Raw genomic sequence first — 56,704 nt, forward strand, 5'->3', positions numbered from 1 at the left:
CTCCCCTGATGCTCGTCGACGATTCCCGACGTGGCCGGCAGGCTCCGCCGCACGCTGTCCACGAGTTCGGGCGTCTCCAGCTCGTACGCCGGGTCGGCGGCGATCGCGTCGACGCCGCGTTCGGCGGCCTCGGCGGTGAAGCTGGCGCCGCCGGCGCAGCAGTCGAGGATGGAGTCCGGGAGTTCCTTCAGGTCGAACATCGCTTCGTATTCGGCGTACGAGCGCGAGGTCACCAGCACTGGTCTACCTTTCGACGGTTGTCTTCCGACGCAACCGGCGATCGAGAGTGGTCGCCCCGGCCGCCAGAGCCAGGAAGAGTACCGCCACCACCAGACAGTTCAGCAACACCCGTCCGTAGCCGTGCTCGTCGACGTTCACGAACGGGTACGGGTAGAACCCGACGAACGCACCGCGCACCAGCGTGAACACCAGCCACAGCAACGGGAACACGATCGACCAGCCGACGATCCGCCAGTCGACCAGACCGCGCGGACCGAACAGCAGCCAGCCGAGCACTCCCATGATCGGCGCGGCGGTGTGCTGCAGGAAGTCCGCCACGGCAGCCCAACCGTGCAGGTCGACCAGGCCCACCAGCACCGTGTGAGCGACGATTCCGGTCACCGCGATACAGAGCACGCCGTTCAGCCGGAGCGTCTTGAACAGCTCACCGCCCGTCCGGCCGGGCTGCAAGACGAGCATCAGCGCCGTCCCGCCGAGGATCAGGTTCGACTGGATGGTGAAGTACGCGAAGATGTTGAAGACCCGGTCCGGATTGTCCGGGAAGAAGCCGTCGTGCCCGCTCGCCGTCACGAAGAGCTGGATGACGATCCCGCACACAACCACCGCCGCGGTCACCGCAGCCCAGATCCGTCCAACCGTCGTCATGCAGGAAATGTACGACGAGTAACCGCGCGGGCCGGGGAGGTCAGACCGACTGCTTCTCGCGGTCCCGCTCGAACGAGTAGCTGAACGACACGATCGCGTCGATCACGAGCACGAGCGTCCACGTCCCGGCCGGCGCGAGCACCGCGTCGTACCCACGACCGGACAGCAGACCGAGGCCGATCATGATGCCAACGCCGACGACATACGAGACCAGATGCCGGAACCAACCGGCCCGTTCGCGACGCGCACGCTCGGAACCCCGCTTCGGCGGCTTCACCGGACGCAGCGCACCGCCGAGGTAGTGCGCAGCCCACGCGTCGGCCCACCGAAGCGTCTGGTGCCCGAAGCCGACGCTGACGCCGATGAAGATCGCGGCCAGTGAGTGCTTGAACGCCGGCTCGGCACCGTGATGGATGTCGATCACGCTCGCGACCAGCATCACGACATCGACGAGCGGCACGGCGGCGAGCAGAACCATCCCGGCCTTCGGCAGCTTGAGCAGGTACCGCGTAACCAGGCCTGCGGCGAGCAGCACCCAGAACCCGATCTCACATGCAGCGATCACAGCGACCAGCACGTCGTTCACCCTCCCGAGTTTTTCAGCACGACTGTGTTATAAAACGACACTAACACGACTGTGCTAAAAAGGACCACATGCCGAAGATCGTCGACCACGACACCCGTCGCGAGGAGATCGCCGAGGCGCTGTGGCGAGTGGTCCGCCGGGACGGGATCCGGGCAGCGTCCGTTCGGACGATCGCCGCCGAGGCGGGCTGGTCCGCCGGCGCGGTGCGCTACTACTTTCCGGACCAGGACGGTTTGCTCAGCTTCGCGATGGACCTGGTGTCGCGCCGGGTGACCGACCGGGTCAGCGCGATCGAGCCCAAAGGCAGTGTCGAGACCATCGTGTTGCGCTATCTCGACGAGGTGCTGCCGCTGGACGCCGAGCGCCGCGCCGAGTTCGACGTCTGGCTCGCCTTCATGGCGCAGGCTCGGGCCGAATCCGGCGCCGGCGCGCTGCAGGAGCACCTCGGCAAAGTGCACAACGAACTGCGCCAACTGTGTGAGTCGCTACTGCATTCGCTCGCCGACGCCGGCGTACTCAGGGACGGTCTCGATCTGCGTCGCGAGGTCGAGCTGCTGCATGCTCTGCTCGACGGCCTGGCCTTGCATGCGGCAATCCAGCCGGACCGTACGACGCCGACGCGGCTGCGGCAGCTGATGCGCCGGCATCTGGAATCGCTGATGGCCGAAAACCCCTGACAAAATGGGGGTTTTCGGAGAAGAATCGCCGCGACCGGTTCAAAACCTTGCGCCACGTGGCACGATCACCGCATGGAGTCCGAGGGGGTGATCGTCGTCAGTGGAATCATGGCGGCGGGGAAGTCGTCGGTGTCCCAGATGCTGGCCGAAAGATTCCAGTACGGCGTGCATCTTCGGGGGGATGTTTTCCGGCGGATGATCGTCAGCGGACAGGCCTCGATGGCCGACGACGTACTCGAAGCGCAGCGTCAGCTCCAGCTCCGCTACCGGCTCGCCTGCCTGGCCGCCGACGAGTACGCGAAGGCGGGTTTCACCGTCGTACTGCAGGACGTCGTCATCGGTGAATTGCTGCGCGAGTTCCTCGACGGCATCCGGACCCGCCCGCGGTACCTCGTCGTACTGACGCCTCGGCCCGAGGTCATCTCCGGCCGGCTCGGCGGAGCGCGTCATCTGGTCGACGAGCTCGATTACGAGCTGCACGCGTTCAGTCCGCGGCGCGGATTGTGGCTGGACAACTCCGACCTGTCGGTCGGCGAGACGGTCGACGCGATTCTCGGGCGACTCGACGAGGCCGTCTTCGACTGATGGCGACTCTCCTTACCCGAGGGTAGTTTGAGTGGATGACCGTACTGCGGACCTCGTGCAACCTGTGTGAAGCGATCTGCGGCGTGCTCGTGACCGTCGAGAACGGCCGCGTCACCGACATCCGCGGCGACGAGTCGGACCCGCTGTCCCACGGTCATATCTGCCCGAAGGCGGTCGCGCTTCGTGATCTCCAGGAGGACCCCGACCGGTTGACCACGCCGGTACGACGCACGCCCGACGGCTGGCAGGAGATCGGGTGGGACGCGGCGTACGAGCTCATCGTCGACAAGCTCACCGGGATCCAGAACGAGCACGGCCGGAATTCGGTCGGGGTGTACCTCGGCAACCCGAACGTGCACAGTCTCGGCGCGCTCACGCACATGCCGACGATGGTCAGGCAGCTGCGGACCCGGAACAAGTTCAGCGCGACGTCGATCGATCAGCTGCCGCACATGCTGTCGTCGTACCTGCTGTACGGACATCAGCTGATGGTCGCGGTGCCGGACATCGACCGGACGTCGTACCTGCTGATGGTCGGCGCGAATCCGCTCGCGTCGAACGGCAGCATGATGACGGCGCCCGGGTTCGGGCGGCGGCTGAAGGACGTGCGCAAGCGCGGCGGGAAGGTCGTCGTCATCGATCCGCGGCGGACCGAGACGGCGGCCGTCGCCGACGAGCATCACTTCGTCCGGCCGGGCACGGATGCGGCGTTCCTGCTCGCGTTGATCCATGAGGTGATCTCGCTGGGTGCTGCCCGTCCGGCGGAGTACGTCGACGGGCTGGCGACGGTCGAGGAGGTGGTTGAGCCGTGGACGCCGGAGCGGGCGGCGGGGATCACCGGCATCCCGGCTGACGTGATCCGGCGGGTTGCTCGCGAGTTCGCCGAGGCTGACCGGGCCGCTTGTTACGGGCGGGTCGGGGTGTCGACGCAGCAGTTCGGCGCGATCTGCCAGTGGGCGATCCAGGTGCTGAACATCATCACCGGGAACCTCGATCGGCCGGGCGGGACGATGTTCCCGCGGCCGGCTGTGAACCCGTTGCTCGGGCTGGGGCGCGGGCATATCGGCGTGTGGAAGAGCCGCGTGCGGGGGCTGCCCGAGTTCGGCGGCGAGCTGCCGGTTTCGACGATGGCCGAGGAGATCCTGACGCCGGGCGACGGCCAGATCCGGGCGATGGTGACAGTGGCCGGCAACCCTGTGCTGTCGACGCCGAACGGCCGCAAGCTGGACGAGGCGCTCGGTTCGCTGGAGTTCATGGTCGCGGTCGACCCGTACATCAACGAGACCACCCGGCACGCGGACGTGATCCTGCCGCCGGCGCCACCGCTCGAGCGCGACCACTACGACGTGATCTTCCACCAACTCGCCGTACGCAACACCGCGCGCTGGAACGACGCAGTACTGCCCAAGCCCGCGGAGGCTCGGCACGACTGGGAGATCTTCCGGGATCTCGGGTTGGCGTTCGTGCGGCGTACTCCGTGGGGCCGTCGTCGGGTCGAGGTGACCGCTCGGCTGCGGGTCCCGCCGCGCCGGATCGTGGACGCCGGCTTGCGGATCGGGCCGTACCGGTTGTCGGTGGCCAAGCTCCGGAAGTCACCGGGCGGGATCGATCTCGGACCGCTGCAGCCCGCGTTGCCCGCAGCGCTGCATCACAAGTCGAAGCGGATCGATCTGGCGCAGCGGATGATCCTCGACGACCTGCCGCGGCTGGATTCACTCAACGAACTGGACGGCCAGCTCCTCCTGATCGGTCGACGCCACCTCCGCAACAACAACTCCTGGATGCACAACTCGGCGCGGTTGGTGAAAGGCAAGCCCCGGCACCAGCTGCTGATGAATCCCGACGACCTGGCCGAGCGCGCACTCACCGACGGCCAGTTCGTCACAGTCACCTCGGCGGCCGGCTCGATCTCCGTAGAAGTTGCCTCCAGCAACGACATCATGCCCGGGGTCGTCAGCCTGCCGCACGGCTTCGGCCACAACCGGCCAGGCGCGCGCCTGACGATCGCGAACCAGGTGCCCGGCCAGAGCGTCAACGACGTGACCGACGCCGGATACACCGACGCCGTGGCCGGTACCGCCGCGGTCAACGGCGTACCGGTCACGGTGACGGCCTGCTGATCCCCGCCCCCGGGACGCCCCCGGGACGTCTCAGGGGTCAACCCCGCACCTGGTCGGTTGCGGACCCGAAATCCCGCGGTGCAACCGACCACCTCGGGGGTTAACCCCTGAGACGGACAGATCTCGGGGGTTAACCCCCGAGAGGGACAGCGGGTGGGGAGCCGGAGCTGTCGCGGATGATGAGGAGGGGCGTGGAGTAGAGGTGGGACTGGGGGGTTGCGCCGGCGAGGAGGTCGAGGAGGCGGTGGGTCACCTCGGCGCCGTAGCCGACGACGTTGTGGCTGAGGGCGGTGAGGGTCGGGTGAGTGATTCGGCAGAGGGCCGAGTCGTCCCAGGCGACCAGGGTGATGTCGTCGGGCGTGCGGAGGCCAAGCCCGTGGATGACGGCCAGGCCGGCCACCGCCATCAGGTCGTTGTCGTAGATGATCGCGGTCGGGCGCGGCGAGGCGGTGACCACGTCGCGCGTGGCGGCAGCGCCCTGGGCGGCGGAGTAGTCGGTGTGATGGATGCGGGTCTCGATCGACAACCGGCGGGTGGCCAGCTCGAAGGCCTGGTCGCGGATCCAGACATCGCCGTACTCCGGCGGCCCCGCGACGCGCGCGATCACCCGGTGGCCGAGCGACGCGACGTGATCGAGCGCCGCGTTCATCGCCGCCGCACCGTCCGTCCAGACGCACGGCATCCCGTCCGCGAGCGCCGGATCCCCGACCAGAACGGCCGGCAGGCCGAGCTTCCGCAGTACCGGGAGGCGCGGATCGGCGACGCGGAGGTCGACGACGATCACGCCGTCGACGCGGCGCTCGGCGGCCCACTTCCGGTACGTCGCCAGCTCGTCGTCGAGATCGGCCACGACCTGCAAGGCCAACGCGTACGACTTCTCCGCGAGGACCGACTCGACGCCGCCGACGAAGCCCATGAAGTACGGCTCCTCGATCAAGGTCTGCGCCGACCTCGCGAGCACCAGCCCGAACGTCTCGCTGCGCGCCGCGGACAACTGGCGGGCAGCCCGGTTGGGCACCCACTCCAGCTCCGCAGCGACCTGCAGCACACGCGCGCGGGTGGCCGCCGACACCCCGGGCTGGTTGTTGAGGGCGTACGAAACGGCGCCTTGGGAGACACCACAGCGGCGGGCGATCTCCTTGATGGTCACTCGGGACACAACGGTTCACTCCTCACGGGCGGCCGGACCGCTGACGGTCGGTCCGGAATCCTCCAGTGTGCGCCTGACTTGAACACCCTGTCATCACTTGAGCACACAAAGTGACCGTTTGATCAAACTCGGGAACCCGAGAGACCTGCTAGGTGACCGCCCAGTCGTTGGGCGGAGGGTGGTGCCGCCGGGGCTCGGTGGGATACCGTTGCCGTCGTTACTTAACCGGTTCGGCTTATCAGTCGGCGTAAACCCCAGGGCAGCGGGTGACGCGCCGCCGACAAGGAGAAACCAATGGTCGCAGTGGACCACCTGTCCCTCCAGTTGTACACGGTCCGGGGCAAGCTCGAAGAGGACTTCGACGGCACCCTGGCACGCATCGCGGAGATCGGCTACACCAAGGTCGAGCCCTTCGGTGTGACCGCCTACGCGGACCGTCTGGCCGACGCGCTGCCCAAGCACGGACTCTCGGCCCCCACCACGCACGCCGGCCTGCTGCGCGACGAGGCCGGCCCGATCTACGCCGCCGCCAAGCGCCTGGGCATCACCACGGTGATCGACCCGCACACCGACCCGGCTCGCTGGCAGAACGCCGACGACATCAAGGTCATCGCGGACGGGCTGAACAAGGCCGCGATCGAGGCCGCCGACCACGGCATCACGGTCGGCTACCACAACCACCAGTTCGAGCTCGAGTCGAAGATCGGCGGCGCGCACGGGCTGGAGATCCTGGTCGACAACCTGTCCGACGACGTGATCCTCGAGGTCGACACGTACTGGGCGGCCGTCGGCGGCGCCGACGTACCGGCCCTGCTCGGCAAGTTCGGCGACCGAGTCAAGGCGATCCACGTCAAGGACGGCGACGGCACGCTGAACAACAAGGCCCAGGTCGCGGTCGGCGACGGCGTCATCGCGGTCCGGGACATCCTGGCCGCCGCGCCGAACGCGCTCCGCGTGGTCGAGCTGGACGACTTCACCGGCGAGATCATGGACGCGGTCGAAGGCAGCTACACGTTCCTCACCGGAGAGGGTGCGCCTGCATGACAGCAGTTGGCGTAGGTGTGATCGGCGCCGGAGTCATCTCCGACGCCTACATCAAGAGCATGCAGAGCTTCCCGGACCTGAAGGTCGTCGCGATCGGCGACCTGCGGCCGGAAGCCGCCGAGGAGAAGGCCAAGCAGTACGGGATCGAGGCCCACGGCGGGCCCGAGGCCGTGCTGAACAACGCGGACGTCGAGATCGTGGTCAACCTGACCATCCCGATCGCGCACGTCGAGGTGGCCCTCGCAGCGGTTGCCGCAGGCAAGCATGTCTGGAGCGAGAAGCCGTTCTCGCTGGACCAGGACAGCGGGCTCAAACTGCTGGCCACGGCACAGGACGCGGGCGTGCGGCTGGGCTGCGCACCCGACACCATCCTCGGCCCGGGTCTGCAGGAGTCCCGTCGCATCATCGAGCGCGGTGACATCGGTACGCCGCTGACCGCGCTGACGCTGATGCAGTCCCCCGGCCCGGAGTCCTGGCACCCGAACCCGGCGTTCCTGTTCCAGGAGGGCGCGGGCCCGCTGTGGGACATCGGCCCGTACTACCTGACCACGCTGGTGCAGCTGTTCGGTCCGGTCGCCGCGGTCGCGGGGATCGGGTCGAAGTCGAAAGAAAAGCGCACGATCGGCTCCGGTCCGCTGGCGGGGACCGACTTCGACGTGACCGTGCCGACGCATGTCAGCGCGATCGCGAAGTTCGAGTCGGGTCAGTCGTCGCAGAGCATCTTCAGCTTCGACTCGCCGCTGTCGCGGGCCGGGTTCGTCGAGATCACCGGCTCGGACGCGACCCTCGCCGTACCGGACCCGAACGGGTTCGACGGTGAGATCAAGATCCGTCGCCGCGGCGCCGACGACTGGGAGACCGTCGCCGACACCAAGGCGGTGGCTCAGCGTGGCACCGGTGTGCTGGAGATGGCGCGGGCGATCCGGGCCGGCCGGCCGCACCGGGCGACCGGGGCGCTGGCGTTCCACATCGTCGACGTGATGGCCTCCATCACCGACTCGATCGACACCAGCGCGTTCGTCGACGTGAGCAGCACGGTCGAGGTCGCGCCGATCCTGCCGGACGACTGGGACGTGACCGCAGCAACGCTATGACCAGCATCTTCCTCGATCCCCGGCGGACCGTCGTGTTCGCCGGGGACTCGGTCACCGACTGCGGCCGCCGCACCGACCCTTCCCGGCTCGGGAACGGCTATGTCCGCGATCTCTACGACGACCTCGGCGAACACCGGCCGAACATCGTCAATGCCGGCATCAGTGGCAACCGGGCGGCCGATCTGGCCGACCGGTGGTCGACCGATGTGCTGGCCCACGACCCGTCGCTGGTGTCGATCCTGATCGGGATCAACGACACCTGGCGGCGGTACGACGAGAACGACCCGACGACGGCCGAGTCCTTCGAGGCGTCGTACCGCGCGCTGCTCGACCCGCTGAACTGTCCGGTGGTCCTGATGGAGCCGTTCCTGCTGCCGGTGAAGGACGGGCAGGACGTGTGGCGTGAGGACCTGGACCCGAAGCTCGAGGTGGTCCGCAAGCTGGCCGTCGAGTACGGCGCGATCCTGGTGCCGACCGACGTCGAGCTGACGAAGCAGGCCGCGTCCGTCGGCCCCGAAACGCTCGCCGGAGACGGCGTGCACCCGAGCCCGGCCGGACACCGTGCCCTCGCCGAACTGTGGCGACGGTACGTGCTGGACAACTGACGTCCGCCGCTCCTCACTCCGTGGTGAGGAGCGGTTCTACTAAACCGGTTCACCTCCCTGGAGCCCGACTGTGACATCGCTGAAGACCCTCGACCTCACCACCGACGGCGGCGCCGCCTGGACCGTCCGCGCCGTCGACGGTCCGGCGCCCGACGGCCTGCTCGACCGGCTGGTGGCCGCGACCGTGCCCGGCGAGGTGCACACCGACCTGCTCGCGGCCGGCGAGATCCCGGACCCGTTCGACGGCGACAACGAGTCGAAGCTGCACTGGATCGGACGGACCCGGTGGAGCTACCGGACGACGTTCAGCTGGACTGCTGACGGCAACGACCGGCAGGAGTTGGTCGCCGAAGGGCTCGACACAGTCGCGACCGTGACGCTGAACGGTCAGGAGATCGGCCGGACCGCGAACCAGCACCGCTCGTACCGATTCGACCTCACCGGCGTACTGGTTGCTGGGGACAACGAGCTGGTGATCGAGTTCGAGGGTCCGGTGGCGGCGGCCGAGGCGGAGCGGGCAAAGGTCGGCAGCTGGCCGCACACCAACCTGCACCCGTACAACGAGCTGCGGAAGATGGCCTCGAACTTCGGCTGGGACTGGGGACCGGACGTCGCGACCGCGGGTATCTGGCAGCCGATCCGGATCGAGTCCTGGTCCGGCGTACGGATCGACTCGGTCCGGCCGCTCGCTGGGGCGGACGGCGTACTCAACACCTTCGTCTCACTGGCGTGGACCGACACTGCCGCCGAGTATGCGACTGTCACGGTAGAGGTTGGCGGGACGACGCAGACCGCGAGCGTGAAGCCCGGATGGGACACCGTCGTACTCACCAACAAGGTCCCCGAGGTGAACCTCTGGTGGCCCCGCGGGCACGGCGAGCAGCCGCTGTACGACGTGGTGGTGACGCTGACCGACGAGACCTGGAACGGGCGGGTCGGCTTCCGCGACATCACCGTGAACGTTGCCCCGGACAACGACGGTTCGCCGTTCGTGCTGTCGGTGAACGGCAAGCCGATCTATGTGCGCGGCGCGAACTGGATCCCGGACGACGCGTTCATCACCCGCTTGAATGCCGAGACGTACCGGACCAGCATCCAGGACGCCGTCGACGCCGGCATGAACCTGCTGCGCGTGTGGGGCGGCGGGATCTACGAGAGCGAAGACTTCTACGACATCTGCGACGAGCTGGGAATCCTTGTCTGGCAGGACTTCCTGTTCGCGTGCGCGGCGTACTCGGAGGAGGAGCCGCTGCGGAGCGAGGTCGAGGCCGAGGCGCGCCAGGCGGTCACGCGGCTGAGCAAGCACGCCAGCCTCGCGGTGTGGAACGGCAACAACGAGAACATCTGGGGGTACGTCGAGTGGAGCTGGCGGGTCCCGCTGGCCGGGCGGCCGTGGGGCGCCGGGTACTACCTCGACCTGCTGCCGAAGATCGTCGCCGAGCTCGACCCGCGGACGCCGTACTCGGCCGGTAGCCCGTACTCGTTCGACCAGTTCATCCACCCGAACGACGAGCGGCACGGGACCATGCACATCTGGGATGTGTGGAACCAGGTGGACTACACGACGTACCGCAACTACAAGCCGCGGTTCGTGTCGGAGTTCGGCTTCCAGGGGCCGCCGGCCTGGTCGACGTTGACGTCGGTGGTGCACGACGCGCCGTTGGATCCTTACGGTGCGCAGATGCTGGTGCATCAGAAGGCATTCGAGGGCAACCTCAAGCTCGAGCGAGGGCTCGGCGAACACCTGCCGGCCTGGAAAGACATCGACGACTGGCACTGGACCACGCAGCTGAACCAGGCGCGGGCTGTTGCCTACGGCATCGAGCACTTCCGGTCGTTGTTCCCGTTGAACACCGGCGCGGTGGTCTGGCAGCTGAACGACAACTGGCCGGTGGTCTCCTGGGCAGCCGTCGACGGTCATGGGATCCGCAAGCCGTTGTGGTTCGCGCTGAAGCGGGTGTACGCCGATCGGCTGCTGACCGTTCAGCCGCGCGAGGACGGGCTGGTCGTTGCCGCGCACAACGACACGGACGACGCCTGGACGACCGAGGTGACGGTGACCCGGCGGTCGACCGCTCGGGATGGTGAGGTGCTGGCCCGCGAGACGTTCACCCTCGAGGTGCCGGCTCGGTCGGCGGTGCTCAACGGCCTGCCCGATTCGGTTGCTGTCGCGTCCGACCCGGCGGCGGAGTACGTCGAGGTCCGCGGCGACTCGACGGCGGCGCACTGGTACTTCGTCGAGGACACCGCCCTGGCATTGGCGGCCGACGCCTACTCGACCACGGTCACGAAGACCGACGGCGGGTACGACGTGACCGTGACGGCCAGCGCACTTGCGAAGGATCTGGCCCTCTTCCCGGACCGGCTGGACCCAGCGGCACGGGTGGACTCGTGCCTGATCACGCTCTCGGCCGGCGAGACTCATACGTTCCATGTCACCGGTGCGACCGCCCCGTCCGAGGTCGGCGTACCCGTGCTGCGGTCGGCGAACGATCTGGTGAACTGATTTACGTCGAGACCTTGACTAAAGGTGTGGCGGGACCGCTACTTGGGGGTAAAGCTCCCTGGTCCCGCCCCGCCTTGGAGGTCTTGTTGTCATGCGCTCTCTCGCTGTTGTCCTGCTGAGTTTCGCTTCTCTGGTGGTGGCTCCGGCCACCGCGTCGGCCGCTTTGCCGGCCTGCCAGCACTTCTACACCGGTCCGATCCCCGACCGGCCGATCTCCGGCGGTCACGGCAACGGGACCACCGCACCGCCGTACGACGTCAGCGGCCGGCTGCCCGCGCCGGGTGGGATCAGCGGTGGGCTGGGTGCGGACGGAAAGGTGACGTTCACGTTCAACCGGGTGGCCGGCGCGAAGGCGTACCGGGCGTTCCGGAACGGTCAGGCGCTGCAGTGGATCAGCGACTGGGGTCAGCCGACGCTGCAGGTCGCGGACGCGAGCCCGTGCGCCGGTGCGCACTACCAGGTGTACGCGATGTCGGCCGAGGACACTGCTGCGTCGTCGATCGGCCAGATCAGTACGTCGTACCGGCTCGACTCGTCGAACCACTTGGCGTCGTACCGGATGCCGGTCGGGACCACGCTGAACTACCGGGTGTCGGCGTACAACGACGTGGCGCAGACTGCGCTCGGCTACAACGCCGGCACCGGGATCTGCGCGGTGGACGCGCGCATCATCCCGTGGGGCACCCGCCTCTACGTCCCCGGCTACGGCCACTGCTACGCGGCCGACATCGGCAGCTGGATCAAGGACGACATCGTCGACGTATGGTTCCCGCCGGGCTCGGCCGCGGACAACTGGGGGATCCAGCGGCTGACGCTGACCGTGGAGGGTGTCTGAGGATCCTGCGCCGTGCCGAGTGCCGCGCAATAGGCGCAGGGTTCTCAGACACCCTCCTATAGTGAGCGGATGCGCTTTGCTGTCCAGCTGACCGAGTCGGCCGAGTTGCGGCCGCTCGAGCCGTGGCAGGCGGCTGAGTTCCTGGCTCATGTCGACAAGGCTCGGGACGCGCTCGCGCCGTACGCGCCGTGGGTCGAGGTGGTGACGGACTTGGAGAAGGCCCGGAACTACCTGAGCCGGTACGCGCACCGACAGGCGGCCGACGAGGGCCGGATGTACGGCATCTGGCTCGACGGCGAGCTCGTCGGCGGTATGCAGTTCCGCGGCTTCGACACGGACCTGGGGATCACCGAGCTCGGCGCGTGGGTGGCTCCGGAGGCTGAGGGCCGCGGACTGGTCACGCGGGCCGCCCAGCGGATGATCGACTGGGCGTTCGGCGTACGCGGTCTCAACCGGGTCGAATGGCGCTGTACTGCGGACAACGCCCGGAGCGCTGCGACCGCCAAGCGGCTGGGAATGGTGCACGAGGGCACGCTGCGGCAGGCGTTCGTGCACCACGGCGTGCACGACGTGCAGGTGTGGGCGATGACCCGGACCGACTGGGAGCAGCGACCCTGGCGGTAGGCATACTGGGGGATCGTGACCTGGGGGAAGCACGTACTGGCCGGTGCCCTGCTGTTGACGCTTGTTGCTTGCAGCAACACCAGACCGATCGAAACGCCGCAGACCCGCGCACCTTCCGTGCCTGTGCGTACTGCGAAGCCGATCCGTCCGACGATCGCACCGGTGCAGGCCAAGCCTGGCGCATCCAGCAACGCGAAGCTCATGCCTGTGCTCGATCACGGGCCGCGCGACAAGAAGCAGATCGCATTGACCTTCGACGCGGACCTGACTGCGCTGATGCGCAAGCGGTTGGCGTCCGGCAAGGTCAAGTCGTACTACAACAAGGCGCTGATCGACGAGCTGCACGCGCTGCACGTACCGGCGACCATGTTCCTGACCGGGATGTGGATGGAGCAGTACCCGGATGTCACTCGTCAGCTCGCTCGGGACCCGCTCTTCGAGCTCGGGACGCACACGTACGATCACCGCGGTTTCACCGAGCATTGCTACACGTTGGGTACGGTGCCGCGCGACCAGATGCTTGCCGACGTACGGCGGGCAATCGTCGAGCTGGACCGCGTAGATCCCCACGCCACCAGGTGGTTCCGCTTCCCCGGCGGCTGCTACGACACCACCGCCCTACGCGAGCTGGCTCCAGCCGGCGTCACCGCAGTAGGCCTGGACGTGCCCGGCGCAGACGGCTTCGCCAAGTCGCCCCACCCCATCATCAAACAGGTCCTGGACCACGCCCAAAACGGCTCGATAGTCGTCCTCCACATGCACGGCGGCGACAACGCCCCGTACACCGCCCAGGCCGTAGGCCCGATCGTCCGCGAACTCCGGGCCCGCGGCTACCAACTGGTCACGGTCACCCAGCTGATCAAGTAAGCACGGAGAGACCGCGGTTCATCTGCAGCTCGACAGGACGTATACCTCCGCTACCGGCCACAGCCCGCCCGTGCACGCCTGAAACCAAGCCCGACCACCTGACACCTCCTGTCGAGATTGCACACCCGCCACTATCTCTTCAGTCGATGTTGACTGCGACGTACTTGAGTTCCAGGTACTCGTCTATGCCTACTGTGCCGCCTTCGCGGCCGAGGCCGGATTGTTTTACGCCGCCGAAGGGGGCTGCTGGGTTGGAGACGATGCCTTGGTTGAGGCCGATCATGCCGGCCTCCAGGCGTTCGGAGACCCGGAGGGCGCGGCTCAGGTCCTTGGTGAACAGGTAGGAGACCAGGCCGAACTCCGTGTCGTTCGCCATCTGCACGGCCTCGTCCTCGGTTTCGAAGGCGGTCAGTGGTGCGACCGGGCCGAAGATCTCCTCCTTCTGCAGCCGGGCGGTCGCCGGCACGTCGGCCAGCACGGTCGGCTGGAAGAAGTATCCGTTGCCCTCAGCAACCGAACCGCCGGTCAGTGTGCGCGCTCCCTGGGCGATCGCGTCGGCGACCAGGTCGGCGACCTTGTCCCGTTGCTTGCCGTCGATCAGCGGGCCGACGTTGACGCCCTCTTCCGTGCCGCGGCCGACCTTGAGTGCCGCCATCCGCTCGGTCAGCCGGGACGAGAACTCCTCCATCACCGAGGAGTGCACGTAGATCCGGTTGGCCGACGTACAGGCCTCGCCGCCGTTGCGCATCTTGGCCAGCATCGCGCCGTCGACCGCCTTGTCCAGGTCGGCGTCCTCGAACACGAGCAGCGGCGCGTTCCCGCCGAGCTCCATGCTCGTCCGCAGTACCTGGTCGGCGGCCTGCTCGATCAGCTTGCGGCCGATGGGGGTCGACCCGGTGAAGGACAGCTTCCGGGCGCGACCGTCGCGGATCAGCGGCTCCATCACGGCGCCCGCATCGTTGGTGGTGACCACGTTCAGCACACCGGCGGGGAGACCGGCCTCGGTCATCAGCTCGGCCAGCTTGAGCATCGACAGCGGTGTCTGCTGTGCCGGCTTGATCACCATCGTGCAGCCGGCGGCGACGGCCGGTCCGATCTTGCGCGCACCCATCGCCGCCGGGAAGTTCCACGGGGTGATCAGCAGGCACGGTCCGATCGGCTGGCGCATCAGCAGGAAGCGCCCCGAGCCGTTCGGTGCGATCTGGTACCCGCCCTCGATCCGCACCGCTTCCTCCGCGAACCAGCGGAAGAACTCAGCTGCGTAAGCGATCTCGCCCTTGGACTCGGCGACCGGCTTGCCCATCTCGAGCGTCATCAGCAAAGCGAGGTCGTCGGCACGCTCAGTCATCAACTCATAGGTACGGCGCAGGATCTCGCCGCGCTCACGTGGTGGCGTGGCCGCCCACTCTGCCTGCGCAGCAACCGCTGCATCCAGCGCGGCCTTGCCGTCGGCCGGACTGGCATCCGCCACGTCGCAGAGCGTCGCACCAGTGGCCGGGTCCTCGACGGCGAGGGTCTTACCGCCCTCGGCCGCTACCCACTTGCCTCCGATGAACAGCTCGGTCGGACACGCCTCGACAACTTCCCGCTCCGATGACATGGACCCGCCTCTCGTCTGGTTCGCAGTACCCAGACTAGGCGGTGGCTATCAAGGGCGGTGAGTGTCTGGGGACGGTACGGACGATGCGAGTCAGACCGGCTGCGACAGTGCGCAGGATCGCCGAGCGGATCAGCCCGTCGAAGGCCAGCGGGACGAGCATGACCTCGTCTGCCGTCGTACTCGCGACCAGTGCGCCCAGCCCGGCTGCCACGGTCGCACGTGAGCCGACAATGTGGCCCGGGTCGTCCAGCAGTCGCTCTGCGCGTCCACGCTCGCGCCCGGTCAACGGCGCTTCCAGCAGAGCCATCAGCTCGCCCGACGTGGCCCGTGGTCCAGCTGCGGCGAGTCGGGTCTTCACGCGGATGTACTCCGCGAATCGAGCGAAGGCCTCCTCCTCGGAGTCAGCTGCCACGACACCGACCGTGACGGCGAGGTACGGCCGTACCTTCGGTCCGGTCGGCTCGAAGTGCTCCCGGTACGCCGCCACCGCAGCCGGCGTCACCCCAGCCGCGCAGTGGTGCGCGAGGAAGAGCGGCAGTCCGCGTACGGCGGCGGTCACCGCGGTACCGGCGTGATCGGCCAGGACGAAGACTGGAGGCGGCAAGCCAGCCAGCGACAGCCGTACGTCGCCGACCGGCACCCGGCCCGGCGTACCGTCGCGCAAGAACCCGCATAGCTCGTCCAGCCGCTGCGGGAACGAGTCACGCGCGCCACCCGCGAGTGCCGCCGCAGTACTAGGTGCAACGCCGCGCTGCTCCCCCACCCCCAGGTCGATCCGACTCGGGTACGCCGCCGCGAGCGCAGCGAACTGCTCTGCGACGACAAGCGGCTGGTGGTTGGTCAGTAGTACTCCGCCGGCGCCCAAGCGGATCCGATCGGTCCGCGCCGCCAGCACAGCGGCGAGCACAGCTGGTGCTGCTCCGCCGACGCCTCGGACACCGTGCTGCTCACCCAGCCAGAACCGGCGGTATCCGAGGTCGTCGGCGGCCAGTGCCACCTCTGCTGTCTCCCGGAGAGCGGCCGCAGCCGACTGACCGGGCAGCTGCGGAACAACGTCCAGCACAGAGTGAGCCGAGACGGGTAGTCCGGGAGCGACAGTGGTGAGCACTGGCCCACCGTGACAGTGCGGGTCCTGTTCACGCATGGGGATTCGCCACCCAAGTTCCGGCGACGTTGCCCCCATCCTCAGTGCCCCCAGGGGCCGTCCGAAAATGGGTGTTCACAGCCCTTGTCGCGCCCGGTCCGGCGCAGGCATCGTTCCGGGGTGCCGCCGGCTTTCCACCAAAGGCCGGGCGGCCCGGTCTGCTGCCGCGGGGTCGTCAACCCCCCAGTCGTCACCCCGCGGCAGACACCGGTCGACACTCAGCTACACCTACTCGGAACGGTCAAGAATATGGGGGCTGAGTACCCATGCCCGGGCCCTGTCCCCGATGGCAGCCTGAGCCCGTGCTCAACTCAGCGACCGCGGGAACGGCCCGGATCAGCCAGCGCAAGAGCTGGTGGTCAGCGGGCGTTCGACCGCACGAGTTGACCCACTCCGCGCCGGCCTGGGCCGAGTACGTGGAGCGCAGTACCTCTCTCCCACCGAGCGCGCCTGCCGCCGGTCGAGACCCTGCAGGGACCGGTGTCATTGGCGGCTACACGTCAGGTGGAGCGGCCGCGGCAACGGATGGGTCCGGCACGGACTGGCGGCAGGCGCTCATGCCTTGCCTGGAACCGCTCCTGGACTCGGCTCGCCGGGACCTGGCCGCGGCCGGGCACACCGGCGTACTCGCCGAGCAGTTCCTGCAGCGGCTAGGACTCCGCCTGGTCAAGCTGGCCGCCCGCACGCTGGTCCTGGAGCTCGCCCGGGCCCGGGACCGCGGCGAGCTGGCCGGCGACACCCCTGCCGCACGGTTCCTCGACTTCGCCCACCGGCTGGTCGGAGGGAGCGAGCTGGCGGAGTTGCTGGCCGCGTACCCGGTGCTGGCCCGGGTCCTGGGCGAATCGTGCCGACAGGGCGTCGAGGGTCACCTCGAGCTGCTGGCCCGACTCGCCGAGGACCGTGAGTCACTCGTCACCGGACTACTGGACGGCCGCGACCCCGGCGCACTGACCTCGATCGACCCCGGCGGCGACCCGCACCGGGGTGGTCGGTGCACAGCGATCCTCACGTTCGCGGACGGACGCCGGCTGGTGTACAAGCCGCGTTCGCTGGAGCTTCACCAGCACTTCAACACCTTCGTCGACTGGCTGAACGCCAAGACCGCAGTGGACATCCGCACGGTCGGCCTACAGACCCGGGACAGCTACGGCTGGCTGGAGTACGTCGACCACGAGCCGTGCGAAGACTTCGCCGGCGTACGGCGGTTCTACCAGCGGCAAGGTGCTCTGCTGGCTTTGCTGTACGTGCTCGACGGCACCGACATGCACTTCGAGAACCTGATCGCCGCCGGCGACCAGCCGGTGCTGGTGGACGTCGAGACGCTGTTCCACCCCAGTCGGCTCCCGGCGACGGCGTCGAGCCACGATCCGGCGGACCGCGCGCTGGTTGCCTCGGTGTACCGCACGGCGCTGCTTCCGCTGCTCGTGCCGGGAGAGTTCGGCGTCGCGGATGTGTCCGGTCTCGGCGGCGGGTCGACCGCTCCGACGAGCGTGGTCGACTGGGCCGACGCGGGACTGGACTCCATGCACCTGGTGCGTCGTCCCGGACAGACGACCAACGCCGTCAACCGGCCGATGCTGGACGGGGCGACGATCGAGCCGCGCGAGCATGAGATCGCTGTACTGACAGGATTCCGGGCCGCGTATGAGGCGATTGCCCGGCACCGCGAGGAGTTCCTCGGACCGCACGGATTGCTGGCGCAGTGCGCCTCGGACGAACTCCGGTTCGTTCCGCGCAGCACGTCTCTGTACAAAGGTCTGCTGGATGAGTCGACCCACCCGGACGCACTGCGTGACGCGGCCGGCCGGAGTCAGCTGCTGGACCTGTTGTGGGATGCCGACGAATCGCTGCACGCGATCGTCCCGCAGGAGCTCGCCGACCTGTGGGCAGGCGACGTACCGCTGTTCACTGCTCGCCCGGACAGCACCGACGTGTGGGCGTCGGACGGCACCCGGATCGCCGATGTCCTCGCAACTACAGGGCTTGCGGCGGTCGAGGCGAAGATCGCAAACCTCAGTGACGTGGACGAGCATCGGCAGACCTGGCTGATCTCCGCGTCGCTGGCCACCCGTCCGGAGCCGATCAAGCACGTCAGTACGAGGACGAGGCAACATCTCGGCACGACCGAAGCCGACCCCGATCAGCTCCTCGCCGCGGCCACCGACATCGCCGACGAGATCGTCGCGCAGGTGATCGGTGAAACCGGCGGCGCGGCCAACTGGCTCGGTCTCGAACTGCTCGACGACCACCACTGGGCTGTGCGTCCCATGGGCGCCGGCCTGTCCAACGGCTACACCGGTACGGCGCTGTTCCTCGCACAGGTCGGCGCCCTCACCGGAGCCGGCAAGTACTACGAACTGGCCCGCGACGCGATCCGTCCGATCCCGCTGCTGCTCGAAGCGCTGGCCGGTGACCTGGAGTCGGCTCAATTCGTCGGACCGGGCTTCCACGGCCTCGGCGGTATCAGCTACGGCCTCCACCGGCTGTCCACGCTGCTCGGAGACTCCGGACTGACCAGCTGGCTGACAGCATCGCTGGAGCTCACCGAGCAGCTCACGACGGACACCACCGAGTTCCCGTCGTACGTCGAAGGCGCGGCCGGCGGACTGGCCGCGATGCAAGCAATAACAGGATTTCCGGCCGCCGACCGATTGGCCGAGCGGTATGCGAATCACCTGGCCACCACAGTCGAGAGCGGCCTCCGTGGCCGAGTAGCAGCGGATCACGGCTTCGCTCGCGGCTATCAGGGGATCGCATGGTCGCTCGGACAGTACGGCGTACCTGGTGACAGGTACCTGGATGCCGCCCGGACAGCAGCCGACCTCGACCGGCGGAACGCACCCGCCGGCCACGGCTGGTGCTCGGGCGACGCCGGGACCGCACTGGCTCGGGCGGCGGCCGGAGTACCAGCGGACCTCGACAGCTACCTGAGGGCCGCGAAAGAACGTCCGGTGCTCGCCGACCTGAGTCTGTGCCACGGCGAGCTCGGCGCGGTGGAGTCACTGATGTGGCTCGCCGCACGTGAGTACCCAACTGCAGAGGCGGTACGACGACGTCGTGCCGGGTTGGTGCTCGCGGCAGTGCAGCAGTACGGGCCGCAGTGCGGAACACCACGCGCCGTACCGTCTCCAGGCCTGCTGACCGGTCTGGCTGGGATCGGATACGGGCTGCTCCGTCTTGCGTACCCCGAACGGGTTCCGTCCGTCCTGTTGCTCGAACCAACCGCCGGGTCGAGGTGTGGCACAGCGCCAGAGCCCACACAGTGACAAGGGGAACGACATGACCGCCCAGCACCACACCGCACAGCACCACGATGTTCAGCCCAGCACCACGGCCGACGCACAGTCCGCCGCTCCGGAACACACTGACCCGCTCGGTCCGATCACGTTGCCGATGCGGCACAAGGTCGGCATGCGCGCGATGGCCCTGGTCGGAACCGTCGGCCTGAGCGCATTGGCAGCCGCCGTAGTGGCGGCGCCCGACGGCCGCCCGTTCGGCACGATCTAGGTTCGACGACCTGCTGGCACACACCAGCGAACGTTTGACCGAGGGTCCGGTACAACCGGCCCTCGGTCAAGCTATCTGCGGTGACAGCAATTCGTCGTTACAGTTGGCAATCGTGCAGACCCGTTCGCCTACCGTCGTCGGCAGAGCCCGGGAGATCGAGAGCCACCACCGCCTGCTGGCCGGCGCCGGTGACGGTCGGGGTGGTGCGATCTTCCTGGTCGGCGAGCCCGGCATCGGAAAGAGCCGGCTTGCCGCGACGGCTACCACCGAGGCGCTCGACGCGGGCATGACGACGCTGCGCGGACGGGTCGGGGCGATCGGCACGATGGTTGCCTTCCGCCCGTTCACCGAGGCGCTGCTGTCGCTCATCCGGCGTGGTGAGATGCCCGCGACCGAGGTCCTCGGGCCGTACCAGCAGGTGCTCGGCCGGCTCGTTCCGGACTGGGACGACGGTACCGCGCACGACACCGCTGCGTCACCGGTCGTACTCGGGGAGGCAGTACTGCGACTGCTGACCCTCGTCGGCCGGGAGCACGGGTGCTTACTCGTCCTTGAAGACCTGCACGGTTCCGACCCGGAGACGCTGGCCGTGATCGAGTACATGCTCGACAACCTGGACAACCAGCCGATCGCGCTCGTCGCGACGATGCGGTCCGAGACCTGCGCGGCGTACGAGCTGGCACGGTTGTCGGCGCAGCGAGGTACCGCCGAACTGATCGAGCTGCAACCGCTGCGGCGGACGGAGGTTGCCGAGCTCGCCGCGGGTTGCCTCGAGGTTCCGGTCGACGGCGTGCCGGAGCAGCTGGCGGACCAGTTGTGGAACGACAGCGCCGGAGTCCCCTTCATCGTCGAAGAGCTGCTGCAGGAGGCGAACCGCAGCGGACAGCTGGTGTCCGGTCCGGACGGCAGCGTGCAGGTGGTCGACGACCTGCACACGAACGTCCCGGCCGCGGTGGTGCGCAGTATCAGCAGCCGTACCGCGCAGCTCGGGCCGCAGTCGCGGGACATCCTCGTGCTCGCCGCGGTGATCGGGCACCGGTTCCCGCTGAGCGTCGTACGCGAGGCGACCGGGACGGACGAACGCCAACTGCTGGCCACGCTCCGGGCCGGCGTGGCCGCCCAGCTGGTCGGTCCGGACGAGCCGGCGCCCGACTGGTACGCGTTCCGGCATCCGCTCACCGCCGAATCGCTGCTCGCCGGCCTGACGCCGACCGAACGGTCGAACCTGGCCAGTCGCTGCGCCGACGCGGTCGAGGCACTGCATCCCGGTCTGCCGGGCGAGTGGTGCCCGATGGTCGCCGAGCTCGCCGACACCGGTGGCGACAGCATCCGTGCCGGGCGGCTGTTCGCGCTGGCCGGCCGCCGGTCGTTCGACGACGGCTCGACCGGGTCGGCGGCCAACCTGCTCGAGCGGGCGAACACCCTGCTCATCGCCGATCCCGATATCAGCCACCGGGCAGACGTGCTCGGCTCGCTGCTGCTCGCGCTGAGCGAGACCGGGGGCTACGAGCACATCGCCACCCACGCCGCGACCGTTGACGAACTGGCGGACCGCAACCTCGACAGCCGCAAGGTCGCCGCACTGCACGTCCAGCTCGCCAACGCCGAAATGATGGCCGGTCGCTGGTCTGCCGCGCTGACGCATGTCGCGACCGCCCGCACCTTGCTCGGCAGCGATGCCGGCGACGCCGATCTCGCCCCGGTCGACGCGATCGCGGCCAACCTCGAGCTGGCCCGCACGAGCCCTGGCCGGCTCAAGACCGCGACCGAACTGGCTCTCCGCGCGGCCGCGGCGGCCGAACGCGCGGAGCTGCCCGAGGTGGCCTGCGAGTCTCTGCAACTGCTGGGGATCCTGGCCCGCGAGCACGACCTCGACCGGTCGGTCGACTACTTCCATCGGGCCCGGCAGATCGCCGAGGACCAAGGGATGACGCACCAGCGAGTCGCCTCGCACTTCTTCCAGGCGGGCACCATCTGCCTCGCGAACGGCAGCATCCTCGAGCTCGAGCAGGCCCGGCAGCAGGCTTTGCGGATCGGCGCCATCCAGTTGATGTACGAGATGGACGGCATCCTCGGCCAGCAGGCGATCCTGCGGTCCGAGTACGCCCGGGCCGCCGAGATCATCGCCGAGTGCCTGGAGGTCACCCGGCGACTACGGATGGGGCGGGCCGCGACCTATTTCCTGGCGATCAAGGCGATGCTGGAGGCGCACCAGGGCCATCGGGCCGCGATGGAAGCAGCGCTGGCCGAGGTCGCGAACTGGGGTGGCGAGCGAGCGTCGTACGAGTTGCCGTACTCCTACGGGCTGGCGCGGGCGTTCTGCGCGTTGCTCGAGGAGAACCGCGAGCTGGCCGACTCCGACCTGGCGCAGGCGCTCGCGTACGACGCGCAGAACCCGACCACCCTGCACCTGACCGGCAAGAACGGTCTGGCGCTGCTGCTCGGCGTACTGTCCGGGCGCAACGGCTGGGCGCACTTCGAGGCGGTGACCGCGACCGCGGCGAGCGGGATGCGGTGGAACAGGCAGTTCGTCCAGTTCGCAGAGGCCGTACTGCTCGGCCGGGACGGCAAGGTCGAAGCAGCCAACGCCAAGGTGCAGGAGGCGACGGAGACCGCGGCGCTGTTCCCGCTGGCGCGAAACCTCGGCCTGCGTCTGGTTGCCGAGCCTGCCTACGCCGACGGGTGGGGTGATCCGGTCGGGTGGTTGCGGCTGGCCGAGGACTACTTCCACACCGCGGGCATCCCGGCCGTGGCGAGTGCTTGTCGCGGTCTGATGCGGCAGCTCGGCGCGACGGTCTCCCAGCGGCGGAACGGATCGGAGCTGGTTCCGGCGCACCTGCGGCAGCTCGGGATCACCACTCGTGAGTTCGAGGTGTGCCAGCTGCTGGTGGACAGGATCGGGAACAAGTCGATCGCGTCCCGGCTGCACATCTCGCCGCGGACCGTGGAGAAGCATGTGGCGAGTCTGATGAGTAAGACCCAGCAACCGGATCGGGAGGCACTGAGCAGTTTTGCCCGGACCGCGCTCCAGGGTTGAGCCATAACCTGACCCGATTCCGGACAGCGATGCGTGTGCTGGAACATCTGGCACCTGTTGGGTGATAGTTGTCGACTCACGCATCGGTCTCCGCCAACCGACGCGGCCAGTGGACAGTATTTACGAACGCTCGCTATCTATACTGTGCGAGTGGCAGGCAAGGGGTCGGACATGAGCAAGGGAACGGTCGGCGGCGGCGGTACGACGATGCTGCGGCGGATCAATGTCGCCTCGGTCCTGGATGCGGTCCGACGGTCCGCGCCGGCACCGTTGCGCGTCGCTGAACTGGTCGAACGGACCGGTCTGGCCAGACCGACGGTCGCACAGGCCGTCGACGAGCTGCTGGACGCCGGTTGGCTGCAGCAGCACGGCCCCGATTCCGCTGACCGATCGCTCGGTCGCCCGGCGATCCGCGTCTCGCTGCGCGGCCGCGCCGCGCCGGTGCTCGGCCTCGACGTCGGTCCGCACCGCGTGACCGTCGGCGTCTCCGACCTGGCCGGCCGCAAGCTGTCGCTGGTACGGCGCTCTGGACCGGGCTGGACCGCACAGGAGCTGCTCGGCGTCATCGGTGAGGTGATCACCGAGGCGCTCGCGGAGGCCGAGGTGCCGGCCGAGGACGTGGCCGCTGCCGTCGCCGCGAGCCCTGGCATCGTCGACGAGCACACCGGGCGGGTCCAGCTGGTTCCCAGCGTGCCGGGCTGGTCGGCGATCGACCTGATCAAGCACGTGCGCGGTCTGCTCGACTGCCCGGTTATGCTGGACAACGACGCCAACCTGGCCGCGCTGGCGATCGCTGCCGCGCGAGGTGGCACCGGCACGCTGCTGGCGGTCCAGTGGGGCGAGCGGCTCGGTGCGGGCATCGTCATCGACGGCCGGCTGCACCGGGGCACCGGAGCGGCCGGTGAGATCGGCTTCATCGCCACAGGTCCGGATGACGTGATCAACCCCGAGGACAGCCGCGGACCGCTCGAGCGTGCGGTCGGCTCGGAGGCAATCGCGGCACTCGGACGTCAGGCCGCGCTGGACCACCCGGAGTCGCGTCTCGCCGAGCTGGGCGGAGACCAGCTGGACACCGCGGACGTGTTCGCCGCTGCGGCGGATCGTGACCCGGTCGCGCAGGCCGTCGTACAGCAGGTCGCGCGGTCGTTCGCGCGTGCACTGGCTCCGTCCATCCTGGTGCTGGACCCGACCGCCGTGGTCATCGGCGGCGGTGTGGCGCGAGCCGGCGCCGTACTGCTGGACGCCATCTCCGACCAGCTGCGCCTACTGACGCTCAACCACCCGAAGCTGGAGCTGTCCGCCCTGGCCGAGGACGCCGTGGTCACCGGCGCGATGCGCATGGCCCTGGACGAGGTCTGGCAGCGCAAGCTCCCAACCCCTGCCATGACCAGCACTACCTAGGCCTTACCGGGGTACGGCGGCGGCGATTGCGTCTGGCCGGTCCAGATGGACCAGGTGGGCGGAGTCCGGGAGCACCTCGACTGTGCCGCCGAGCTTGTCGGCCAGGCGGCGTTGGCCTGCCAGCCAGCGGGTGGCGGTGAAGCGGGAACTGCCGCCGGTGGCGACGAGCAGCGTGGTCGGAGCCAGTGCGCCGACCGGTCCCGCGACCAGCTTCTGTACCTCGGCGGCCAGCTCCCAGCTGCCCGCCAGTTCGTCCCAGAACAGCAGCCACGACGAGTCCGCGCCGTACCTGCTCCTCGCCGTTGCCTTCGACAACAGGTCGTGGTTCGACGTGCTGCCGACGCGGACGCTCAGCCGGCGCAGTCCCGTACCGATGACGCTCGGTAGACCGGTCCGCCCGAGGAACCGCGCCAGCGCCCGCACCGCCCGGTCACCACGCGTGCCGGGGTAGAACGCACGCCAGCCCGTCTCCGAGGTCAGACTGGTGTCGACCAGCACCAGCCGGGTCACCTCGAGCGGCCGGGTGAGCGCCCAGCGCAGTACGGCGAGTCCTCCGATCGAATGCCCGATCAATCCGATCTCCGCGTCGGGCGGTACGTCGGCCGCCGCGCGCAACGCGTCCACCTCGGACGTGATCGGCGTCAGCCACGGATCGATCACGCGGACGTCCTCGTCCGGCAACAGCTCGACGACCCGGGCGAACTCCTCCGGAGTCTCGGCCAGGCCGGGCACCACGATCCAGATCACGGTCATCGAGAGAAAGCTTGCCTCAGACCTGGTAGCAAAGTCCCCAACATTAAGCAGAACAGCAGGGTAGAGGCCCGTTGCAGGATGCCCGGCGCAGCCACCTCCTGGCCGCTCAACGTCTCGTAGGCGACCACTGACCCGAGCCAGACCTGCGTGAGCAGGACCCCTCCGGCGAGTACGGCGAGCAGCTTGCTCCACCAACCGCCCCAGCCGCGGCGATACACCGCGATCAGAGCGAAGACGGCCATGGCAATCGTGCCGGCACCGGCAATGGTCGACGTCGCCTCGTGCAGCACCAGCGCGGCGCCGGCCTGCCCGTTCACCTCGCTCGCACGGCACGCAGCGCTCACCGATGGCGCGCAGTCCATCGGTGAGAACGAGTCGAACATGGTCCCGAACGCGAAGACCGCAGTACTGATCAGCAGCCCGGCCAGCTCCCGACTCCGGCGGGCGAGCAGGACCGCGAGCAGTGTCAGCACGCTGCTGGACAGGTCCATCGCCCGGGCATACAAGCTGGTCGACTGGTCCCGTGCGCCGAGCTCGCTCAGGAACGACGTGCGGACGCTCAGCGGGAACCCGGCCGCCGCCTCCAGCAGCAGGCTGCAGTAGAGCACCGCGGCGGCCAGCAACAGGTTGCGGACCGGGCGGTACGGGACAGCGTCCATGCTCGTCAGCGTGGCATGTCAACCAAAGTATTGGCTGTGGCGTCAGGGGTAGGGTCGAGGTAGTGCTAGGTCGACCGAAGTCTCAGCGAACTAATGGGATGATCGGCTGGTGCGGTCGGAACAATCAGTAGTGACACCGGTGTGGCAGCACCGTTCCGCGGTCTGGGTGGGCCGCGTCGTCGTGCTCGCCTCGGTGTGGTCCTTTCTTGCCATTCCGCTGCACATCGGAGCGCCGATCCTCGTCAAACACGTGGACATGGCGTTCGATTTCGTCGGCATCCCGGCGGGCCACACGTTCTTCTCCGCCGTCTACCTCGCGGTGGTCGGCAGCGCCTTGCTGCGCGGTAAGCGAGCCGCACTGCTCTGGGTGCTGTGGGTCTTCGAAGCGCTCTGGCTCCTCGGCCTGACCGCTTACATCGCGTTCAGCACCGTCCGGCTGAGCAGTCCGAGCGGCACCGAGTGGCTGTCCGACCTGGACCGCACCACGGTCCAGGACCTCGAGTGGGCCATCATCCAGTGGGTCGTCGTCGCCGCCATCATCGTGCTGTTGTGGAAGATCCGCGGCGCTTTCCCGGCCCGCCTCGCCCCCGGTACGCGCCGGCTCGCGGTCGGCGCGCTGGTCTTCGGCATGCTGATCTCGATCGCAGTCAGCATCACGCTCACCCAGATCTTCCCGCGGACGCTGAGCGGTCAGCGACAGAAGATCGGCTGGGCGATCATCGCTGCCCTCGGCCAGTCCCGGAGCAAGCTCGGCGGCCACGAAGGGCACGGCTGGATCGGCCTGTCGGTGGGCGCGATCTCGGCGGCCTCGCTGGTGATCGCGTTCTGGATCTTCCTCCGCTCGGTCCAACGCGTCCGGTACCTGACCCAGCCCGAGGAGCTCGAAGTACGGCGGCTCCTGCTGCTGCACGGCGAGCGGGACTCGCTCGGGTACTTCGCCACCCGCCGCGACAAGGCGGTCGTCTTCTCGCCGGACAACGACGCAGCGATCGCCTACCGCGTGGTCAACGGCGTCAGTCTCGCGAGCGGGGATCCATTGGGCGATCCGGTCGCGTGGCCGGCCGCGATCCAGCGCTGGCTCGCCGAGGCCCGACGGTACGGCTGGTCCCCCGCCGTCCTGTCCGCGAGCGAGGAGGCAGCCCACGCGTACGTCGACGCGGGTCTGCGCGCGTTGTCGATGGGTGACGAGGCGATCATCGACGTCGCGGACTTCACGCTCGAGGGCCGGACGATGCGCCCGGTGCGGCAGGCGGTGACGCGCGTACAGCGGGCCGGGTACCACGCAGAGGTTGTGCGGCACGGGGACCTGTCGCCGGAGACGTTGTCGCAGTACGTCCATCTGGCCGAGCGGTGGCGGGGCGCGCGGACCGAGCGTGGGTTCTCGATGGCGCTCGGGCGGCTCGGCGATCAGGCCGATGCCCGGTGCGTGATGGTCATCGCGCGGGACGCGGACGGCGTCGTCCGCGGGCTGTTGTCGTTCGTTCCGTGGGGCGTGCGGGGTGTGTCGCTGGACCTGATGCGGCGCGACCCGGAGTCCGCGAACGGGTTGATGGAGTTCATGGTCACCTCGCTGATCGAGGCGTCCGGCGATCTCGGCATCCACCGGATCTCGCTGAACTTCGCGATGTTCCGCGAGATCTTCAGCGATGCGGAGCGGGTCGGCGCCGGTCCGGTACTGCGCTTCACCAACGCGCTGCTCACCGGCGCCTCGCGCTTCTGGCAGCTGGAGAGTCTCTACCAGTCGAACGAAAAATATCTGCCGCGCTGGTCGCCGCGGCTGATGTGCTACTCGCGGGGCGCGTCGCTCGCCCAGGTGGTGCTGGCAGCCGGTACTGCGGAGGGCTTCCTGCCCGCGCCCCGGCCGTGGACCCGCGTCGACACCGTCGAAACGGCCGAGCGGCACGCGATCATGGCAGCGGACGGGCGCGCGTTCGCCACCGCCGTGCGCGAGCAGGAGAACGAGCTGCTGCGGCCGGCGTTGCCGGAGCGCAAGCTGACCGAGCAGGAGCAGATCCGGCGGGCGAAGCTCACCGAGCTCGTTGCCGCGGGCATCGATCCCTACCCCGTCAGCGTGCCGCGGACCGAGACGCTCGAGCGCGTGCGGGAGCTGTACCCGAACCTGCCGCCGGACCATCACACCGATCACCTGGTGTCGGTGACCGGTCGCGTGCTGCGGATGCGGAACCACGGCGGCCTCGCGTTCGCGCAGTTGCAGGACGGGTTGACACAACTGCAGGTGATGTTCACGGCCGAGGCGTGCGGCGACGTACCGCTCGAGCAGTGGCGGCGACTCGTCGACATCGGCGACCACGTCAGCGTGACCGGCGAGGTGGTGACGAGCCGGCGCGGTGAGCTGTCGATCGCGGCGACGTCGTGGGTGATGGCGGCCAAGTGCCTGCATCCGTTGCCGGACAAGCGGAAGGGGTTCACCGATCCCGAGGCGCGGGTGCGGCAGCGGCATATCGACCTGGTGATGAACCCGGACTCGCTGCGAATGATGCAGCAGCGCAGTGCCGCCGTACGGGCCATCCGCAACGGTTTCGAGACCCGCGGGTTCATCGAGGTCGAGACGCCGATGCTGCAGGCGGTGCACGGCGGCGCGAACGCCCGGCCGTTCGCCACCCACATCAACGCCTACGACACCGAGCTGTTTCTGCGGATCGCGCCGGAGCTGTTCCTGAAGCGGCTCAGCGTCGGCGGGATGGGCAAGATCTTCGAGCTGAACCGGAACTTCCGTAACGAGGGCGCGGACGCGACCCACAACCCGGAGTTCACCTCGGTCGAGGCCTACCAGCCGTACGCCGACTACCACGTGATGCGCGAGCTGACCCGTGAGCTGCTGATCGAGGCCGCGACCGCGGTCTTCGGCAAGCCGGTGGTACGGCGGGCCGACGGCGAGATCGACATCTCCGGCGAATGGCCCGTCGTCACCGTCCACGACGCCGTCGGCCGGGCCGCCGGTGTGGACCTCGATTCGAACACCCCGGTCGAGGAATTGCGAGAGATCTGCGCGGAGCACGGCGTACACACGACGTTCGAGATGTCGGCCGGTGAGCTGGTGCTGGAGCTGTACGACGAGCTCGTGGAGCCGAACACGACGTTCCCGACGTTCTACACCGACTTCCCGCTGGAGACCTCGCCGCTGACCCGCAACCACCGGACGGATCCGCGGCTGGCCGAGCGCTGGGACCTGGTTGCCTTCGGCGCCGAGATCGGTACGGCGTACTCCGAGCTGGTCGATCCGGTCGAGCAGCGCCGCCGCCTGACCGAGCAGTCCTTGAAGGCCGCCGCGGGCGATCCCGAAGCGATGTCGCTGGACGAGGACTTCCTGTCAGCACTCGAGTACGCGATGCCGCCGACCGGCGGTCTGGGCATCGGCGTCGACCGGGTCATGATGATGCTGACGGGCCAGAACATTCGAAGCACGCTGGCGTTCCCGTTCGTTCGTCCCACCCCTAGGGACTGACGGGTACCCTTGCTGCTTCAGGGGTGAGGGGCGACCTGGGGGGTTGGGGATGAGGCGCTGGGCTGCGCTGTGTGTCGGGGTGGGACTGCTGGCGGGATGCGCCGCGAAGCCGGGGCCTTCGCCGACTGCTCCGTCGTCGGCTTCGGGCAGTGCTGTGCCGGCGCCGGCCTCGTCCGTTCCACCTGCGGGCCCGTTGGGTACGGCGGCGTACCAGGCCGAACTGACGCGGATCGACAAGGTGCTGGCCGGACCGGCATCGCGGCTGACGCGCGTCCGCACGGCCGAGGGACTGAGTGACGCCATGAATACGCTGGCGGAGACCTTCAACACGGTCTCGGTGCGGCTGGCCGCGATCAAGGTGACCTCGCGACTCGACGCAGCACACTCCTTGCTCCAGGTACGGATCGGCGTGGCCGCTACCCAGCTGACCGGCCTGGCGGACGAGACCGAGGACGACGCGCGGTGCGGAGGCGTCGCGTACACCTCGCAGAACGTCCAGCGTCAACTGCGCACGAATCTCGGCTCCGCCCTCGCTCTGCTGCAACAGCTCAAGCTGACCTTCGGCACGACGCTACCCAACCCCGGTCCCGCGCCGAAGGAGATGCGCCCGGACAGCGGCGACGTCCTGGTACGGCGGGGTCCGGACGGAACGGGACAGCTCAAGATCACGAACGGTACGGCGAAGGACGTCGCGGTCTCGATCGTCACCGACGGCCAGCCGCCCGGCCGCCCGCAGGTCATGATCTACATCCGGGCGACCAAGACCACCACCGTGAAGGAGATCGGCGGCGCGTACCACCTCTACTTCAAGAGCGGCACCGACTGGGACGCGGACACCCGCAAGTTCCGCGCCGACTGCGCCTTCAAGAAGTTCGACCAGACCTTCGGCCGCAACCAGGGCTGGCAGGTGAACCTCCAGCCGATGCGCGGCGGCAACGCCGACACCACCGAAGTCGAGGCGTACTAAAGCCCTAGCTTGTCCAGGAGGCCGCCGAGGAGACCGCCGAGGCCGCCCCCACCCTGGTTGTCCGGGTCGTCGGGAGTGGTGGGCGGGCTGGTCGGGGTGCTGCTGGTCGGCGGCGGCTCGGTCGGGGTGGACGTCGTCGGTCGCTCGCTGGGCACGCTGGTCGGGCGGCTACTCGGGTGAGCGCTCGGCACCGTGGTCGGCGCCGTCGGCGGCACGGTCGGTGGCCGCTCGGTCACCACAGTCGTCGGCCCGGTCGACTCCACGATCTGCGGGGTCGGCGTACCGGCCGTGATCGCGGGATAGCCCGTCGTCGTGAGGCCGGTCGGCAGCAGGATCTCACCCGGCTTGATTGCTGTCGGCAACTGCGTCGGTACGGCGCTGGGCGTCGCACCCGAGGACGGCGACGCCGTGCGCGGGATGGCCGGCAGGTTCTGCGTCGGTCGACCGGGCTCGATCCCCGCGACCGGACTGGCGGGCTGCGGACCGCGACTCCAGGACGAGAGCAGACCGAGCGCGACGCAGCCGAGCAGCAGTACGCCGACGCCGGCGGCGGCCTGACGACGGCGCCGCGGGTTCTGCCAGGGCGGGCGGCGGGATGCCGTGGCAGAGATGGGTCTCACAAGTCCCGGAGATTATCGGTCGAAGAGTCGATTCAAACAGCCCTTGGAAGAAATTCCACGAAAGAACTTCATATTCCAGTAATTACGAACCGTCTACGCAACCGTAGGAATGCAGTGCGTTAGCTGATTGCTCAGATCAAGGTCTGCAGGCCGATGACCGACAGCAGCCGGAGCTTTTCGGCCGCCTCCGTATTCGGCGCCGCGGTGTACACGACCATGCGCAGATCGCTGCCCGGGACCGCGAGCACGTCACAGTCGATCGTGAACTCACCGACCTCCGGATGCCGGATGGTCTTCCGCTCGGACCGATGGAACCCGACGATCGGCTGGTCCCACAGCCGCGCGAATTCCTCGTCCCGGGCGCGGAGCTCGTCGATCAGCGCCCGCAGCTCGGCATCGTGCGGGTACCGCGCGAGCGACGCCCGCAGATCCGTCACCATCGCGATCCGGAAGTCCCGCTGCTGCTCCGGCGTCTGTACGACGCGATCGCCGGGCGACACGAAGTGCCGGTAGATGATGTTGCGGTCCCGCCCGCGCCACTCGGACGGGTCGCCGATCACGGCGGCGAACAGCGGGTTCCAGGTGATGATCGTCCAGGCGGCGTCGCACACGCACAGCGGGGCGCCGTCGAGCTGATCCACGATCCGCTGCACACCGGGCGGGATGTACGCCGACAGCCGCCCGGGCGACGGCTCGACCTCGCCCGCGAGCACGAACAGATGGTTGCGCTCGGCATCGGACAGCCTGAGCGCCCGGGCCAGCGCGGTCAGCACCTGCGCGGACGGCGAGTCCGACCGGCCCTGCTCGAGCCGGACGATGTAGTCGACCGACAACCCGGCGAGCTGGGCCAGCTCCTCGCGCCGCAGCCCCGGCGCGCGTCGCTTCCCGCCTGCAGGCAGTCCGACCTGCTCCGGGGTCACCCGATCGCGCCAGGCGTGCAGCGTCCTACCGAGCTCAGCCATGCCCCCAGTATTCCGCGCTCGCTCCCTGACAGCCTGGTACTGCCATTCCCTAGGACATTGCGGGTACTACCTGCGCGATGCCCACGGCGGGAGGGTGAAGCCATGACCACGACACTCATCACCGGGGCGAACAGAGGCCTCGGATACGAAACCGCCAGGCAGCTGATCGCGGCCGGCCACACTGTCTACCTCGGCGCCCGCGACCCGGAACGCGGCAAGCAGGCCGCCGCCGACCTCGGAGCGGAGTACCTGCAGTTGGACGTCACGAGCGACGAGTCCGTCGACGCGGCTGCGCAACAGCTGGACGCGCTCGACGTACTGATCAACAACGCCGGCATCCCGGGACCGCGCACGGAGATCCGGGATCTGACCGCCGACGTCTTCCGTGAGGTTTTCGAGCTGAACGTGTACGGCCCGGTGCGGATGATCCACCGCTTCCTGCCGTTGCTGGAGCGCAGCGACAACCCGGTGATCGTGAACGTCTCCAGCGGCCTCGGCTCGATCGCCACTGCCGTGGATCCGGACGTGGCGACCAACGTGCCCGTCTGGGTGCCCGCCCCGGCGTACGGCTCCTCGAAGGCGGCACTCAACATGCTGACGGTGCAGTACGCGCACCAGCTGCCGAACCTGCGGATCAACACCGTCGACCCGGGCTACACCGCGACCGACTTCAACGGCCACAGCGGTTATCAGACCGTCGAGGAGGGCGCGGAGATCATCGCCCGCCTCGCGCAGATCGATCAGACCGGGCCGACTGCGAAGTACCTCAGCCTGCACGGCACCGTCGCCTGGTGACCGGAACAGCGATCAGCACTCGATGACGTTGACGGCCAGGCCGCCGCGGGACGTCTCCTTGTACTTGATCTTCATGTCGGCACCGGTCTCGCGCATCGTCTTGATGACCTTGTCGAGCGTGACCACGTGGACGCCGTCGCCGTGCATCGCCATCCGGGCCGCGTTGATCGCCTTCACCGAGGCCATCGCGTTCCGCTCGATGCACGGGATCTGGACCAGGCCGCCGACCGGGTCACAGGTCAGCCCGAGGTTGTGCTCCATCGCGATCTCGGCGGCGTTCTCGACCTGTTGCGGCGTACCGCCGAGGACCTCGCACAGACCGGCGGCGGCCATGGAGCAGGCCGATCCGACCTCGCCCTGGCAGCCGACCTCGGCGCCGGAGATGGACGCGTTCTCCTTGTAAAGCACGCCGATCGCCGCGGCCGTCAGCAGGAACCGGACAGCACCGTCCTCGGTCGAACCCGGCACGAAGCGGCGGTAGTAGTGCAGTACGGCGGGAATGATGCCCGCGGCACCGTTCGTCGGCGCGGTGACGATCCGGCCGCCGGACGCGTTCTGCTCGTTGACCGCGAGCGCGAACAGGTTGACCCAGTCCATCACTTTGAGCGGATCCACCGACCAAGGATCCTGGGTGAGCTTCGTGTGCAGCGCGTGGGCCCGGCGCGGCACCTTGAGACCGCCGGGCAGGATGCCTTCGGTCTCACAGCCCTCGCGGACGCAGTCCTGCATCACCTGCCAGATGTGCAGCAGGCCGTCGCGGATCTCCTCCTCGGTCCGCCAGGCCAGCTCGTTCGCGAGCATCACCTCGCTGATCGACAGCTGCGACTCCCGGCACCGCTCGAGCAGCTCCGCGCCGGTCGTGAACGGGTACTTCAGGGGGGTCGTGTCCAGCACGATCCGGTCGCCCGCCGCGGCGTTCTCGTCGACGACGAATCCGCCGCCGACCGAGTAGTACGTGCGCTCCCGCAGTACTGCGCCGGTCGCGTCGCGGGCGATGAAGATCATCCCGTTCGGGTGGTACGGGAGGGCTTTGCGGCGGTGCATGACCAGATCGGTGTTCTCGTCGAACGCGATCTCGTGCTCGCCGGCCAGCACGATCCGGCCGCGCTCGCGGATCGTCTCGACCCGGGCGTCGACGGAGTGCGTGACGACGGTCTCGGGGTCGGCGCCCTCGAGGCCGAGCAGGACCGCCTTGTTGCTGCCGTGACCGTGCCCGGTCGCGCCGAGCGAGCCGAACAGCTGGGCATAGACGGTCGCCGTCGCGGCCAGCAGGCCGTCGTCGGCGAGGCCGAGTGCAAAGGTGCGGGCGGCACGCATCGGTCCCACGGTGTGGGAGCTCGACGGGCCGATCCCGATACTGAACAGGTCGAAGACGCTGATCGCCATCGTGTGGAGGTTCCTTCCGGTCGCCGTTGACCGTTTGGTGTCCTCCCCGCTCTGTCAGGCAGATGCCTTCCAGAGGTGCCTCGCCCGTGCGGTGAAGGTGCCTGAGAGATTCTTGGGGAGAGTTGCTCCTACGGCGCCCGGTTCCAGGGTGTGTCTCGGGAGACACACCCTTAGGCCGGGTCTCTCCCGCACGGGTTCATGCGGCTGTTGTATTGACTGACGGTCTGGACGGTACGGCGGTCCGCCCGCCAACGTCAATCCAGCGACCCCAGTGAGCCCCGATGCCGCGATCGGGGTCACGCGGGGCTCGTCCCTGATGCCGTCAGCAAGCGATTGCCGAAGGATCGTTCGCATGATGTTCATCCGACGCGCCCTGGCCGGCGCTGTAGTACTCGGCGTCGCAGCTGCTGGGCTGACGACGACCGCCTCTGCTGGTCCCAGCCGCGTGCGCTGGGCCGATTGCACACCGGAAGGGCACGACGATCCCGCTCTGGTGCAGGGCTCGCAGTGCGCGACGCTCCGACTGCCTGTCGATTGGCGGAACCCGGACGGGCCGACCTTCGACCTCTCCATTGCCCGCCGTACTGCGAAGGGCAAGCGAGTCGGCGTGCTGGTGTTCGGACCGGGCGGGCCAGGGGACTCCGGGGTCGACAGGATCAAGACCGGCATGACGCGGTTCAGTGCGGACCTGCAGGACCGGTTCGACATCGTCAGCTTCGACCCGCGAGGCATTGCGCGGAGCAATCCGGTGCAGTGCTCGGCCGCGCTGCTCGCGAAGCAGCCCTCGCCGATCATCACGAGCACGGCCGAGTTCACCGCGACGATCAGCTACAACCGGCAGCTCACCACGGACTGCCGCGAGCACACCGGTCCGCTGTACGACCACATCGACACCTGGCAGACAGTCCGCGACCTCGACGCAATACGCCGTGCGCTCGGTGAGTCCACTATCTCGTTCCACGGCAGCTCGTACGGGACGCTGCTCGGAGCGCAGTACGCCGAGACGTATCCGAACCGGGTCCGCGCGATGGTGGTGGAGAGCGTGATCGACCACGGCTCACCGACGACGAAGTCGTTCCTCGACGTCCAGGCGGCCGCCGCTCAGGACTCGTTCGACGAGTTCGTGAAGTGGTGTGACGCGTCGGCAAGCTGCGCACTGCACGGGCAGGACATTCACGCGCTGTGGGCTGGGCTGCTGGCTCGGTCGGGCGATCCGTTCAAGCTGAGCTTCCAGGTGTTCAGACTGCTCTACGACCCGGAGTGGAGGGTGCTGGCTCAGACGTTGAAGGATCTCGAGACTCCGGCAGCTGCCGCCGTCCCGAGTGGACTCGCCCAGAACCCGTTGGCGGTGTTCTGCCAGGACTGGAACCTTCCGGTCAAGGACTACCGCGAGTACGCCGCCCATCTGCAGCGGCTGGCCCGGAACAACCAGGACATGCGCTACCCGGGTCAGCTGATGGCGGTGTCGATGTGTCTCGGTGCTCCGAAGGCGAACAACCCGCAGCACGTGCTGGACGTCCACGGGCTCAAGACGCCGGTGCTGCTCGCCAACGCGATCCACGACCCGGCCACGCCGTACAGGATGGCGCAGAGCGTGCAGCGTCAGCTCGGCCGCTCCGGAGTGCTGCTCACGTACGACGGCTGGGGACACGGGAGCTACAACTCGAGCCCGTGCATGCAGAGCACGATCGACAACTACCTGATCGCGCGCGAGGTACCGAGGCGCGGCAGCAGCTGCGCCGCCGTACCGCCGGTCGGCTGAAGGTCAGACCGGTACGCCGGTGACTTCGAGGACGCGGTCGAGCTGGTCCCCGCGGACCAGCCGGCCCGTCATCAACCGGAGCTCGCTGCAGGCGGTCTCGAGCGCCTGCGCCTGGGTCCGGCAGTTGTCGACGAACCAGAACGGATCGTCGGGCTGCGGATCATCGGCGTCGTCGATGTCGGCGTACCAGTGCCGACTGCCGTAGTGCACTACTCGCACCCGTAGATTCATGATGACTACTCCCCGTACCCAGGGATACTGGGTCCCCCCTGGTCCCAGTCGGGGCCGCCTCGGCCTGGCGCGTGGTACGCGGCCCCCCACTAGCCACGCGCCCGGCCGAGTTCGACCCTCCCCCGCTCTGTACATCGTGCTGGGCGGGCGAGTGTTACCGATTGTGACGCTTAATTTTGAGCGATCGCTTGATTACTTCAGGTGTGACTTGGTCCACTGCTCCAGGCCGTCGGTGGTGATCGGCAGGTCCTCGGTCAGGATCTCCAGCCGGTCGGAGTGGACGACGACGTTGTCCTCGATCCGGATGCCGATGCCGCGCAGCTCCGGCGGCACGGTCTCGTCGTTCGGGTGGAAGTACAGGCCCGGCTCGACCGCGAGCGCCATGCCGGCCTCGATGGTGCCGGCGAAGTACGCCTCCGGACGGGATGCGTCGCAGTCGTGGACGTCGAGGCCGATGTAGTGGCCGGTCCCGCAGACGATGTAGCGGCGGTGCTGCTGGCCGTCCGGGCCGAGCAGTTCGTCGATCGACGCCTCGAGCAGGCCCCAGTCCCGCAGCCCTTCGGCCAGCACCCGCAGCGCTTCGTACTGGAAGGCGCGGTACGGCGCTCCGACCTTGACCGCTTCGAGGGATGCGAGCTGTGCCTTGTGCACCAGGTCATGCACCTGCCGCTGCGCAGCGGTGTACTCGCCGGTGGCCGGGAACGTCCGGGTCACGTCGGCGGTGTAGAGCGTGCGCGTCTCGACGCCTGCGTCCAGCAGGATCACGTCGCCCTCGTTCACCGGACCGTCGTTGCGGACCCAGTGCAGCACCGGTGCGTGGTTGCCAGCAGCAACAATCGACGCATAGCCGACGCCGTTGCCGGCGGTCCGCGCGCGCCGGTCGAACGTGCCCTGCAGCCAGCGCTCGCCGCCGCCACGGATCGCCTCCGGCAGCTCGCTCGCCACGTCGCCGAACGCGAGCACGCTGGCCGCGACCGCATCCCGCAGCTGGTCGAGCTCCCAGTCGTCCTTGATCCGGCGCAGCTCGGCGAGCGTCTGCCGCAGCGCGTTGCCGTCGGTGGGCGACGTTCGTACCAACGCGTCCAGCATCGGCTCGACGCCGGGCACCGAGAGCATGAACGGGACCGCGCCACGCACTGCGGCGGGCAGCTCCTCGAGCGGACGGCAGGCGATCTGCAGCGCGTCCGACCAGTCCTTCAGGCCCGGCACCGGGCCGATCCACAGCTCACCGTCGCGCGCGTTCGCGAAGAAGTCCGCCTCGTCCGGGCCGGCCGTCTCACGCAGGTACAGCGTCGCATCGCCGTCACCGGAGATCACCAGTACGGCGCCCTCGGCCTGGCAACCGGTCAGCCAGACGAAGTCGCTGTCGGCGCGGAACTGGTAGTCGGTGTCGTTCGACCGCACCGGTGCCCGGCCGGCCGCGAGCGCGATCCGCCGTCCCGGCAGCGCCGCGGCGAGCTTCCGCCGGTGCTCGGCGGCCGCCTCGGCGAGCCCTTCCAGCACCGAAACCGAGCGGTCCACCGGCCCCCAGCCACGCGAGATGAACTCCCGGAACCCCTTGGCGTCGATGGGGCGGTACGACTTCGGTGTTTCTTCGGTCCGGGCGTCATCGGACATGAGCGAGCTCCCCTTTGCAGCTGACGTTGTCTAGGGCGTGTGTGGTGGTCCAGCGCCGTAGCGAGCAGGTGCTCGGTGCGGTGCATCGGCGCGCGGGGGCGAAGGGGTCGATGCGGAGCATCGTTCCCTTTGCACCCGTGCGGCGAGGTGCCGTGCCGAGTGCCGCGCAGTAGGCGCTGGACCACCACACACGCCCTCACATCAACTCAGGTACTCACGGGGCGGCGCAAGCCCTTATCGGCTACCGGGACCGGAAGGCGGCGAGGATGGCCTGCTCGGAGTGCAGCAGGTACTCGTGCAGGTCGGCCGCAGCCTCGTCGTACTTGCGGGCTTCGAGCAGCTCGAACAGCCTGCGGTTCCGCTCGATGTACGGCTCGTGCAGCTCGCGCGGGGTCGCGATCACGTGGAAAAGGAGCCGCAACTCTGCGAGCAGCCGGCCGGTCATCGCGTCCATGCGGGAGCTGTCGGCCAGACCGATCAGGTGCTCGTGGAAGCGCATGTTCGCCGTACCGACAACCGGCCACCGGTCCGCACGGGCCGCGGCCTCGGCCGCCTCGACGTCGTCCTGCAACGGCTCGAGACGGCTCGCCGGCAGCTCCGGATCCCGGTCGTCCAGTCCGCGTACGACGTCCACCTCGAGGACCCGGCGCAGGCGGTACAGGTCGATCACGTCGTGCTCGTCCAGCTCGGGGACGAAGACTCCGCGGTGCAGCTTGTAGACGAGCAGACCCTCGTGGGTCAGCAGCCGGAAGGCCTCGCGCAGGGTGTTCCGGCTGACCTCGAGGACCTCGGTCAGCTCGATCTCGGAGAGTTGGGCGCCGGGCGGCAGCGCGCCTTCGGTAATACTGCGGCGAAGGATGTCGGCGGCGCGCTCCGCGGAGCTGCTCCGGTCCAGTCGCGCGACGTCGGCGGCGACGGTTCGCAGCCATGCCTGCCGTTCGGTCTCGGCCCCACCCGTACTCATCTCCGCATCATCCCGCACCGGAGCGGCCAGGAAAAGTAGAACAAGCCTCTTGCAGGATTGTTGAACAATCTCTAGGCTCGATCGAGGGAGGTGGCGCATGGACCTCAACGCGGACATGGGTGAAGGATTCGGTTCCTGGTCGATGGGCGACGACTCGGCCTTGCTCGACGTTGTCACCAGCGCGAACGTGGCCTGCGGATTCCACGCCGGCGATCCGTCGATCATGCGGCGGGTGACGGCCGAGGCGGTCGAGCGCGGCGTCGCGATCGGGGCCCACGTCGGGTACGCCGACAAGCCCGGCTTCGGGCGGCGCTTCCTCGACATCGAGCCGGCCGCGTTGCGCGACGAGGTGGTGTACCAGCTCGGTGCGCTGGACGCGTTCGCGCGGATCGCGGGCGACAAGGTGCGGTACGTGAAGCCCCACGGCGCGCTGTACAACACGGTCGGCCACCACGTGGGGCAGGCCACCGCAGTGGTCGCAGCGGTCGCGGAGTACGACAAGACGCTCCCTGTGCTCGGTCTTCCCGGCTCGGTGTGGCTGCGGCTCGCCGAGGAGGCCGGTCTGACTGCGGTACACGAGGCCTTCGCGGACCGCGCGTACACCCCCGAGGGGACGTTGGTGTCGCGGCGCGAGGCTGGGTCTGTGCTGCACGACGCAGACGAGATCGCGGCCCGGTGTACGGCGATGGCCACCGGGCAGCCCATCCAGGACAGCTCCGGCGGCTCGCTGGTGGTCGACCCGACCTCTATCTGCGTTCACGGTGACACCCCTGGTGCCGTCGACATCGCTCGGCGCGTGCGTGGCGCGTTGGAGGGAGCGGGCGTCACCCTGCGCCCGTTCACCGGCTGATGCGAATCCTCCCGGCGGGTGACCGGGCGCTGCTGGTCGAGCTCGATGATCTCGACGAGGTGCTCGGGTACTACGCCGCGCTGACCGCGGATGCCCCGGCGGATGTCGTCGACATCGTCCCGGCCGCCCGTACCGTGCTGGTCACCACAACCGGCGACCTCGCCACCTTGTCGCGAGCCCTGCACGACGTGACCCCTACCCGCGACAGCCGCACGACCGGTGATCTCGTCGACATCCCGGTCATCTATGACGGGGCCGACCTGGGCGACGTCGCCGACCTCCTCGGCTGTTCCCAGGACGACGTGATCGCGCGCCACACCGCCGACGAATGGACAGTCGCCTTCTGCGGCTTCGCTCCCGGATTCGGTTACCTGACCTCCACCGGCAGTTGGGACATTCCTCGCCGGTCGTCACCTCGGACAAAGGTCCCCACCGGCGCGGTCGCGCTGGCCGGCGAGTTCAGCGGCGTGTACCCGCGCGAATCTCCCGGTGGCTGGCAGTTGATCGGCCGCACCACGGCGAAGATCTTCGACCAGGAGCGCGATCCGGCCGCGCTGTTCCACCCGGGCCGTAGGGTCCGGTTCGTCGACGCGGGCCGTGGATGAGCAGCCTGACCATTCTCGAACCGGGGCCGTTGGCAACAATCCAGGACCGCGGGCGAGCGGGTCAGGCGGCACTCGGCGTACCGGCGTCGGGCGCCTGCGACCGGTCTCCCTACGAACTCGCGAACCGCCTGGTCGGCAATCGCCCCGGCGCGGCGGCACTCGAGGTCACCTTCGGCGGGCTGGTGCTGCACGCCGATGTCGACCTCGTCGTCGCCATCACCGGCGCCCCCTGCACCGGCGTACCTCTGAATGCTCCAGCCACGTTGCGCGCCGGCCAGCTGCTCCGGCTCGGTCCGCCTGTCACGGGTCTGCGGACGTACGTCGCGGTCCGCGGCGGCATCGACGTACCGCCGGTTCTTGGCTCTCGTTCGACCGACCTGCTGTCCGGCCTTGGGCCTGCGCCGCTGACGCCCGGTCTGACGCTGCCGGTCGGTCGCGCTGTCGAACCGATGCCCGGCGTCGACCTGGCTCCCGTCGCACACCCGGCCGGCGGGCAGGTCGCGCTCCGCGTGACTCCAGGACCCCGCCGAGACTGGTTCACCGACGCGGGCTGGGAGTCGCTGCTTTCCCAGACCTACCAGGTCAGCAGCAACAGCAACCGCGTCGGCGTACGCCTCGACGGCCGGCCACTGGAACGCGCTACGGCCGGCGAGCTGGCGAGCGAGGGCATGGCCCGCGGCGCCATCCAGATCCCACCGTCCGGCACCCCGGTCATCTTCCTGGCCGACCATCCCGTCACCGGCGGCTACCCTGTCATCGCGTACGTCGCCGACGCCGACCTGGATGCCTGTGCCCAGCTGAGGCCGGGCCAGCCGGTGCGGCTCGTCAGCTGACCTTCAGGTTGTCTGGAAGCGGCGCAGGTACTCCGTCGGCGTGATGCTCAGATGCCTCGCGAACGCACGTCGCAGGGTCTCGTCGCTGCCCAGCCCGCTGAGCCGAGCTGCTTTGGTGATGCTGTGGCCGTCGAGCAGTAGTTGCTGAGCCCGGTCGAGTCGCACTCGCTCGACCCAGCGGCCGGGCGTGGTCTGGAACTCGCTCTGGAACAGACGGGTCAGATGCCGCGGACTGACGGCCGCAGATGCCGCCAGGTTCGGCAGGGTGTGGTCGCCTGCGGGGTCGGCCACAACGGTCTCGGTCACCACCCGCAGCGGATCGCTCCGCGCCGGCGGCGTGTCCAACGCTGTCGAGAACTGGGACTGCCCACCTGGCCGCTGCAAGAACACCACCAGTTCGCGGGCTGTTGCCCGAGCGACGTCGGCACCGTAGTCCGCCTCGACGAGAGCGAGCGCAAGGTCGATGCCGGCGCTGATGCCGGCCGACGTCACGTAACGCCCGTCGGTGATGTGCAGCGCGTCGGGCTCGACGTTCACCCTCGGGTACTGCCGCGCCATCGCGGCCGCGTGCCGCCAGTGCGTCGTCGCCCGCCGCCCGTCAAGGAAGCCGAGAGCCGCCAGTACGAACGCCCCGCTGCACACCGACGCCACCCGCTCAGCCCCTCCCGCAAGCGCCCGCGTCACGTCGGCGACCTCCGTCGGAACCTCCTCGACCAGGTGATCGGCCCCGGCCACCACCACCGTGTCGACAACTCCAACCTGCGCGGCCGCGACCACCCCCGCCAGCACGACGCCCGATGCCGTCGTCACCTGCCCACTCTTTCCGGATACCAGCACCGTGTCGTACCGGCTGCTGCCCTGCGCCCGATTGGCCTGATGGAGCACTTCGAGCGGACCGGTGACGTCAAGGAGCGTCACCCCGTCGTACACCACGAACGCGACTCGGCGTGTCCGGATCTGTGGTTGATGTGGCGAATTGGACATGGCATCAGCGTAACCCGCACCGCGAACCTGGACTCATGATCGAAACCATCGCCGGGATCCGGATCCCCGACAGCGCCCTGGCCCGCGAGGCCACCGAACTCGTCCGTGACGTGGCGTCGCCGCTGCTGTTCGACCACTCCCGCAGGGTGTTCCTGTTCGGCGCGCTCCGCGGCAAGGACCTCGAGTACGACGCCGAGCTGCTGTACGTCGGCGCGATGTTCCACGACCTCGGCCTGACCGAGCGCTACCGCCGGATCGACCAGCGCTTCGAGATCGACGGCGCCGACGAGGCCCGGCGTTTCCTCCACCAGCACGGCGTCACCGGCGAGGCCGCCGACCGGGTGTGGACGGCGATCGCGTTGCACACCACGCCGGAGATCCCGCTCCACCTGCCCGCCGAGGTCGCGCTCGTCACCCGCGGTGTCGAACTCGACGTACTCGGTCTCGGGTACGACGTGATCACCGACGCGGAGCGCGACGCCGTCGTCGCCGCGCACCCGCGTCCGGACTTCAAGAACCGGATCCTCGAGGCCTTCACCGAGGGAATCCAGGACCGGCCCGCGACGACGTTCGGCAACGTGAAGTCCGACGTCCTCGAACACTTCGTGCCCGGTTTCCACCACACCGACTTCGTCGACGTCATCAAGAACTCCGCCTGGCCTGAATAAGACCTTGCTTGTGAGGGGAGCGGGGACCGGCGAGGATGTGCGGTATGACGGAGACGCCGGGTATTGACAGCACTGTCCCTCCGAGCGGCACCGGGTGTGTCGAGTGCCTGGCAGCCGACGGTTGGTGGTTCCACCTCCGCCGCTGCGCGGAGTGCGGCCACATCGGCTGCTGCGACTCCTCTCCCGAGCAGCACGCCTCCCGCCACGCGGCCGAGAGCGGTCACCAGATCGTCCGCAGCTTCGAACCGGGCGAGGACTGGTTCTGGCACTACGGCGAGTCCGAGTACTACAACGGCCCCGAGCTGGCCCCGCCGGCCGCCCACCCCGAGAACCAACCGGTCCCCGGCGGCAACGTCCCCACCGGCTGGCAGGGCAAGCTCCACCGCTGAGGCGCCGTGACTGATCTGTCCGCCGATGTCGTCGTCGGCGACTTCACCGTGCCGTTCGTCATCTCCCGGCCGTACCTGAACTTCCGGATCTGCGGCGGCGACTACGAGTACAAGACCTGCCTGAACGTAGTCGTCAACGGGCAGGTCGTCCGTACCGAGACTGGGCGGGCCACCGAACGCCCGCACGCAGCGACCTTCGACCTGACCGAGTGGCTCGGCCAGGATGCGCACCTGGAGCTCGTCGACGAAGCCGACGGCGAGTGGGGCTACGTCCGCGTGAGCGACATCGTCCTGAGCTCGACGCCGACCGTCGTGACCGTGAAACCCCCGCTGTACGCCGAAGCGCTGCGACCACAGCTCCACTTCACGGCCCGGCAGTGGGCGATGCACCGGCTCAACCCGGTCGAGCGCGAGGAGGGATGGCTCAACGACCTCAACGGACTGGTCTTCCACGACGGCGAGTACCACTTGTTCGCGCAGCGCTGGAACAAGTGCTGGATCCATGCCATCAGCAACGATCTGGTGCACTGGACCGAACTGGAGCCGGCCTTCTTCGAGGAGTCGCTCGGCACCGGCGTGCAGTCGGGCAGCTGCGTCGTGGACGTCGACAACACCTCGGGCCTCGCCGGGCCGGGCGAGGGTCCGGCGATGGTTGCCTTCTGGTCGCGTAACGACAACCGGTCGCAGTGCGTCTCGTACAGCCTGGACCGCGGGCGGACCTGGACTCACTATGCCGGCAACCCGATCATGGACCTGCCCGAGCGCGATCCGATGGTGTTCCGCGATCACCGGCGCGCGCAATGGGTGATGGTGCTGTACGGCGACGATCGCTACCAACTGCTGCGCTCCGACGACCTGTTGCACTGGGAGTCGCTGAACAGCTCGATCTCGAACAGCTTCGAATGCCCAGACTTCTTCGAGCTCGGCATAGCCGGCTCAGACGAGTCACGATGGGCCCTGGTCCGCGGCGACGGCCGATACTCGATCGGCACCTTCGACGGACACACTTTCGTCGAGGAGACCCCACAGCTGCAGGTCGACGGCGGCCCCCACTTCTACGCAACCCAAAGCTGGGCAGCGCCAGGCGGCGGCCCTCATCTCCACGCACCCCAGGGCTGGGCGGCGGCAGGCGACGGCACCACTCCTCGCCGGATCCAGCTCGCCTGGATGCGCGGGGGCCGCTACCCAAACATGCCCTTCAACCAGCAGGTAAGCATCCCCTGCGACCTGACCCTGCAGCAGACCCCAGACGGCCTACGCATGTACCGCCAGCCCGTCCCCGAACTGCAGACCCTCTCGCGGACCCGCCACACCTGGCCCGCCCGCGTCCTATCCCCGGGAACCCCATGGCAGATAGGTACAGCCTGGCCACTCCTCCGCATCACCTGCAACGCAACCCTCGCCCCAAACGCCGAGCTAACGCTCACCATCTGCGGCACGCAGATCACCGTGACCTCAAACAGCATCGCCATACTCACGCCCGAACCAACACCTATGTCAGCCGACCAGCCAACAGCCACCGCGGCCAAGCAGCCGACGATCACTGCGGTTGGCAAGCTCGACATTGTCGTGGACACGACGTCGGTCGAGGTGTTCGCGAACGGCGGTGAGGCGTCGCTGACGGCGTGCGTGCAGCCAGGGCACTACGAGCTGACGCTTACCGCGTCCGGGACCGACTGCAGCCTGGGCGAGCTCGAGGTCGTCGAGCTCGCTTCGATCTGGCCGGCGGTCTAGAGCACGAAGCCGGTCGGGAACGGGTCGTCGGGGTCCAGCAGGTAGTTGGCGGTGCCAGTGATCCAAGCTCGGCCGGTGACGGTGGGTACGACGGCGGGGTGCGGGCCGACCGTCGTTTCCTCGACCAGGCGGCCGGTGAAGCGAGTGCCGATGAAGGACTCGTTGACGAAGTCGGTGTTGAGCGGGAGCTCGCCGCGGGCGTGGAGCTGGGCCATGCGGGCCGACGTACCGGTACCGCAGGGTGAGCGGTCGAACCAGCCCGGGTGGATCGCCATCGCATTGCGGGAGTCGGCGCCGTCTTCACCAGGCGCGGTGAACTGGACGTGTTTGCAGCCGTTGATCCCCGGATCCAGCGGATGGACCGGGCGATCCGTGGCGTTGATCGCATCCATGATGTCCAGGCCGGCCTGCAGGATCCGGTCCTTCTCAGCGCGGTCGAACGGGATCCCGAGCTGCTCCAACGGCAGGATCGCATAGAAGTTCCCGCCGTACGCCAGGTCGTACGTGACCTTCCCCAGTCCGGGCACGTCGACCGAAGCGTCCAAGGCATGCGAGTACGACGGGACGTTGCGCAACGTCACATGCTCCGCGCGACCGTTACTCACGGCAACGTCTACGACGACGAGTCCTGCGGGCGTGTCCAGCCGGACCTGTGTGACCGGCTCGGTCACCTCGACCATGCCGGACTCGACCAGCACGGTCGCGACGCCGATCGTGCCGTGACCACACATCGGCAGCAGGCCGGAGACCTCGATGTAGAGCACGCCCCAGTCCGCGTCGGAGCGGGTCGGCGGCTGCAGGATCGCTCCACTCATCGCGGCGTGACCACGCGGCTCGTTCATCAGGAACAACCGCAGGTCGTCCAGGTGCTTGATGAAGTACTCGCGCTTCTCGGCCATCGTCGCACCCGGGACGACGCCGACCCCGCCGGTGACGACGCGGGTCGGCATGCCCTCGGTGTGCGAGTCGATCGCCGTGATCGTCCGGACGGACCTCATACCAACGACTCCACTGCCTTCTTCATGTCCTGCTCCAGTTGGGCGACGTGCTCGGGGACGAGCGGTCCGCGCGGCGGGCGGCAGGGTCCGCCGTACCGACCGACGTAGTCCATGCCGTACTTGATCGCCTGGACGAACTCGGTCCGTGAATCCCAGCGGAACGCGGCGACCAGCGGCTCGTACAGCGCACGGGCCTCTTCCAGCTTGCCCTCCAGAGCCAGGTCGTACAAACGGACCGATTCCTTCGGGAACACGTTCGGGAAGCCGGCGAACCAGCCGGTCGCGCCCATCAGCAGAGCCTCGAGCGTGAGGTCGTCGGCGCCCGCGATCACGGCCAGGTCCGGCGCGAGCTCGCGGATCTCCAGGATCCGGCGGACGTCACCGGAGAACTCCTTCACCGCGACGACGTTCTCGATCCCGGCGATCTCGGCGAGCAGGTCCGGCGTCAGGTCGACCTTGGTGTCGAGCGGGTTGTTGTAGACCATCACCGGCAACCCGGCCTTCGCGACCTCGGTGAAGTGGTTGATCACCTCGCCACGGTTCGCCCGGTACATCGTCGGCGGCAGGCACAGCACGCCGTCCGCTCCGTCTTCGGCCGCCTTCTCCGCCCACGCGCGCGCCTGGTGGGAACCGACACCGTGGACGCCGACGACCACGACACCGTCGTCACCGACGGCCTCGATCGCGGTCCTCGCCACAGCGCGCCGCTCGTCGTCGGTCAGCGACGAGTACTCACCGAGCGACCCGTTCGGCCCGACGCCGCGGCAGCCGTTGTCCACCAGCCAGCGGCAGTGCTCGGCGTACTTGTCCAGGTCCGGCCGCAACCCCGCCGACGCCGACGCATCCTCGGCGTACGGCAACGCGGTCGCAACGATCACGCCGTCCAACTTCTCGCTCATAGCTCCTCCTCAGCTTGGGCCAGATCGCGCAGCCGCACTGGTACGGCGATCGGTCGTTTCATGCTTGGTTTCGGTACGTCGCCCGGCGCGGCCAGCAATGCGGCGACGGTGCGCGAACACACCCGCCCCTGACACATCCCCAGCCCCGCTCGACTGCTGAGCTTCATTGCCCGGCCGTCGTCGAGACCGCGCTCTCCGGCGACGGTTTCGAGCTCTCCCCGCGTGACTTCCTCGCAGCGGCAGACGATCGTGTCCGCGTTGCTCCAGCTCTTCCACCCGTCTCGCACGGGATACGCCTTGGCCAACGCCGCTGCAAACCGCCGCCGCCCCCGCGTGACAGCCGTTGAATCCAAGGAAGGTGACTCGCCGCCGAGCGCGCGATGAGCTGCTGCTGCGCCGGCCAAACCGCCTTCTGCGCTGGACAGCGCGGCACCCCCGATGCCCGTGAGCTCACCGGCGGCGTAGATGCCTGAGGTGGTCGTTTGCTGGTTGGCATCGACGGCGACCGCGGGGCCGCCGTCCGGACCTGTGGTCAGGTTGCAGCGGGCCGACACCGCGAGCTCGAGGTTGGCGGTGAAGCCGAAGCCCACGCAGACCGCATCGACGTCCATGCGGCGTTCACTCCCAGGAACCGGGCGCCAGTTGGAGTCGAGCCGAGCGATGGTCACGGCCTCGACGTGACACGTCCCGTGCGCGGCGATCACAGTCCAGCCGTGGCGGAGCGGGACGCGGTGCCGCGCGAGCAACGCGCCGTACCCGACGGCCTCCCGAAGCTTGCTCGGGGCAACCAATGGATCCGTCGACCAGCCTTTGCGGACGGTGGTCAGCGAGTTGGCCTCGAGCAGCGCGACCACGTCCGCACCGACACCGAGGAGCGATTCGGCCACCGGCAGCAGGAACGGACCGGTGCCCGCGACCAGGACGCGTTGCCCGATCGCGATGCGTTGTCCCTTGGCCAGCGCCTGGGCCGCCCCGGCGGTGTACACGCCGGGCAGATCCCAGCCAGGGAAGGGAAGCACGCGGTCATAGGCACCGGTCGCCAGCACCACGGCCTTCGCATCGATCGGGAACGGCTGCCGACCGGCGGCGTCCGCCGGGCCTTGCTGCGCCCAGAGGCGCAGGTCCTCGATCGCCCAGATCGAGGTCTCCGGGAGGTAAGTGATCCGCGGATGACTGCTGAGGGCCTCCCGCTGGGCCGCAAAGGCCTTCCACTCATGCTGAAGGCGATCCGGCCGATGCGCGGCGAACTCCTGCGGAAGCTGCCGGTTGTACTGACCGCCGATCGCTCGGCCGTTATCGACCAGCAGCACCTCAGCGCCGGCCTCCGCACCAGCAAGCGCGGCAGCGACACCCGCCGGACCAGCACCCACGACGACAACCTCGGCCGACATCGGTGAATGTACGACGGTCTCAGTCTCCGACGTGGCAGGCAGGACAGCGCCGTTCTGCGTCGTGATCGCGTCGCCGGTCACGATCGTCCGCTGACACGCACGCACGTCGGCAAGACCGTTGACGGTCACCAGACAGTCCTGACACGCCCCGATCCCGCAGAAGGTCCCGCGAGGACGGTTGTGGACGCGAGTCGTCCGCCACGTGTCACGGCCGTTCGCCAGCAGTACGGCGGCCACGGTCTGGCCGGCATGAGCCGTGACCGGATGCCCGTCGACGGTGACGTCCACGGCCGGCGGCGCACCGACCTCGGACGGATCGCCGGAGCGAGGTCGAAGATAAGCGCTCATGATGCGATCACCGCCGGGCGGTCCACGCGGAACGGCGATGGGTCGACGTGTGGCGTGAGACCGAGGAACAACTCCGTGATCAGTCGGCCCGTCGACGGCGCGAGCCCGATACCCGCGCCCTCATGGCCGGTCGCGTGCCAAAGCCCGAGAACTCGTGGATCCGCACCGATGACCGGCAGATGATCCGGAGCATAGGGACGGAACCCGCCGTACGCACGCATGACCGGCACATCGCCGAGGAACGGGAACAGCCCGACGGCCTTGCGCGCAAGCTCCCGCAGCACCCGCACCCGGACCGCCTCGTCGAACCCGATCCGCTCCCGGCTCGACCCGATCAGCACCGTCCCGGCCCGCGTCGACTCGACCACTGTGGACGTCTGCAAGTCGGCGTCGCCACTCCCGACCGCGCCGACGTAGTCAGCGTCGTACACCTTGTGGCGCACGGACTCCGGCAGCGGCGCAGTCACCAGGATCATCCCGCGTCGTGGCAGCACCTCGATCGGCGCACCCGCCGCCGCGCCGAACGCACCGGCCCACGGCCCGCACGCGTTGAGCACTGCCCCACAAGCGATGTCGCCGTCCGAGGTGTCCACACCGACCACGCGTCCACGCGACTGCCGCACCCCGAGCGCGGTGACCCCCGATCTCACCTCGCCACCGCGCCCGCGGACGGTCGCCAGTAGAGCGGTCGCAGCCAGCACCGGCTGCACCTGCGCGTCGTCCGGGTAGTGCACGCCGATCGTCACTCGGGACGTGATCAGCGGCTCGAGGTCGAACACCTCAGCCGGCGTGATCACCTGCGCCGCGACCCCGGCCTCCTGCTGCTTCGCCGCGAAGGCGGTCAACGGCTCCGGATCACCCGTCGCCACCACAACGCCGCCTTTGGCTTCCCACTCGATATCGGCGAGCTGCTCGGGCAGGCGGCCGAGCAGCGCGTCCCACTCGGCTCGCGACGCGACCGCCAGATCGAGCTCCGGCCCGGGCTCCTTGTCAGAGACCAGCACATTGCCCTCACCGGAGGCTGTCGTCCCCGCGGCCGGCCCGTCGCGATCGATGACCAGCACCCGCACGCCGGCCGCCGACAACGCCTCCGCGCAGGCCGCCCCGACCATGCCCGCGCCGACCACCACCACATCGGGTGTCGCGGACCGGTGCATGACGACTCTCCTCGAAGACGTTCGCTAAAATGAACGATATCGAGAGTACGCGCGGTTCCGACGACCGGTCAATGCACTCAACCGGACCTCTCGGGGACTTCTTCCGGAACTATCCCGGCAAATGCGGCCCACCGGCCGCGGTCGGGTACACATCCGGCGGATATTCGAGCAGCAGCACCGACCGGACCGGACCGTCGACCGCCTCGTAGCCGTGCGGTCCGGCCGCCCGGAAAGCCAGGTAGTCGCCGGGCCCCAGTTCCTCGGTCTGCCCATGTGTACTGACGCGCAGCCGACCAGCCAGGACGATGTGGTGCTCGGTCCCCGGATGCCCGTCGGACTGCTGGACCGCATCCGGCCGGATCTCCTGGTTGTAGATCTCGAACAGCCCGCCCGGGTGCTCGAGCCGCCGCAGCATCCGCAGATCGATCGCCTCACCGGACAGTACGTCGACATCCGCGGACCGCACGAGGACCAGGTCCGACGCCGGCGACTCGGCCAGCAGAGCCGACACCGGCACGCCGAGAGCGTTCGACAAACTGAACACTGTCTCGATCGTAGGGTTGCCCGCACCGGACTCGAGCTGCGACAGCGTGCCCTTAGCGATCCCCGACCGGCGGGCCAGTTCGGACAGCGAGATGCCCTGCTCGTCCCGACGCGCCCGCAGATTGGTCCCGAGCAGCTTTCCCGCACCCATCGCCGTCACAGCCCGGAGCATGCCACATCGAGGCGGTAACTTCGGATCCGTTGCGCGCATCAACCTCATTGAGAGGACTGGTGACTCACATGAAGCTCCTGCGCGCCCTCCCGGCGCTCGCACTCCCCCTGACCCTCCTGACCAGCCCGGCCCAAGCGGCACCGACCGAGACGGCCTGCACCATGGACCTCGGCTCCATCACCAGCCGAGGCGTTGTCCAGTACCGGACCGTCACGGCCACCCAGCCCGCGACGGTCTCGTCGACCCAGCGACAGGTGACCGTCTTCAGCCCCGGCCAGGCCCGGTTGAGCACGATCTGGAACTGGAGCAGCAACCTGCCGTCGCTCGAGTCCGGCATCGTCGTCACCAAGAGCAACTTCATCGGACAGGCGTCGTACAACTCCAACACCGCGGAGCCCGCCGACCCGTCGTTCACCCAGATCAGTGCCGGCTGGGGCCCGTACTCCGCGATCGGTCTGTCCGTCGACGCCGACCGCCGGACCGCTCGGAACCAGTTCTACGGCCTCAGCAACGGGACCATTCACCGCTGGGTCATCAACAGCTTCGGCTGGACGCCGACCGGGCAGACCGGTGGCTTCAGTGCCGTGAAGACGTGGGCGCTGCTCGGCCAGTCCACGACGTACGACACGTTCCTGGCCACGACCCGCGGTGGTGCGCTGTACACGATCCGCTTGCCACTGACCAAGGCGATGACCCCAGTGGTCAAGCAGGTCCGTTCGGGGACCTGGGGAGCGTTCGACTACCTCGTCGCCCAGCGCTGCGGCCAGGTGAGCACGCTGCTCATCGGCGTCGACAAGGACGCCGGTACGGCGTACCTGTACGCGATGAGCCACGCCAACGGATCGTCGACGGTCATCCAGTCGCTCGGCAAGCTCCCCGGCACCTACACCGACCCGATCTACTTCCTCCGTACCCACGGTACCGATCTGCGCGGCGACTGATCAGGGAATGATCCGCTGCCGTCGCAGCTCGGCGAAGATGTCGTAGAACATCTGCTCGGTCTCGACGTATTCGTGGAATCCGGCTCGCCGGGACTTCGACGAGTCGGCGAAGAAGTCGTAGTCCCATCCGAAGACGAAGTCCGCGAACGGCCACGACGACACCTCCGCGAAGGACGTCGTGGCCAGTCCGTGCGCGGCCTGCATCTGTTTCCAGAGCGGCTCTTTGTCGGCCATCACGTCCTGCAGGGACATCTGCAGAGGCGGCGCCGCTTCGAGTCCGAACCAGGCCGCCAACCGCGGCCACAGCTCGCTCCATCGGAACAGGTCGCCGTTCGTGATGTTGAACGCCTGGTTCGCCGCGGCCGGCGAGGTCGCCGCCCAGACCGTTGCCTTCGCCAACAAACCTGCGTCGGTCACTTCGAGCAGGGCGTCGTACGCACCAGGCTTGCCCGGAAAGCGTAACGGCACGCCGAGCTCCTTGCTGATCGACGCGTACACGGCGATCGCGACCGCGAGGTTCATGGGATTACCCAACGCTGCGCCACCGACGACGGACGGCCGCAGCGCCGACCAGGTCCACGCCTTGCCCTGCTGCCGCTCCTCCAGGAACCGCTGCTGATCGACGTTGAACTCCGGCGGCAGATGCGGCGGATCGTCCTCCCGGGCCGGCGTCTTGAACGGCCCGAGATGCGCGCCGTACACCTTGTAGCCCTGCATGAGACTGACGTGCCGCAGCCCGTGCGCGACCGGCTCGATCGCGTCCACGACGTTGACCAGCATCGCCAGATTCGGCGCCACGAGCTCGGCCCAGGTGGGCCGGTCCTGGTAGGCGACGTAGAACACGTGCGTCACGTCGGACAGTTTCGAGAGCTGGGTCCGCGTGTCGTCCGGATCGAGCAGGTCGACGGCAACATGCCGGACGCGACCGGGTACGTCGACGCCGCCGCGACGGGACAAGCCGATCACCTGCCAGTCCGGCAACGAGGCCAGATGTTCGACCAGATTCGTCCCGATGACTCCCCGGGCGCCTACGACCAACGCGACGTTCTCCATGCCCAACAGCCTTGCTGACCTGCGCAGATAAATCCAAGGCATAGTTTTCACCGAAGCCATAAGCTCAGATCATGGCAACGCTGAGGCAGCTCGAGTACTTCGTCATGGTCGTCGATGAAAGCTCCTTCACCAAGGCCGCCGAGCTCCTGCACGTCACCCAGCCGGCCCTCTCGCATCAGATCCGCACGCTCGAGCGCTCAGCCGGCGGACCGCTGCTCGAGCGACTCCCCCGCACGGTCCGCCTCACCCCGACCGGCCGCGCAATGCTCCCGCACGCGCGCGCCGCCCTCGCCGACGCCGAGCGCGCCCGCTGCGCCGCCCGTCAGGCCGCGGGGCTCGAGGTCGGCGAACTGCAGATCGCCACGCTCTACTCGATCACCCTCGGCGTACTCCCGGCCGCGCTTCGCCGGTGGCGACTGACGCATCCCGAGGTCGGCATCCGGCTCTTCGAGCACCGCCATACCGAGGAACTCATCGAGGCCATGAACGCCGGCGAAGCCGACCTCGCTGTCGGCCCTGAGCCGACCGACTGGTCCGGCGTCACCCGCACACTCGGCACCGAAGAGCTCGTCGTCGTGGTCGCATCCGACGATCCCGCCGCAATCGGAGACACCATCAAGCTGCAGGACCTCGCCGATCGCGCCTGGGTCCACTACGCACCCGGCCACGGACTCGCGGACGTCCTCGACCACGCGTGCGCACAGGCGGGCTTCGAGCCGCGGATCGCAGTACGCACGGAGCAGACCGCTGCCGCCCCGGCTCTTGCCGCGGCCGGTCTGGGACCCGCCCTGGTCCCAGACAACATCTTGGACAACGGCCTCCCCACAGGCGGCCACGTCCTCCACCTGGATCCGCCGGTCCGCCGCACGCTCACGGCGTACACCCGCGGCGAACCCGACCCGCTGGCCGCAGCGTTCATCGACGTCCTCGTTTGGGGTGATGGCGCCGCGGGCACGCGGAGGTGATGGCTGACGAAGAGTCGGACGCAACAGTCCTAGTGGCCGGTACGGCGAACCTGGCGATCGCGATCGCCAAGATCGTCGCCGGGCTGCTGTCCGGGTCCACCGCGCTGCTCGCCGAGGCAGCGCACTCTGTCGCGGACACGCTCAACCAGGTGTTCCTGCTGGCAGCGCTGCACCGCAGCCGCAAACCGGCCGATGCCCGGCATCCGTTCGGCTATGGCATGGAGCGGTACTTCTGGTCGCTGCTCGCGGCGGTCAGCATCCTCGTCCTCGGCGCCGGCTTCTCGATCACCGAGGGGCTGCGCTCGATCTTCGCGCCTTCGCCGATCGCCGCCCTGGCCGTGATCTATCCGGTCCTGGGGATCTCGTTCGTGTTCGAGGGAAGCTCCTGGCTCCGGGCGGTGCTCCAGCTCCGGCGCGAGGCTCGCGAAGCCGACGTACCGCTCATGACGCACCTACGGAGTGCCGAGCCGGCCGTGAAGACCGTGGCCTTCGAAGACACGGCCGCACTGATCGGACTGCTCATCGCAGCGGCCGGTGTGACCCTGGCGGTCGTCACCGGCAACCACATCTGGGACGGCGCCGCGTCGATCGCAATCGGCCTGCTGCTGATCGTGGTCGCCTTCACGCTGGGCCGGGACAACAAGACCATGCTGATCGGACGTGCGCTACCGGCCGACACCCAGCGCGAACTGCGTGAGCTGATCACGAGTACGCCGGGCATCGACGACGTACTCGAGCTGCTCACTCTGCAGCTCGCGCCGGACCGGGTGCTCGTCGTCGCAACGGTCGACCTGGACGACTCAGAGACCACCGGCGCCGCTGTCGAGCAGCTCGCCGAGAAGATCGACGTACAGGTGCGGGAGGCGTTCCCGATGGTGCGGCACCTCTACCTCGACCCGACGCCTGCCGACACGAGGGTCAGCGCTGATCGTGACCCCAGTTCGCCACGATGACGGCAATCGGCGGCAGTACGGCGGCGACCGCGCTCATCCCGATCGCGACCGGGATCGAGAACAGCCGGACGACGAACCACGCCAGCCCGATCAGGGCCAGGCAGCTGCCCATCAGCCAGTAATAGGCCTTCCGGTTGTCCCACCGGCGCGCCACGTCACACCGCCAGCGACAGCTTCCCGAGGGCGTCGACCAGCGGCGAGAGCTCGGGCAGCTCGGAGGCGTTCTTCAGTGCAGACGTCAGTACGGCGTCGTGGGTCGGCTGCGCCTGGTCCAGCAGCTCACGGCCGGCCTCAGTGACCTCCGTGTAGATGCCACGCCGGTCCGTCGGGCACAGGTACCGCTCCAGCAGCTTGCGGTCCTCCAACCGGTTCACCAGGCGGGTAGTAGCGGACTGGCTGAGCACCACAGCGTTGGACAGCTGGTTCATCCGCAGGTGGTAGTCGTCCTGCCGCGCCAGCACGTCCAGCACGCTGTACTCACTGACGGACAGCCCGTGCTGCTTCTGCAGCGCGCGCTCGAGCTCGTCCTCGATCCGGGCATGCAGCGCCGCCAGGGTGCGCCACCCCTGCGCCCGCGCCTCCGCGGCGCCATCCGGTAGTCCCACGACACCTCCACTTGAACTTCACGCTTGCATGCGCAATCATAGCGCTTGTGCAATAGCCCGCGTGTGCAACTATCGCGCACGCCGGTAACAGTCATAAGACTACATTCGAGGGAGAAGTCGAGTCATGCCCGCAGCCCTGCTCGCCCTGGCAATCGGTGCGTTCGGGATCGGCACTACCGAGTTCGTCATCATGGGCCTGCTGCCGGAGGTCGCGACGGACTTCGGCGTCAGCATCCCGTCGGCCGGCCTGCTGATCTCCGGCTACGCGCTCGGCGTGGTCGTCGGCGCACCGCTGCTGACCGCGATCGGCTCCAAGGTCTCCCGGAAGACCGTCCTGATCGCGCTGATGGGCGTGTTCATCGCAGGCAACCTGGTCTCCGCGCTCGCTCCGTCGTACGGCGTTCTGATGACCGGGCGGATCGTCGCGGCGCTGTCCCACGGGGCGTTCTTCGGCGTCGGATCGGTGGTCGCCGCCTCGCTCGTACCGAAGGCTAAGCAGGCCAGTGCGATCGCGCTGATGTTCACCGGACTCACCGTGGCCAACGTGCTCGGCGTACCGGGTGGGACTGCTCTTGGACAGCACTTCGGTTGGCGATCGACGTTCTGGGCCGTCACTGCCCTCGGCGTGGTCGGATTGCTCGGCATCGTGTTCTTGGTACCGCGACAGGGAACTGCTGAGGGGCCGGGGCTGCGGACCGAGCTGGCTGTGTTCAAGAACGTGCAGGTGTGGCTGGCGCTGGCCATGACCGCACTGGGCTTCGCTGGAGTGTTCGCGTCCTTCACCTACATCGCACCGATGATGACGGGCGTCGCGGGCTTCTCTGCGGGCGCAGTGACCTGGCTGCTGATGCTGTTCGGCGCTGGGCTCGTCGTCGGGAACCTGCTGGGCGGTAAGGCAGCAGACCGGTCACTGATGCCGAGTCTCTACCTGATCCTGGCGCTACTAGCCGCAGTGCTGGTCGCCTTCGTGTTCACCGCCCACGCCAAGCTCCCGTCCGCCGTGACAATCGCGCTCTTCGGAGCAGCGGGCTTCGCCACCGTCGCTCCGCTGCAGAAGCGGGTGATGGACAAGGCTAAGGGCGCTCCGGCGCTGGCGTCCGCGGCCAACATCGCCGCGTTCAACCTGGGCAACGCAGCCGGCGCGTACCTCGGTGGACTCACCATCGAGCACGGTCTCGGCTACACCGCCCCCAACTGGGTCGGCGCTGCCCTCGCCGTGTCCGGCCTGCTCGTCGCTCTCGTCTCCGGCCTACTGGACCGCAAGGACGTCGCGCAGCCAGGTGAACGCGGCAGCCTGCATCGCCCGGTCGAACTTGTGGGGCCCGTCGAAGAACTGACCGACGTACGACGCTGAGGACCCAGCGGCGGCGTAGTGCGTCGCGATGCGCTCATGCGCCGCCTCTTCTCCGCCCAGCGGAAACAGCTCGTCCTGCCGGTTGTACTGCACCAGGAGCGGCGCCGGAGCCTGACAGGCGGCGACGTCCGACCAGTCGACCTGCGGCGGGAACATGCGAGGCATCAGCATCCAGGTGTGCGACACGACGTTCTGGTCGAGCAACGAGTTGTAGGTACCCATCATCCCGATCACGACGGCAGCAGTCAGGTCGCTACTCGTTGCCCGTAGCAACGCAGACCGGCAACCGCCGCCGGACAGTCCGATGCTGGCGGTCCGGTCGGTGGTGTCGTCGCGGCCACGCAGGTAGTCCAGGGCGATCCGGTCCTCGCGCGCGACGACGGCGGCGAACGTCGTACCGAGCAGGGTGCAGTACTTCTCGACCAGGTGCTCGTGGCGGCCGGCCGCAGCGTTGTATGCGGCGGCATCTCCGTCCACCGCATCCTGCCGGATCTGCGACGGCATCTCCGTCAACGGGAACCGCCGGCTGCCCCAGCAGAAGGTATCCGGCGCCAGTACGACGTACCCCTGCGCCGCCAAGTCGTTGGCGTAAGCGCGACCCTCGTAGTACTGCTCTCGCAGCGCCCGCACTTCGGCTGCGGGCTCCTCGTCGGTGTCGGCGATCTTCTCGCGGCCGTAGTACTTGAAGCCGTCGTGACCGTGCAGAGCGAGTACGCCGGGCAGCGGGCCGGTGGCGTTCGCCGGCTTCAGCACGCGCGCACGAGTCCGCGGACCGAAGCCGACGGAGTACGAGATCTCCTCGCCGACCAGCCC

Annotated in this window: 52 protein-coding genes and 1 riboswitch (2 of these 53 running past the window's edge); of the genes, 28 read left to right on the forward strand and 24 right to left on the reverse strand. The window is 68.5% G+C overall.

The genetic code is table 11. From position 1 onward, the window contains the following. The 3 genes in view from EV645_RS10800 to EV645_RS10810 are tightly spaced (at most 40 nt apart) and all read right to left on the reverse strand, a layout consistent with a single transcriptional unit that may run on beyond the window. Nucleotides 1–239, reverse strand: partial view of a class I SAM-dependent methyltransferase gene (locus tag EV645_RS10800; RefSeq protein ID WP_130442221.1) — the 5' portion only. It extends 412 nt beyond the left edge of the window; only the first 239 of its 651 coding nucleotides appear in the window; it begins with the start codon at nt 237–239; the stop codon falls past the left edge of the window. Between the two features lie 4 nt (nt 240–243). Next, nucleotides 244–885, reverse strand: coding sequence for a Pr6Pr family membrane protein (locus tag EV645_RS10805; protein WP_130442223.1), 642 nt, complete (start codon nt 883–885; stop codon nt 244–246). 40 nt (nt 886–925) lie between these two features. Continuing rightward, on the reverse strand, nt 926–1,471 hold the full coding sequence (locus tag EV645_RS10810; protein WP_242000322.1) for a 2TM domain-containing protein: 546 nt from the start codon (nt 1,469–1,471) through the stop codon (nt 926–928). Between the two features lie 68 nt (nt 1,472–1,539). On the opposite strand from EV645_RS10810, the gene EV645_RS10815 reads away from it, so the two are divergent. The 3 genes from EV645_RS10815 (at nt 1,540) to EV645_RS10825 (ending at nt 4,853) form a co-directional block, all read left to right on the forward strand. Then, nucleotides 1,540–2,148: a TetR/AcrR family transcriptional regulator gene (locus tag EV645_RS10815; RefSeq protein WP_130442225.1), complete on the forward strand. Its 609-nt coding sequence runs from the start codon at nt 1,540–1,542 to the stop codon at nt 2,146–2,148. Between the two features lie 72 nt (nt 2,149–2,220). Continuing rightward, complete coding sequence (locus EV645_RS10820; RefSeq protein ID WP_130442227.1) at nt 2,221–2,733, forward strand: AAA family ATPase; 513 nt, start codon at nt 2,221–2,223, stop codon at nt 2,731–2,733. Nucleotides 2,734–2,768: 35 nt separating this feature from the next. Next, on the forward strand, nt 2,769–4,853 hold the full coding sequence (locus tag EV645_RS10825) for a molybdopterin-dependent oxidoreductase (RefSeq protein ID WP_130442229.1): 2,085 nt from the start codon (nt 2,769–2,771) through the stop codon (nt 4,851–4,853). 130 nt (nt 4,854–4,983) lie between these two features. Here EV645_RS10825 and EV645_RS10830 read toward each other — a convergent pair whose 3' ends face one another. Continuing rightward, complete coding sequence (locus EV645_RS10830; RefSeq protein ID WP_130442230.1) at nt 4,984–6,012, reverse strand: LacI family DNA-binding transcriptional regulator; 1,029 nt, start codon at nt 6,010–6,012, stop codon at nt 4,984–4,986. Nucleotides 6,013–6,297: 285 nt separating this feature from the next. Here EV645_RS10830 and EV645_RS10835 point away from each other — a divergent pair, with 285 nt between their 5' ends. The 7 genes from EV645_RS10835 to EV645_RS10865 all read left to right on the forward strand — a co-directional run bounded on the left by EV645_RS10835 (nt 6,298) and on the right by EV645_RS10865 (nt 13,578). Then, complete coding sequence (locus EV645_RS10835) at nt 6,298–7,047, forward strand: sugar phosphate isomerase/epimerase family protein (RefSeq protein WP_130442232.1); 750 nt, start codon at nt 6,298–6,300, stop codon at nt 7,045–7,047. Then, nucleotides 7,044–8,141 carry a Gfo/Idh/MocA family protein gene (locus tag EV645_RS10840; protein WP_130442234.1) on the forward strand — a complete coding sequence of 366 codons (1,098 nt, stop codon included), beginning with the start codon at nt 7,044–7,046 and terminating at the stop codon, nt 8,139–8,141. Before EV645_RS10835 ends, EV645_RS10840 begins: the two co-directional genes overlap by 4 nt. Continuing rightward, nucleotides 8,138–8,746 (forward strand): SGNH/GDSL hydrolase family protein, encoded by a 609-nt coding sequence (locus EV645_RS10845; protein WP_130442236.1) that lies wholly within the window; start codon nt 8,138–8,140, stop codon nt 8,744–8,746. Before EV645_RS10840 ends, EV645_RS10845 begins: the two co-directional genes overlap by 4 nt. Before the next feature lie 70 nt (nt 8,747–8,816). Beyond that, nucleotides 8,817–11,252, forward strand: coding sequence for a glycoside hydrolase family 2 protein (locus EV645_RS10850; protein WP_130442238.1), 2,436 nt, complete (start codon nt 8,817–8,819; stop codon nt 11,250–11,252). 91 nt (nt 11,253–11,343) lie between these two features. Then, the gene (locus tag EV645_RS10855) at nt 11,344–12,087 is read left to right on the forward strand and encodes a 3D domain-containing protein (RefSeq protein WP_130442240.1); all 744 of its coding nucleotides are present in this window, start codon (nt 11,344–11,346) and stop codon (nt 12,085–12,087) included. A gap of 69 nt (nt 12,088–12,156) precedes the next feature. Next, nucleotides 12,157–12,711, forward strand: coding sequence for a GNAT family N-acetyltransferase (locus EV645_RS10860; RefSeq protein ID WP_130442241.1), 555 nt, complete (start codon nt 12,157–12,159; stop codon nt 12,709–12,711). A 15-nt stretch (nt 12,712–12,726) separates the two neighbouring features. Further along, nucleotides 12,727–13,578: a polysaccharide deacetylase family protein gene (locus EV645_RS10865; protein WP_242000323.1), complete on the forward strand. Its 852-nt coding sequence runs from the start codon at nt 12,727–12,729 to the stop codon at nt 13,576–13,578. A gap of 139 nt (nt 13,579–13,717) precedes the next feature. On the opposite strand, the gene EV645_RS10870 is transcribed toward EV645_RS10865, so the two are convergent. Both EV645_RS10870 and EV645_RS10875 read right to left on the reverse strand, forming a co-directional pair. Continuing rightward, nucleotides 13,718–15,178 (reverse strand): NAD-dependent succinate-semialdehyde dehydrogenase, encoded by a 1,461-nt coding sequence (locus tag EV645_RS10870; protein WP_130442243.1) that lies wholly within the window; start codon nt 15,176–15,178, stop codon nt 13,718–13,720. A 34-nt stretch (nt 15,179–15,212) separates the two neighbouring features. Then, nucleotides 15,213–16,241, reverse strand: a complete 1,029-nt coding sequence (locus tag EV645_RS10875; protein ID WP_242000324.1) for an MsnO8 family LLM class oxidoreductase — start codon at nt 16,239–16,241, stop codon at nt 15,213–15,215. A gap of 638 nt (nt 16,242–16,879) precedes the next feature. Between EV645_RS10875 and EV645_RS10880 the strand changes: the two genes are divergently transcribed. The 4 genes from EV645_RS10880 (at nt 16,880) to EV645_RS10895 (ending at nt 24,267) form a co-directional block, all read left to right on the forward strand. Further along, nucleotides 16,880–19,588: a type 2 lanthipeptide synthetase LanM family protein gene (locus tag EV645_RS10880; RefSeq protein WP_242000325.1), complete on the forward strand. Its 2,709-nt coding sequence runs from the start codon at nt 16,880–16,882 to the stop codon at nt 19,586–19,588. A gap of 13 nt (nt 19,589–19,601) precedes the next feature. Then, the gene (locus EV645_RS10885; protein WP_130442249.1) at nt 19,602–19,829 is read left to right on the forward strand and encodes a hypothetical protein; all 228 of its coding nucleotides are present in this window, start codon (nt 19,602–19,604) and stop codon (nt 19,827–19,829) included. Nucleotides 19,830–19,941: 112 nt separating this feature from the next. Beyond that, nucleotides 19,942–22,866: a helix-turn-helix transcriptional regulator gene (locus tag EV645_RS10890; protein ID WP_130442251.1), complete on the forward strand. Its 2,925-nt coding sequence runs from the start codon at nt 19,942–19,944 to the stop codon at nt 22,864–22,866. Between the two features lie 171 nt (nt 22,867–23,037). Beyond that, nucleotides 23,038–24,267, forward strand: a complete 1,230-nt coding sequence (locus EV645_RS10895; RefSeq protein ID WP_233714893.1) for an ROK family transcriptional regulator — start codon at nt 23,038–23,040, stop codon at nt 24,265–24,267. A gap of 3 nt (nt 24,268–24,270) precedes the next feature. Here the strand turns inward: EV645_RS10895 and EV645_RS10900 are convergent, their stop codons facing one another. Next, nucleotides 24,271–25,020, reverse strand: a complete 750-nt coding sequence (locus tag EV645_RS10900; protein WP_130442255.1) for an alpha/beta fold hydrolase — start codon at nt 25,018–25,020, stop codon at nt 24,271–24,273. Further along, nucleotides 25,017–25,679, reverse strand: coding sequence for a DUF998 domain-containing protein (locus EV645_RS10905; protein WP_130442257.1), 663 nt, complete (start codon nt 25,677–25,679; stop codon nt 25,017–25,019). The genes EV645_RS10900 and EV645_RS10905 overlap by 4 nt, the downstream gene beginning before the upstream one ends. Before the next feature lie 139 nt (nt 25,680–25,818). On the opposite strand from EV645_RS10905, the gene lysX reads away from it, so the two are divergent. Together lysX and EV645_RS10915 are read left to right on the forward strand one after the other, a co-directional pair. Continuing rightward, entirely contained in the window at nt 25,819–29,145 is a 3,327-nt protein-coding gene (gene lysX / locus EV645_RS10910) for a bifunctional lysylphosphatidylglycerol synthetase/lysine--tRNA ligase LysX (protein WP_242000326.1), read from the forward strand. A 49-nt stretch (nt 29,146–29,194) separates the two neighbouring features. Next, nucleotides 29,195–30,112: a hypothetical protein gene (locus tag EV645_RS10915; protein WP_130442261.1), complete on the forward strand. Its 918-nt coding sequence runs from the start codon at nt 29,195–29,197 to the stop codon at nt 30,110–30,112. Here EV645_RS10915 and EV645_RS41810 read toward each other — a convergent pair. Beyond that, the gene (locus tag EV645_RS41810) at nt 30,109–30,732 is read right to left on the reverse strand and encodes a hypothetical protein (RefSeq protein WP_157997043.1); all 624 of its coding nucleotides are present in this window, start codon (nt 30,730–30,732) and stop codon (nt 30,109–30,111) included. The two genes, EV645_RS10915 and EV645_RS41810, sit on opposite strands and share 4 nt — an antisense overlap. Before the next feature lie 131 nt (nt 30,733–30,863). Further along, nucleotides 30,864–31,694 carry a helix-turn-helix transcriptional regulator gene (locus EV645_RS10925; RefSeq protein WP_130442265.1) on the reverse strand — a complete coding sequence of 277 codons (831 nt, stop codon included), beginning with the start codon at nt 31,692–31,694 and terminating at the stop codon, nt 30,864–30,866. 102 nt (nt 31,695–31,796) lie between these two features. On the opposite strand from EV645_RS10925, the gene EV645_RS10930 reads away from it, so the two are divergent. Next, nucleotides 31,797–32,489 (forward strand): SDR family NAD(P)-dependent oxidoreductase, encoded by a 693-nt coding sequence (locus EV645_RS10930; RefSeq protein ID WP_130442267.1) that lies wholly within the window; start codon nt 31,797–31,799, stop codon nt 32,487–32,489. Between the two features lie 12 nt (nt 32,490–32,501). On the opposite strand, the gene EV645_RS10935 is transcribed toward EV645_RS10930, so the two are convergent. Then, the gene (locus tag EV645_RS10935) at nt 32,502–33,875 is read right to left on the reverse strand and encodes an L-serine ammonia-lyase (RefSeq protein WP_130442269.1); all 1,374 of its coding nucleotides are present in this window, start codon (nt 33,873–33,875) and stop codon (nt 32,502–32,504) included. Nucleotides 33,876–33,954: 79 nt separating this feature from the next. After that, nucleotides 33,955–34,074, reverse strand: a riboswitch (glycine riboswitch). A 153-nt stretch (nt 34,075–34,227) separates the two neighbouring features. Between EV645_RS10935 and EV645_RS10940 the strand changes: the two genes are divergently transcribed. Beyond that, nucleotides 34,228–35,637 carry an alpha/beta hydrolase gene (locus EV645_RS10940; protein ID WP_130442271.1) on the forward strand — a complete coding sequence of 470 codons (1,410 nt, stop codon included), beginning with the start codon at nt 34,228–34,230 and terminating at the stop codon, nt 35,635–35,637. 3 nt (nt 35,638–35,640) lie between these two features. On the opposite strand, the gene EV645_RS10945 is transcribed toward EV645_RS10940, so the two are convergent. From EV645_RS10945 to EV645_RS10955, 3 genes are all read right to left on the reverse strand, one after another. Then, a complete protein-coding gene (locus tag EV645_RS10945) occupies nt 35,641–35,868 on the reverse strand; it encodes a hypothetical protein (RefSeq protein WP_130442273.1) in 228 nt (75 codons plus the stop codon). Between the two features lie 192 nt (nt 35,869–36,060). Beyond that, nucleotides 36,061–37,485, reverse strand: coding sequence for an aminopeptidase P family protein (locus EV645_RS10950; protein WP_130442275.1), 1,425 nt, complete (start codon nt 37,483–37,485; stop codon nt 36,061–36,063). Between the two features lie 241 nt (nt 37,486–37,726). Beyond that, a complete protein-coding gene (locus EV645_RS10955) occupies nt 37,727–38,449 on the reverse strand; it encodes a GntR family transcriptional regulator (RefSeq protein WP_130442277.1) in 723 nt (240 codons plus the stop codon). 97 nt (nt 38,450–38,546) lie between these two features. Here EV645_RS10955 and EV645_RS10960 point away from each other — a divergent pair, with 97 nt between their 5' ends. From EV645_RS10960 to EV645_RS10970, 3 genes are read left to right on the forward strand one after another with little or no spacing between them, the layout of a single operon-like run. After that, nucleotides 38,547–39,299, forward strand: coding sequence for a LamB/YcsF family protein (locus tag EV645_RS10960; RefSeq protein ID WP_130442279.1), 753 nt, complete (start codon nt 38,547–38,549; stop codon nt 39,297–39,299). Then, nucleotides 39,299–39,904: a 5-oxoprolinase subunit B family protein gene (locus tag EV645_RS10965; RefSeq protein WP_130442281.1), complete on the forward strand. Its 606-nt coding sequence runs from the start codon at nt 39,299–39,301 to the stop codon at nt 39,902–39,904. Before EV645_RS10960 ends, EV645_RS10965 begins: the two co-directional genes overlap by 1 nt. Then, entirely contained in the window at nt 39,901–40,737 is an 837-nt protein-coding gene (locus EV645_RS10970; protein ID WP_130442283.1) for a 5-oxoprolinase subunit C family protein, read from the forward strand. The genes EV645_RS10965 and EV645_RS10970 overlap by 4 nt, the downstream gene beginning before the upstream one ends. 3 nt (nt 40,738–40,740) lie before the next feature. Here EV645_RS10970 and EV645_RS10975 read toward each other — a convergent pair whose 3' ends face one another. Next, the gene (locus EV645_RS10975) at nt 40,741–41,721 is read right to left on the reverse strand and encodes a GlxA family transcriptional regulator (RefSeq protein WP_130442285.1); all 981 of its coding nucleotides are present in this window, start codon (nt 41,719–41,721) and stop codon (nt 40,741–40,743) included. A gap of 35 nt (nt 41,722–41,756) precedes the next feature. On the opposite strand from EV645_RS10975, the gene EV645_RS10980 reads away from it, so the two are divergent. Genes EV645_RS10980 through EV645_RS10990 form a run of 3 tightly spaced genes read left to right on the forward strand, consistent with a single transcriptional unit; the run spans nt 41,757 to nt 44,512 of the window. Next, entirely contained in the window at nt 41,757–42,389 is a 633-nt protein-coding gene (locus EV645_RS10980) for an HD domain-containing protein (RefSeq protein ID WP_130442287.1), read from the forward strand. Nucleotides 42,390–42,433: 44 nt separating this feature from the next. After that, nucleotides 42,434–42,778 (forward strand): UBP-type zinc finger domain-containing protein, encoded by a 345-nt coding sequence (locus EV645_RS10985; RefSeq protein WP_130442289.1) that lies wholly within the window; start codon nt 42,434–42,436, stop codon nt 42,776–42,778. Between the two features lie 6 nt (nt 42,779–42,784). Continuing rightward, nucleotides 42,785–44,512, forward strand: a complete 1,728-nt coding sequence (locus tag EV645_RS10990) for a glycoside hydrolase family 32 protein (RefSeq protein WP_130442291.1) — start codon at nt 42,785–42,787, stop codon at nt 44,510–44,512. Here EV645_RS10990 and EV645_RS10995 read toward each other — a convergent pair. The 5 genes from EV645_RS10995 to EV645_RS11015 all read right to left on the reverse strand — a co-directional run bounded on the left by EV645_RS10995 (nt 44,509) and on the right by EV645_RS11015 (nt 49,999). After that, nucleotides 44,509–45,510 carry a proline racemase family protein gene (locus EV645_RS10995; RefSeq protein ID WP_130442293.1) on the reverse strand — a complete coding sequence of 334 codons (1,002 nt, stop codon included), beginning with the start codon at nt 45,508–45,510 and terminating at the stop codon, nt 44,509–44,511. The two genes, EV645_RS10990 and EV645_RS10995, sit on opposite strands and share 4 nt — an antisense overlap. After that, nucleotides 45,507–46,409 carry a dihydrodipicolinate synthase family protein gene (locus tag EV645_RS11000; RefSeq protein WP_130442295.1) on the reverse strand — a complete coding sequence of 301 codons (903 nt, stop codon included), beginning with the start codon at nt 46,407–46,409 and terminating at the stop codon, nt 45,507–45,509. The genes EV645_RS10995 and EV645_RS11000 overlap by 4 nt, the downstream gene beginning before the upstream one ends. After that, on the reverse strand, nt 46,406–48,148 hold the full coding sequence (locus tag EV645_RS11005; RefSeq protein WP_130442297.1) for a 2Fe-2S iron-sulfur cluster-binding protein: 1,743 nt from the start codon (nt 48,146–48,148) through the stop codon (nt 46,406–46,408). Before EV645_RS11005 ends, EV645_RS11000 begins: the two co-directional genes overlap by 4 nt. Continuing rightward, nucleotides 48,145–49,305, reverse strand: a complete 1,161-nt coding sequence (locus tag EV645_RS11010; RefSeq protein ID WP_130442299.1) for an NAD(P)/FAD-dependent oxidoreductase — start codon at nt 49,303–49,305, stop codon at nt 48,145–48,147. Before EV645_RS11010 ends, EV645_RS11005 begins: the two co-directional genes overlap by 4 nt. Before the next feature lie 109 nt (nt 49,306–49,414). Continuing rightward, nucleotides 49,415–49,999 (reverse strand): helix-turn-helix domain-containing protein, encoded by a 585-nt coding sequence (locus EV645_RS11015; RefSeq protein WP_242000397.1) that lies wholly within the window; start codon nt 49,997–49,999, stop codon nt 49,415–49,417. Between the two features lie 89 nt (nt 50,000–50,088). Here EV645_RS11015 and EV645_RS11020 point away from each other — a divergent pair, with 89 nt between their 5' ends. Then, the gene (locus EV645_RS11020) at nt 50,089–50,961 is read left to right on the forward strand and encodes a hypothetical protein (protein ID WP_130442303.1); all 873 of its coding nucleotides are present in this window, start codon (nt 50,089–50,091) and stop codon (nt 50,959–50,961) included. Here EV645_RS11020 and EV645_RS11025 read toward each other — a convergent pair whose 3' ends face one another. Continuing rightward, nucleotides 50,962–52,014, reverse strand: coding sequence for an SDR family oxidoreductase (locus tag EV645_RS11025; protein ID WP_130442305.1), 1,053 nt, complete (start codon nt 52,012–52,014; stop codon nt 50,962–50,964). 71 nt (nt 52,015–52,085) lie between these two features. Here EV645_RS11025 and EV645_RS11030 point away from each other — a divergent pair, with 71 nt between their 5' ends. Continuing rightward, on the forward strand, nt 52,086–52,979 hold the full coding sequence (locus tag EV645_RS11030) for a LysR family transcriptional regulator (RefSeq protein WP_130442307.1): 894 nt from the start codon (nt 52,086–52,088) through the stop codon (nt 52,977–52,979). Beyond that, complete coding sequence (locus tag EV645_RS11035; RefSeq protein ID WP_130442309.1) at nt 52,979–53,932, forward strand: cation diffusion facilitator family transporter; 954 nt, start codon at nt 52,979–52,981, stop codon at nt 53,930–53,932. The genes EV645_RS11030 and EV645_RS11035 overlap by 1 nt, the downstream gene beginning before the upstream one ends. Here the strand turns inward: EV645_RS11035 and EV645_RS11040 are convergent. Then, a complete protein-coding gene (locus EV645_RS11040) occupies nt 53,898–54,086 on the reverse strand; it encodes a DUF3099 domain-containing protein (RefSeq protein WP_137256383.1) in 189 nt (62 codons plus the stop codon). The genes EV645_RS11035 and EV645_RS11040 overlap by 35 nt on opposite strands. Before the next feature lies 1 nt (nt 54,087). Continuing rightward, the gene (locus tag EV645_RS11045) at nt 54,088–54,537 is read right to left on the reverse strand and encodes a MarR family winged helix-turn-helix transcriptional regulator (RefSeq protein ID WP_130442311.1); all 450 of its coding nucleotides are present in this window, start codon (nt 54,535–54,537) and stop codon (nt 54,088–54,090) included. A gap of 124 nt (nt 54,538–54,661) precedes the next feature. Here EV645_RS11045 and EV645_RS11050 point away from each other — a divergent pair, with 124 nt between their 5' ends. Continuing rightward, nucleotides 54,662–55,891, forward strand: coding sequence for an MFS transporter (locus tag EV645_RS11050; protein WP_130442313.1), 1,230 nt, complete (start codon nt 54,662–54,664; stop codon nt 55,889–55,891). Here EV645_RS11050 and EV645_RS11055 read toward each other — a convergent pair. Next, nucleotides 55,787–56,704: the 3' portion of a dienelactone hydrolase family protein gene (locus EV645_RS11055; RefSeq protein ID WP_130442315.1), read on the reverse strand. The gene runs 183 nt beyond the window's last position; only the last 918 of its 1,101 coding nucleotides appear in the window; its start codon lies beyond the right edge, outside the window; its stop codon occupies nt 55,787–55,789. The two genes, EV645_RS11050 and EV645_RS11055, sit on opposite strands and share 105 nt — an antisense overlap.

Source organism: Kribbella rubisoli, assembly GCF_004217145.1.
In the GTDB taxonomy this organism is placed as follows: domain Bacteria; phylum Actinomycetota; class Actinomycetes; order Propionibacteriales; family Kribbellaceae; genus Kribbella; species Kribbella rubisoli.

Excerpts from the sequence above, each read along its gene's own strand:
- EV645_RS10805 (WP_130442223.1), bottom strand. The coding sequence starts at position 885 with ATGACGACGGTTGGACGGATCTGGGCTGCGGTGACCGCGGCGGTGGTT.
- EV645_RS10815 (WP_130442225.1), top strand. The coding sequence starts at position 1,540 with ATGCCGAAGATCGTCGACCACGACACCCGTCGCGAGGAGATCGCCGAG.
- EV645_RS10820 (WP_130442227.1), top strand. The coding sequence starts at position 2,221 with ATGGAGTCCGAGGGGGTGATCGTCGTCAGTGGAATCATGGCGGCGGGG.
- EV645_RS10825 (WP_130442229.1), top strand. The coding sequence starts at position 2,769 with ATGACCGTACTGCGGACCTCGTGCAACCTGTGTGAAGCGATCTGCGGC.
- EV645_RS10835 (WP_130442232.1), top strand. The coding sequence starts at position 6,298 with ATGGTCGCAGTGGACCACCTGTCCCTCCAGTTGTACACGGTCCGGGGC.
- EV645_RS10840 (WP_130442234.1), top strand. The coding sequence starts at position 7,044 with ATGACAGCAGTTGGCGTAGGTGTGATCGGCGCCGGAGTCATCTCCGAC.
- EV645_RS10845 (WP_130442236.1), top strand. The coding sequence starts at position 8,138 with ATGACCAGCATCTTCCTCGATCCCCGGCGGACCGTCGTGTTCGCCGGG.
- EV645_RS10855 (WP_130442240.1), top strand. The coding sequence starts at position 11,344 with ATGCGCTCTCTCGCTGTTGTCCTGCTGAGTTTCGCTTCTCTGGTGGTG.
- EV645_RS10860 (WP_130442241.1), top strand. The coding sequence starts at position 12,157 with ATGCGCTTTGCTGTCCAGCTGACCGAGTCGGCCGAGTTGCGGCCGCTC.
- EV645_RS10870 (WP_130442243.1), bottom strand. The coding sequence starts at position 15,178 with ATGTCATCGGAGCGGGAAGTTGTCGAGGCGTGTCCGACCGAGCTGTTC.
- EV645_RS10880 (WP_242000325.1), top strand. The coding sequence starts at position 16,880 with ATGCCTTGCCTGGAACCGCTCCTGGACTCGGCTCGCCGGGACCTGGCC.
- EV645_RS10885 (WP_130442249.1), top strand. The coding sequence starts at position 19,602 with ATGACCGCCCAGCACCACACCGCACAGCACCACGATGTTCAGCCCAGC.
- EV645_RS10895 (WP_233714893.1), top strand. The coding sequence starts at position 23,038 with ATGAGCAAGGGAACGGTCGGCGGCGGCGGTACGACGATGCTGCGGCGG.
- EV645_RS10900 (WP_130442255.1), bottom strand. The coding sequence starts at position 25,020 with ATGACCGTGATCTGGATCGTGGTGCCCGGCCTGGCCGAGACTCCGGAG.
- EV645_RS10905 (WP_130442257.1), bottom strand. The coding sequence starts at position 25,679 with ATGGACGCTGTCCCGTACCGCCCGGTCCGCAACCTGTTGCTGGCCGCC.
- EV645_RS10915 (WP_130442261.1), top strand. The coding sequence starts at position 29,195 with ATGAGGCGCTGGGCTGCGCTGTGTGTCGGGGTGGGACTGCTGGCGGGA.
- EV645_RS10925 (WP_130442265.1), bottom strand. The coding sequence starts at position 31,694 with ATGGCTGAGCTCGGTAGGACGCTGCACGCCTGGCGCGATCGGGTGACC.
- EV645_RS10930 (WP_130442267.1), top strand. The coding sequence starts at position 31,797 with ATGACCACGACACTCATCACCGGGGCGAACAGAGGCCTCGGATACGAA.
- EV645_RS10935 (WP_130442269.1), bottom strand. The coding sequence starts at position 33,875 with ATGGCGATCAGCGTCTTCGACCTGTTCAGTATCGGGATCGGCCCGTCG.
- EV645_RS10940 (WP_130442271.1), top strand. The coding sequence starts at position 34,228 with ATGATGTTCATCCGACGCGCCCTGGCCGGCGCTGTAGTACTCGGCGTC.
- EV645_RS10945 (WP_130442273.1), bottom strand. The coding sequence starts at position 35,868 with ATGAATCTACGGGTGCGAGTAGTGCACTACGGCAGTCGGCACTGGTAC.
- EV645_RS10950 (WP_130442275.1), bottom strand. The coding sequence starts at position 37,485 with ATGTCCGATGACGCCCGGACCGAAGAAACACCGAAGTCGTACCGCCCC.
- EV645_RS10955 (WP_130442277.1), bottom strand. The coding sequence starts at position 38,449 with ATGAGTACGGGTGGGGCCGAGACCGAACGGCAGGCATGGCTGCGAACC.
- EV645_RS10960 (WP_130442279.1), top strand. The coding sequence starts at position 38,547 with ATGGACCTCAACGCGGACATGGGTGAAGGATTCGGTTCCTGGTCGATG.
- EV645_RS10965 (WP_130442281.1), top strand. The coding sequence starts at position 39,299 with ATGCGAATCCTCCCGGCGGGTGACCGGGCGCTGCTGGTCGAGCTCGAT.
- EV645_RS10970 (WP_130442283.1), top strand. The coding sequence starts at position 39,901 with ATGAGCAGCCTGACCATTCTCGAACCGGGGCCGTTGGCAACAATCCAG.
- EV645_RS10975 (WP_130442285.1), bottom strand. The coding sequence starts at position 41,721 with ATGTCCAATTCGCCACATCAACCACAGATCCGGACACGCCGAGTCGCG.
- EV645_RS10980 (WP_130442287.1), top strand. The coding sequence starts at position 41,757 with ATGATCGAAACCATCGCCGGGATCCGGATCCCCGACAGCGCCCTGGCC.
- EV645_RS10985 (WP_130442289.1), top strand. The coding sequence starts at position 42,434 with ATGACGGAGACGCCGGGTATTGACAGCACTGTCCCTCCGAGCGGCACC.
- EV645_RS10995 (WP_130442293.1), bottom strand. The coding sequence starts at position 45,510 with ATGAGGTCCGTCCGGACGATCACGGCGATCGACTCGCACACCGAGGGC.
- EV645_RS11000 (WP_130442295.1), bottom strand. The coding sequence starts at position 46,409 with ATGAGCGAGAAGTTGGACGGCGTGATCGTTGCGACCGCGTTGCCGTAC.
- EV645_RS11005 (WP_130442297.1), bottom strand. The coding sequence starts at position 48,148 with ATGAGCGCTTATCTTCGACCTCGCTCCGGCGATCCGTCCGAGGTCGGT.
- EV645_RS11010 (WP_130442299.1), bottom strand. The coding sequence starts at position 49,305 with ATGCACCGGTCCGCGACACCCGATGTGGTGGTGGTCGGCGCGGGCATG.
- EV645_RS11015 (WP_242000397.1), bottom strand. The coding sequence starts at position 49,999 with ATGGGTGCGGGAAAGCTGCTCGGGACCAATCTGCGGGCGCGTCGGGAC.
- EV645_RS11020 (WP_130442303.1), top strand. The coding sequence starts at position 50,089 with ATGAAGCTCCTGCGCGCCCTCCCGGCGCTCGCACTCCCCCTGACCCTC.
- EV645_RS11025 (WP_130442305.1), bottom strand. The coding sequence starts at position 52,014 with ATGGAGAACGTCGCGTTGGTCGTAGGCGCCCGGGGAGTCATCGGGACG.
- EV645_RS11030 (WP_130442307.1), top strand. The coding sequence starts at position 52,086 with ATGGCAACGCTGAGGCAGCTCGAGTACTTCGTCATGGTCGTCGATGAA.
- EV645_RS11035 (WP_130442309.1), top strand. The coding sequence starts at position 52,979 with ATGGCTGACGAAGAGTCGGACGCAACAGTCCTAGTGGCCGGTACGGCG.
- EV645_RS11050 (WP_130442313.1), top strand. The coding sequence starts at position 54,662 with ATGCCCGCAGCCCTGCTCGCCCTGGCAATCGGTGCGTTCGGGATCGGC.